60 protein-coding genes, 1 tRNA gene and 1 riboswitch (2 of these 62 running past the window's edge) are annotated in these 53042 nt (G+C 66.7%); of the genes, 43 read left to right on the top strand and 18 right to left on the bottom strand.

All coding sequences use genetic code 11. The features are described 5' to 3' along the window. From C1926_RS13770 to C1926_RS13735, 7 genes are all read left to right on the top strand, one after another. Nucleotides 1–521, top strand: the 3' portion of a protein-coding gene (locus C1926_RS13770; protein WP_108759547.1) for a DNA adenine methylase. The gene continues 271 nt to the left of window position 1, outside the view; the window shows 521 of its 792 coding nt (coding positions 272–792); its start codon lies beyond the left edge, outside the window; the stop codon is at nucleotides 519–521. A 643-nt stretch (nucleotides 522–1164) separates the two neighbouring features. After that, nucleotides 1165–1671 (top strand): hypothetical protein, encoded by a 507-nt coding sequence (locus tag C1926_RS21825; RefSeq protein WP_108760703.1) that lies wholly within the window; start codon nucleotides 1165–1167, stop codon nucleotides 1669–1671. 141 nt (nucleotides 1672–1812) lie between these two features. Continuing rightward, on the top strand, nucleotides 1813–2787 hold the full coding sequence (locus C1926_RS13760; RefSeq protein ID WP_108759546.1) for a hypothetical protein: 975 nt from the start codon (nucleotides 1813–1815) through the stop codon (nucleotides 2785–2787). 1308 nt (nucleotides 2788–4095) lie between these two features. Next, a complete protein-coding gene (locus C1926_RS13755) occupies nucleotides 4096–4653 on the top strand; it encodes a DUF998 domain-containing protein (RefSeq protein ID WP_108759545.1) in 558 nt (185 codons plus the stop codon). Between the two features lie 25 nt (nucleotides 4654–4678). Beyond that, on the top strand, nucleotides 4679–5620 hold the full coding sequence (locus C1926_RS13750) for an ADP-ribosylglycohydrolase family protein (RefSeq protein WP_108746417.1): 942 nt from the start codon (nucleotides 4679–4681) through the stop codon (nucleotides 5618–5620). 44 nt (nucleotides 5621–5664) lie between these two features. After that, entirely contained in the window at nucleotides 5665–6231 is a 567-nt protein-coding gene (locus C1926_RS13745; RefSeq protein ID WP_254057265.1) for a DUF4124 domain-containing protein, read from the top strand. A gap of 270 nt (nucleotides 6232–6501) precedes the next feature. After that, on the top strand, nucleotides 6502–6771 hold the full coding sequence (locus C1926_RS13735) for a hypothetical protein (protein WP_108759544.1): 270 nt from the start codon (nucleotides 6502–6504) through the stop codon (nucleotides 6769–6771). Nucleotides 6772–6799: 28 nt separating this feature from the next. On the opposite strand, the gene C1926_RS13730 is transcribed toward C1926_RS13735, so the two are convergent. From C1926_RS13730 to C1926_RS13720, 3 genes are all read right to left on the bottom strand, one after another. Next, nucleotides 6800–7564: a thioesterase family protein gene (locus C1926_RS13730; protein ID WP_108759543.1), complete on the bottom strand. Its 765-nt coding sequence runs from the start codon at nucleotides 7562–7564 to the stop codon at nucleotides 6800–6802. 83 nt (nucleotides 7565–7647) lie between these two features. Then, nucleotides 7648–8727 (bottom strand): hypothetical protein, encoded by a 1080-nt coding sequence (locus tag C1926_RS13725; RefSeq protein ID WP_108759542.1) that lies wholly within the window; start codon nucleotides 8725–8727, stop codon nucleotides 7648–7650. Nucleotides 8728–8814: 87 nt separating this feature from the next. Beyond that, nucleotides 8815–9723 (bottom strand): LysR substrate-binding domain-containing protein, encoded by a 909-nt coding sequence (locus tag C1926_RS13720; RefSeq protein WP_108759541.1) that lies wholly within the window; start codon nucleotides 9721–9723, stop codon nucleotides 8815–8817. A gap of 103 nt (nucleotides 9724–9826) precedes the next feature. Between C1926_RS13720 and C1926_RS13715 the strand changes: the two genes are divergently transcribed. The 3 genes from C1926_RS13715 (at nucleotide 9827) to C1926_RS13705 (ending at nucleotide 12190) form a co-directional block, all read left to right on the top strand. Beyond that, nucleotides 9827–10846, top strand: coding sequence for an aldo/keto reductase (locus tag C1926_RS13715; protein WP_108759540.1), 1020 nt, complete (start codon nucleotides 9827–9829; stop codon nucleotides 10844–10846). Between the two features lie 18 nt (nucleotides 10847–10864). Then, nucleotides 10865–11275, top strand: a complete 411-nt coding sequence (locus tag C1926_RS13710) for an SRPBCC family protein (RefSeq protein ID WP_108759539.1) — start codon at nucleotides 10865–10867, stop codon at nucleotides 11273–11275. Nucleotides 11276–11356: 81 nt separating this feature from the next. Then, on the top strand, nucleotides 11357–12190 hold the full coding sequence (locus C1926_RS13705) for an AraC family transcriptional regulator (RefSeq protein ID WP_079221401.1): 834 nt from the start codon (nucleotides 11357–11359) through the stop codon (nucleotides 12188–12190). 4 nt (nucleotides 12191–12194) lie between these two features. On the opposite strand, the gene crcB is transcribed toward C1926_RS13705, so the two are convergent. Both crcB and C1926_RS13695 read right to left on the bottom strand, forming a co-directional pair. Further along, nucleotides 12195–12587, bottom strand: a complete 393-nt coding sequence (gene crcB / locus C1926_RS13700; RefSeq protein ID WP_079221402.1) for a fluoride efflux transporter CrcB — start codon at nucleotides 12585–12587, stop codon at nucleotides 12195–12197. A gap of 82 nt (nucleotides 12588–12669) precedes the next feature. Beyond that, a riboswitch (Fluoride riboswitch) is annotated at nucleotides 12670–12733 on the bottom strand. Nucleotides 12734–12770: 37 nt separating this feature from the next. Further along, nucleotides 12771–13211, bottom strand: a complete 441-nt coding sequence (locus C1926_RS13695) for a helix-turn-helix domain-containing protein (RefSeq protein ID WP_234458485.1) — start codon at nucleotides 13209–13211, stop codon at nucleotides 12771–12773. 78 nt (nucleotides 13212–13289) lie between these two features. On the opposite strand from C1926_RS13695, the gene C1926_RS13690 reads away from it, so the two are divergent. Together C1926_RS13690 and C1926_RS13685 are read left to right on the top strand one after the other, a co-directional pair. Next, nucleotides 13290–13499 carry a hypothetical protein gene (locus tag C1926_RS13690; protein ID WP_108759538.1) on the top strand — a complete coding sequence of 70 codons (210 nt, stop codon included), beginning with the start codon at nucleotides 13290–13292 and terminating at the stop codon, nucleotides 13497–13499. Between the two features lie 339 nt (nucleotides 13500–13838). Continuing rightward, nucleotides 13839–14075, top strand: coding sequence for a hypothetical protein (locus tag C1926_RS13685; RefSeq protein WP_079221405.1), 237 nt, complete (start codon nucleotides 13839–13841; stop codon nucleotides 14073–14075). Nucleotide 14076: 1 nt separating this feature from the next. On the opposite strand, the gene C1926_RS13680 is transcribed toward C1926_RS13685, so the two are convergent. Further along, the gene (locus C1926_RS13680) at nucleotides 14077–15126 is read right to left on the bottom strand and encodes a 4Fe-4S dicluster domain-containing protein (RefSeq protein ID WP_108759537.1); all 1050 of its coding nucleotides are present in this window, start codon (nucleotides 15124–15126) and stop codon (nucleotides 14077–14079) included. Then, entirely contained in the window at nucleotides 15123–15410 is a 288-nt protein-coding gene (locus tag C1926_RS13675) for a hypothetical protein (protein WP_079221407.1), read from the bottom strand. The genes C1926_RS13680 and C1926_RS13675 overlap by 4 nt, the downstream gene beginning before the upstream one ends. Before the next feature lie 181 nt (nucleotides 15411–15591). Between C1926_RS13675 and C1926_RS13670 the strand changes: the two genes are divergently transcribed. Next, nucleotides 15592–16032 carry a group III truncated hemoglobin gene (locus C1926_RS13670; RefSeq protein ID WP_108759536.1) on the top strand — a complete coding sequence of 147 codons (441 nt, stop codon included), beginning with the start codon at nucleotides 15592–15594 and terminating at the stop codon, nucleotides 16030–16032. A 44-nt stretch (nucleotides 16033–16076) separates the two neighbouring features. Beyond that, the gene (hemN, locus tag C1926_RS13665) at nucleotides 16077–17486 is read left to right on the top strand and encodes an oxygen-independent coproporphyrinogen III oxidase (protein WP_108760701.1); all 1410 of its coding nucleotides are present in this window, start codon (nucleotides 16077–16079) and stop codon (nucleotides 17484–17486) included. Between the two features lie 15 nt (nucleotides 17487–17501). On the opposite strand, the gene C1926_RS13660 is transcribed toward hemN, so the two are convergent. After that, nucleotides 17502–17588: transfer RNA gene (locus C1926_RS13660), tRNA-Leu, on the bottom strand. A gap of 155 nt (nucleotides 17589–17743) precedes the next feature. Here C1926_RS13660 and C1926_RS13655 point away from each other — a divergent pair. The 5 genes from C1926_RS13655 to C1926_RS13635 all read left to right on the top strand — a co-directional run bounded on the left by C1926_RS13655 (nucleotide 17744) and on the right by C1926_RS13635 (nucleotide 22845). Beyond that, nucleotides 17744–18727, top strand: a complete 984-nt coding sequence (locus C1926_RS13655) for a TraB/GumN family protein (protein WP_159095104.1) — start codon at nucleotides 17744–17746, stop codon at nucleotides 18725–18727. Nucleotides 18728–18791: 64 nt separating this feature from the next. Beyond that, entirely contained in the window at nucleotides 18792–19238 is a 447-nt protein-coding gene (locus tag C1926_RS13650; RefSeq protein WP_108759534.1) for a BLUF domain-containing protein, read from the top strand. A gap of 108 nt (nucleotides 19239–19346) precedes the next feature. Continuing rightward, nucleotides 19347–20633, top strand: a complete 1287-nt coding sequence (locus C1926_RS13645) for a nucleotide sugar dehydrogenase (RefSeq protein ID WP_108759533.1) — start codon at nucleotides 19347–19349, stop codon at nucleotides 20631–20633. Between the two features lie 43 nt (nucleotides 20634–20676). After that, the gene (locus C1926_RS13640) at nucleotides 20677–22299 is read left to right on the top strand and encodes an FMN-binding glutamate synthase family protein (protein WP_079221413.1); all 1623 of its coding nucleotides are present in this window, start codon (nucleotides 20677–20679) and stop codon (nucleotides 22297–22299) included. A gap of 84 nt (nucleotides 22300–22383) precedes the next feature. Further along, on the top strand, nucleotides 22384–22845 hold the full coding sequence (locus C1926_RS13635) for a GNAT family N-acetyltransferase (protein WP_108759532.1): 462 nt from the start codon (nucleotides 22384–22386) through the stop codon (nucleotides 22843–22845). 91 nt (nucleotides 22846–22936) lie between these two features. Here C1926_RS13635 and C1926_RS13630 read toward each other — a convergent pair whose 3' ends face one another. Beyond that, nucleotides 22937–24184 carry a TIGR03862 family flavoprotein gene (locus tag C1926_RS13630; protein ID WP_108759531.1) on the bottom strand — a complete coding sequence of 416 codons (1248 nt, stop codon included), beginning with the start codon at nucleotides 24182–24184 and terminating at the stop codon, nucleotides 22937–22939. After that, nucleotides 24171–24605: an FKBP-type peptidyl-prolyl cis-trans isomerase gene (locus tag C1926_RS13625; protein ID WP_108759530.1), complete on the bottom strand. Its 435-nt coding sequence runs from the start codon at nucleotides 24603–24605 to the stop codon at nucleotides 24171–24173. Before C1926_RS13625 ends, C1926_RS13630 begins: the two co-directional genes overlap by 14 nt. A 69-nt stretch (nucleotides 24606–24674) precedes the next feature. Between C1926_RS13625 and C1926_RS13620 the strand changes: the two genes are divergently transcribed. The 4 genes from C1926_RS13620 to C1926_RS13605 all read left to right on the top strand — a co-directional run bounded on the left by C1926_RS13620 (nucleotide 24675) and on the right by C1926_RS13605 (nucleotide 27867). Further along, nucleotides 24675–25040 carry a DUF6164 family protein gene (locus C1926_RS13620; RefSeq protein ID WP_108759529.1) on the top strand — a complete coding sequence of 122 codons (366 nt, stop codon included), beginning with the start codon at nucleotides 24675–24677 and terminating at the stop codon, nucleotides 25038–25040. Between the two features lie 289 nt (nucleotides 25041–25329). Then, complete coding sequence (locus tag C1926_RS13615; protein WP_108759528.1) at nucleotides 25330–26097, top strand: sulfurtransferase; 768 nt, start codon at nucleotides 25330–25332, stop codon at nucleotides 26095–26097. 207 nt (nucleotides 26098–26304) lie between these two features. Next, the gene (locus C1926_RS13610) at nucleotides 26305–27300 is read left to right on the top strand and encodes an LLM class flavin-dependent oxidoreductase (protein WP_108746429.1); all 996 of its coding nucleotides are present in this window, start codon (nucleotides 26305–26307) and stop codon (nucleotides 27298–27300) included. Between the two features lie 69 nt (nucleotides 27301–27369). Next, complete coding sequence (locus C1926_RS13605) at nucleotides 27370–27867, top strand: pyridoxamine 5'-phosphate oxidase family protein (RefSeq protein ID WP_079221420.1); 498 nt, start codon at nucleotides 27370–27372, stop codon at nucleotides 27865–27867. Nucleotides 27868–27996: 129 nt separating this feature from the next. Here the strand turns inward: C1926_RS13605 and C1926_RS13600 are convergent, their stop codons facing one another. After that, a complete protein-coding gene (locus tag C1926_RS13600) occupies nucleotides 27997–28668 on the bottom strand; it encodes an exopolysaccharide biosynthesis protein (protein ID WP_108759527.1) in 672 nt (223 codons plus the stop codon). Further along, the gene (locus tag C1926_RS13595) at nucleotides 28652–29956 is read right to left on the bottom strand and encodes a hemolysin family protein (RefSeq protein ID WP_108759526.1); all 1305 of its coding nucleotides are present in this window, start codon (nucleotides 29954–29956) and stop codon (nucleotides 28652–28654) included. Before C1926_RS13595 ends, C1926_RS13600 begins: the two co-directional genes overlap by 17 nt. A gap of 292 nt (nucleotides 29957–30248) precedes the next feature. Between C1926_RS13595 and C1926_RS13590 the strand changes: the two genes are divergently transcribed. Then, on the top strand, nucleotides 30249–30875 hold the full coding sequence (locus C1926_RS13590) for a DUF47 family protein (protein WP_079221423.1): 627 nt from the start codon (nucleotides 30249–30251) through the stop codon (nucleotides 30873–30875). A gap of 13 nt (nucleotides 30876–30888) precedes the next feature. Next, on the top strand, nucleotides 30889–32010 hold the full coding sequence (locus C1926_RS13585; protein ID WP_108759525.1) for an inorganic phosphate transporter: 1122 nt from the start codon (nucleotides 30889–30891) through the stop codon (nucleotides 32008–32010). A 278-nt stretch (nucleotides 32011–32288) separates the two neighbouring features. Here the strand turns inward: C1926_RS13585 and C1926_RS13580 are convergent, their stop codons facing one another. The 3 genes from C1926_RS13580 to parE form a co-directional block, all read right to left on the bottom strand. Continuing rightward, nucleotides 32289–33785 carry a S10 family peptidase gene (locus C1926_RS13580; protein WP_079221425.1) on the bottom strand — a complete coding sequence of 499 codons (1497 nt, stop codon included), beginning with the start codon at nucleotides 33783–33785 and terminating at the stop codon, nucleotides 32289–32291. A gap of 109 nt (nucleotides 33786–33894) precedes the next feature. Then, nucleotides 33895–34473, bottom strand: a complete 579-nt coding sequence (locus C1926_RS13575; protein WP_108759524.1) for a GNAT family protein — start codon at nucleotides 34471–34473, stop codon at nucleotides 33895–33897. A gap of 144 nt (nucleotides 34474–34617) precedes the next feature. Continuing rightward, a complete protein-coding gene (parE, locus tag C1926_RS13570) occupies nucleotides 34618–36507 on the bottom strand; it encodes a DNA topoisomerase IV subunit B (protein ID WP_108759523.1) in 1890 nt (629 codons plus the stop codon). Nucleotides 36508–36665: 158 nt separating this feature from the next. Here parE and C1926_RS13565 point away from each other — a divergent pair, with 158 nt between their 5' ends. The 10 genes from C1926_RS13565 (at nucleotide 36666) to truD (ending at nucleotide 44572) form a co-directional block, all read left to right on the top strand. Then, nucleotides 36666–36902: a hypothetical protein gene (locus tag C1926_RS13565; protein WP_079221428.1), complete on the top strand. Its 237-nt coding sequence runs from the start codon at nucleotides 36666–36668 to the stop codon at nucleotides 36900–36902. A 398-nt stretch (nucleotides 36903–37300) separates the two neighbouring features. Beyond that, nucleotides 37301–38965: a CTP synthase gene (locus C1926_RS13560; protein WP_079221429.1), complete on the top strand. Its 1665-nt coding sequence runs from the start codon at nucleotides 37301–37303 to the stop codon at nucleotides 38963–38965. A gap of 88 nt (nucleotides 38966–39053) precedes the next feature. Further along, the gene (gene kdsA / locus C1926_RS13555; protein ID WP_079221430.1) at nucleotides 39054–39884 is read left to right on the top strand and encodes a 3-deoxy-8-phosphooctulonate synthase; all 831 of its coding nucleotides are present in this window, start codon (nucleotides 39054–39056) and stop codon (nucleotides 39882–39884) included. After that, nucleotides 39881–40225, top strand: a complete 345-nt coding sequence (locus tag C1926_RS13550) for a hypothetical protein (protein ID WP_108759522.1) — start codon at nucleotides 39881–39883, stop codon at nucleotides 40223–40225. Before kdsA ends, C1926_RS13550 begins: the two co-directional genes overlap by 4 nt. Continuing rightward, nucleotides 40225–40611, top strand: a complete 387-nt coding sequence (locus tag C1926_RS13545) for a hypothetical protein (protein ID WP_108759521.1) — start codon at nucleotides 40225–40227, stop codon at nucleotides 40609–40611. The genes C1926_RS13550 and C1926_RS13545 overlap by 1 nt, the downstream gene beginning before the upstream one ends. A gap of 58 nt (nucleotides 40612–40669) precedes the next feature. Beyond that, nucleotides 40670–41962 carry a phosphopyruvate hydratase gene (gene eno, locus C1926_RS13540; RefSeq protein WP_079221433.1) on the top strand — a complete coding sequence of 431 codons (1293 nt, stop codon included), beginning with the start codon at nucleotides 40670–40672 and terminating at the stop codon, nucleotides 41960–41962. Nucleotides 41963–41966: 4 nt separating this feature from the next. After that, nucleotides 41967–42317 carry a cell division protein FtsB gene (gene ftsB / locus C1926_RS13535; RefSeq protein WP_079221434.1) on the top strand — a complete coding sequence of 117 codons (351 nt, stop codon included), beginning with the start codon at nucleotides 41967–41969 and terminating at the stop codon, nucleotides 42315–42317. Then, the gene (gene ispD / locus C1926_RS13530; RefSeq protein WP_079221435.1) at nucleotides 42314–43012 is read left to right on the top strand and encodes a 2-C-methyl-D-erythritol 4-phosphate cytidylyltransferase; all 699 of its coding nucleotides are present in this window, start codon (nucleotides 42314–42316) and stop codon (nucleotides 43010–43012) included. The genes ftsB and ispD overlap by 4 nt, the downstream gene beginning before the upstream one ends. A 34-nt stretch (nucleotides 43013–43046) precedes the next feature. Further along, complete coding sequence (ispF, locus tag C1926_RS13525) at nucleotides 43047–43544, top strand: 2-C-methyl-D-erythritol 2,4-cyclodiphosphate synthase (protein WP_079221436.1); 498 nt, start codon at nucleotides 43047–43049, stop codon at nucleotides 43542–43544. Further along, entirely contained in the window at nucleotides 43541–44572 is a 1032-nt protein-coding gene (gene truD / locus C1926_RS13520) for a tRNA pseudouridine(13) synthase TruD (protein ID WP_108759520.1), read from the top strand. Before ispF ends, truD begins: the two co-directional genes overlap by 4 nt. Before the next feature lie 186 nt (nucleotides 44573–44758). On the opposite strand, the gene C1926_RS13515 is transcribed toward truD, so the two are convergent. Further along, entirely contained in the window at nucleotides 44759–45298 is a 540-nt protein-coding gene (locus C1926_RS13515; protein ID WP_108746434.1) for a Smr/MutS family protein, read from the bottom strand. A 209-nt stretch (nucleotides 45299–45507) separates the two neighbouring features. Here C1926_RS13515 and surE point away from each other — a divergent pair, with 209 nt between their 5' ends. The 4 genes from surE to C1926_RS13495 are packed head-to-tail and all read left to right on the top strand — an operon-like array spanning nucleotide 45508 to nucleotide 48377. Continuing rightward, nucleotides 45508–46287, top strand: a complete 780-nt coding sequence (surE, locus tag C1926_RS13510) for a 5'/3'-nucleotidase SurE (RefSeq protein ID WP_079221439.1) — start codon at nucleotides 45508–45510, stop codon at nucleotides 46285–46287. Further along, nucleotides 46284–46961, top strand: coding sequence for a protein-L-isoaspartate(D-aspartate) O-methyltransferase (locus C1926_RS13505; RefSeq protein WP_079221440.1), 678 nt, complete (start codon nucleotides 46284–46286; stop codon nucleotides 46959–46961). Before surE ends, C1926_RS13505 begins: the two co-directional genes overlap by 4 nt. 19 nt (nucleotides 46962–46980) lie before the next feature. Then, complete coding sequence (locus C1926_RS13500) at nucleotides 46981–47595, top strand: YqaA family protein (RefSeq protein WP_079221441.1); 615 nt, start codon at nucleotides 46981–46983, stop codon at nucleotides 47593–47595. Beyond that, nucleotides 47592–48377 (top strand): peptidoglycan DD-metalloendopeptidase family protein, encoded by a 786-nt coding sequence (locus C1926_RS13495; protein ID WP_079221442.1) that lies wholly within the window; start codon nucleotides 47592–47594, stop codon nucleotides 48375–48377. The genes C1926_RS13500 and C1926_RS13495 overlap by 4 nt, the downstream gene beginning before the upstream one ends. 137 nt (nucleotides 48378–48514) lie before the next feature. On the opposite strand, the gene C1926_RS13490 is transcribed toward C1926_RS13495, so the two are convergent. Continuing rightward, entirely contained in the window at nucleotides 48515–48889 is a 375-nt protein-coding gene (locus C1926_RS13490; RefSeq protein WP_108759519.1) for an Mth938-like domain-containing protein, read from the bottom strand. A 13-nt stretch (nucleotides 48890–48902) separates the two neighbouring features. Further along, nucleotides 48903–49208, bottom strand: coding sequence for a ribosome assembly RNA-binding protein YhbY (yhbY, locus tag C1926_RS13485; protein WP_079221444.1), 306 nt, complete (start codon nucleotides 49206–49208; stop codon nucleotides 48903–48905). 65 nt (nucleotides 49209–49273) lie between these two features. Here yhbY and rlmE point away from each other — a divergent pair, with 65 nt between their 5' ends. The 4 genes from rlmE to C1926_RS13465 form a co-directional block, all read left to right on the top strand. Then, nucleotides 49274–49906: a 23S rRNA (uridine(2552)-2'-O)-methyltransferase RlmE gene (gene rlmE, locus C1926_RS13480; RefSeq protein ID WP_008265654.1), complete on the top strand. Its 633-nt coding sequence runs from the start codon at nucleotides 49274–49276 to the stop codon at nucleotides 49904–49906. A 65-nt stretch (nucleotides 49907–49971) separates the two neighbouring features. Then, nucleotides 49972–51909, top strand: coding sequence for an ATP-dependent zinc metalloprotease FtsH (gene ftsH / locus C1926_RS13475; RefSeq protein WP_079221445.1), 1938 nt, complete (start codon nucleotides 49972–49974; stop codon nucleotides 51907–51909). A 101-nt stretch (nucleotides 51910–52010) separates the two neighbouring features. Further along, nucleotides 52011–52199 (top strand): hypothetical protein, encoded by a 189-nt coding sequence (locus tag C1926_RS13470; RefSeq protein ID WP_108759518.1) that lies wholly within the window; start codon nucleotides 52011–52013, stop codon nucleotides 52197–52199. 388 nt (nucleotides 52200–52587) lie between these two features. Next, nucleotides 52588–53042, top strand: partial view of a hypothetical protein gene (locus tag C1926_RS13465; protein WP_108759517.1) — the 5' portion only. The gene runs 49 nt beyond the window's last position; the window shows 455 of its 504 coding nt (coding positions 1–455); it begins with the start codon at nucleotides 52588–52590; its stop codon lies beyond the right edge, outside the window.

Raw genomic sequence — 53042 nt, 5'->3', positions numbered from 1 at the left:
AAATGGAGCGCCCCGAGACGCTGACCGATATCCAGCGGGCGGCCCGCTTCTACTACCTGCAGAAGCTGGCATTCGGCGGCAAGGTGCAGGGGCAGACGTTCGGCGTGGTGACCACGGGAGGTCCGAGGCTCAACCTGCTGCGGATCGAGGAAGAGCTCAGTGCAGTCCATCTGCGGCTGGCGAACACCATCATCGAATGCCTGCCCTGGCAGGAGTGCGTGCGCCGCTATGATCGGCCGGGCACGCTGTTCTACTTGGACCCGCCGTACTGGGAGACCGAGGGCTACGGCGTCGACTTCCCCTTCAGCGAGTACGAGGCGATGGTAGGGCTGATGCGCAGTGCTGCTGGCCGGTTCGTCGTGTCGATCAACGACCACCCGCAGATCCGGGAGGTGTTTGCTGGGTTTGACCTGGTGCCGCTGCAGCTCGACTACTCGATTGGCGGAGGGCAGGGCCGGGGGCGTAAGTTCGGTGAGCTGATCATCAAGAGCTGGGACGATAGGCAGGCGGCGCTGCTGTAACTCGAAGCAACGGGCCTTCAGCCCGCGAACAGTACCGCCGCCAAAACGAAAAAAGGACGCCTTGCGGCGTCCTTCTCCCGTGGGGACGCTTATCCCCATACGCCAACCAGCGCAAGGACAAAAAGCGCCCCGGAGCCGAGACGGAAGCGAATCCACTTACGTCCCTTCTTCGGGTTTCCCCAGCTGGCTTCAACGCTAAGTAGTGCCATGACGGCTCTCCACGCGCTATCCCTTGACCCATGAAGGAGTCGCCAGGGATATAAGGCCAGTGGTGGGTTTGCTATGCGGTTACCCACCAGCCGCGACTCTGGGGACAGACTCTATCTGACCTGAATGCGTTAATCAATGTCACCGATGTGGTCGACTTCGCTGCCAGGCAGGGTGGTGGCGTTGAGACCGTCCCGCCTGCCGCGTGTAAGGGCATGCTGACCTGGCGTCGCGCAGTTGCCCGAAGGTGGCCGACGGCGGGCTGGTGCACTCTGGCCATGCCGGTCCCAGGGCCAAAGGCCGCTCAGCCTGGGATAGCGCCTGAGCAGCGCCGCGCCGGCATTTGGTCGACTACGACTCGACTCTGCCGGAACGATTCAGGCCGGTCGCCGCAGCGTTCGCAGGATCTGCGACGGCCGCGCGTATGCTCCTCGCCATGCTTCCTTCGCTGGGCTACCAAGGCTTCCGTACCGCCCCCATCCCCACGGGCTGGGTGCAAATGGGTGAGCGCTGGGCTCTGTGGTGGAACGGGCGAGAGGTCGCCAGCGTCACCCCGACCCGAGAGGGTGGCTACCGCCTCCATATGGACGCCCTGAAGATGTGGCAGACAAAAAACGCCCCGGTCGCCAGCATTCGACAGGGGAAGCGTTTCGCCGAGAGATGGTGTGCGGCCAGACTGTATCCCAGCCTTCCTTTGCGCGAGGCCGTCGCCCGGCTGACCGACAGCACGCCGATCCAGCCGCTCCCGCCAGTGCCCGGCTTGCCACCGACTCGTGAGCAGCGGCAACAGGCCCGCCGCCTGGCTATGGCTGGGGCGAAGGAGGTGGAGCGCATCGAGGCCGCGCTGGAGCCGCGAAAACCGCCGGCAGCAACCAAGCCTCGAGTAAGGGGTGCACGCAAGGCTTGGCTGCGGAAAGAGCTCCGCGATCTACGTGGTTGGTGAGCAGAGAAGGTGCCCGTTCTGCTGCTGCGGCCATCTGGGCGATGGGCATGCCAACCCTGCGGCTCCCTGAGCCAACTTTCCTTAAAGGCTCAACCCTCAGGTATGCTCTTGCCCTTATCAATCTGAACCTGGTGTCAGCAGATGAAGCTACAGAAGGAACTGCAGGTGTCGGACGTATCTGACCTTGCACGTGCGCGCATTGCACTGGCATTGCCGGTGCTGAAGGGTGTTTTGTTTGCCCTGCAGCGGGAGCGTGTGGAACGGCTCGGCGGTTACGAGAAAATTACATTGGCTGATCTTGCGCGTGAGTACAGGGAGGGCAGTGGCGACTGTGGAATCTGCTTTGAATACGCCGTGCACGATTCGTTAGTCGCAAAAGACAAGAATGTCTATAATCTTCTCAGCAACGTTTTAAACGACTTCTGTGGCATCAAGACGGGTGCGGAGTCCATTCTTTTTGGGGCTGAGAAGACCGGAAGCATTTCGCTGATCAATACGTCGCAAAGTCTTATCACCAACGATTCACGAGTCTTGTCCGGAAAGGTTGGGCAGCCAGCAAAATTGAAAAAGCAGTGGGACACGATCCAAAAGGCACTTCGTGATACCAAGGCCCGTGATCGTCTTCCGTCCAGCATCAAGGGGTTGTGGAAGGCAGATCTGTTCCTTGGTTCTTCCTCCGAGTCTCGCTGGATTGGCACTTCATTGAAGCTCAACAAGTCTGACTTCCAAAAGGCGGCTGGAATTCGGCTCGGTATCTATCCTGAGACGAAGCTTGGTGAGTCGCCCCGAAGGGACGATGACAACAACCTTGTGTTGTGTCCGCTGCCATACGATGCCAGTTTTATGGAGGCATTCTATTCGTCGTTCTTCGCTGTCAAGCAGTTCTTGCTGGCGGACGCCAAAGTGCCCAAGCCTGTCGCTCTTCCTAGCAACGCGGATCGCTTTCTCGCCCAGCAGTTTGAGGACCGTCGAAGCTTTCCAATCCTTGATGTGATTGATGTTATGTACAGCCTTGGGCAGCCCAATTTGACCGCAGAAAGCGTCGTGGGCCCCGCAAAAGATGATGACCAGGCGCCAATGGACGCCGTGGCGCCCGTCGCCCTCAAGTCCGAATAGGAACTTTTGTGTCCTCTGGTGCCGGAGGCGTGATTATCGGACTTGCCTGTCGGTGCCTGATTGGCTCGTGACGAGGCTTGAAATCTACAATTCCTAGTTATTGTGAAGCTGGTCAAGGTTTTTGCGCTATACCCTTGTTTGGCGCATTCTTCAGCGAGGTGGAGATGGGGATCGACGTGCCGTTTCCCTTGCTTGCATGTTTAATAAGTTTGGGGGCGTTGTGGGTTGCCGTTAGGAATTATCAGAGAAAGCGGGGCCTGGACATGCGCGCGAGCTTCACAGTCTCGTCTAACGTCGATTGTGAAGACATGTATGTCAATTCATTTATTATTGAAAATGTCAAGGATAGGTCCTGTGTTATTTTTGCAATCTACCTTCAGCTTGGGCGTTCACTGTATGTGAGTCTTGTTGACTTTGGTGATAGCCCATTGCTGATCAAGCCTTTCGAGGCTTACTCAAAGAATCTGGGTCCTATTGAGCATTACCAGGCAAATTTCTCAAGGTTCAATATTAATGAATTGATGAGGAGTTATAAGGTAAGAAAGCGTTTGGTTTGCTCTACGTCCGAAGGCAGATATGTGGTTCCCAGTCGTATGAAGAGATGGGATCCCATAATGAGCTCATTCTTCAATGTGTTGGCGGGGGTGGTATATCCGCAGTCGTCGGAATATAAGGGGATTGTAGTCGGAGGGAACGTAAAGTACATCGTCGAGCTATCAGCGCATGGCAGTGATTCGCAAAAAATTCTGCTTCGGTCTGACTCGTACAAGTTCAGAACGTTCCAGAAATTCAATCTTACAAAAAGTAGTCTCGCTTCTTCAGATAGCTTGCGTGATTTTCTCGCTGCTCGAAAAGCGGAGGGGGACCTAGGGTCTTTGAATTTTGAGGTAATCGACGCCGAGGCTTCTAGGCGGAGGAGGTTCTCCGCATTTGGCGTTTTAGAGGGGGAGCCGGTAGTTCTGACAGAGCATTCATTCTGGAGCTACCACTTCGCTGGCCGATGGCTGGCTTGGCGTAGCAGGCGCCAGGAACGGTGAAGCTAGTGGCATCGGCGGCTGCCATGATCACTGCTGTGGATGGCACGGCGGGCGGCGGATCTATTCAAACTATTGATATTTATAGAATATATTCGGATTGCAAATCCGTTTACAGCGGTTCGATTCCGCTTGAGGCCTCCAATTGAAAAGCCCTGACTCCGGTCAGGGCTTTTTCTTTGCGCGACCCCCTGCCAAACCACACTGCTGGCCCGCAGCCGCCCCTGCTAACGTCCGCCTTCACACTCAGGAAGAGGGGCATGCAGTGCGCGCAATGGCAATCCGGCAGGCGATCTACCTTCCCCTCGGCGCGATGTTCGCCGCAATCGCATTCGGCTTCACCGTGCCCGGCTACAGCTCGCTGTCGCAGCACCTCAGCGAAATGGGGCTGATGCCAGGCCTGCCGGCAAACACGTTGACGGCCTGTATCGCGGTCAACGGTGCGGCCATCATCGTCTTCAGTCTTGCGCTGCTGGGCTGGGGCCGCCGCTTCGCACTCACCGCGCTCACGTCCGTCCTGTTCGGCGTGGCCATGCTCAGCAACGGGGTGTTCACCACGGGCAGCCCGCTGCATGGCATGTACTCCATCGGCATCTTTTCCATCCTGACGCCGCTGTTGTTCCTGGTCGAACTCGGGGCTGATGCCTCCCGGCGCATCGCCTGGGTTGCGCGCGCGACCTCGCTGCTGGGGATGCTCTATCTGTGGCTGATGCTGTCCGGCTTCGATCCGCAGCCCTGGCATGGGCTGACCCAGCGCATCGCGTTGCTGCCTGCCTTTGGCTGGTACTCCTTTGCAGCGCTGGAACTGAGACGGGTGTTCGGGAACACCTGATGGCGTGTCTGGTTACACTCGTGGCATGAACCAGATCGACAACTTCCGCGGCGCACTGCTCGGACTGGCCTGCGGCGATGCCGTCGGCACCACGGTGGAGTTCAAGCCGCGAGGCAGTTTCAGCCCGCTCACCGACATGGTTGGCGGTGGCCCGTTCAACCTGGCGCTGGGGCAGTGGACCGACGATACGTCGATGGCGATGTGCTTGGCCGAAAGCCTGGTGCGTCGTGACGAATTCGATGCGCACGACCAGATGACCCGCTATGCCAACTGGTACCGCAATGGCTACTGGAGCGCGACCGGCGAGTGCTTTGATATCGGCATGGCCACGCGCGCGGCCATCGACCAGTTCCTGCTCAGTGGCGAGCCGCTGTCCGGCAATGAAGACCCGCGCAGTGCCGGCAACGGTTCGATCATGCGCCTGGCACCGGTGGTGCTGCGCTATGCAGGAATGCCGGAACTGCCGGCGATGGCCGAGCTGGGTTCGCGCACGACCCATGCCGCGCGCGAATGCCTGGATGCCTGCCGCTTGCTGGCTGCTGCGATCGAGCGCGCGCTGGACGGGCAATCGAAGCAGGCCGTGCTGGACCTGCGTGACATCCCGGTGCAGGGCGAGCGCCTGCAGCAGATCGCCGCGGGACACTACCAGCACGCAAGCCGTGAGCAGATCCGCGGCAGTGGCTATGTCGTGGACAGCCTGGAGGCGGCGCTCTGGTGCTTCCATCAGCACGACAGTTTCGCGGCTGCAGTGCTGGAAGCGGCCAACCTCGGTGACGATGCCGATACGACCGCCGCGGTGCTCGGCCAGTTGGCCGGCGCCTTCCATGGCGCTGCGGGCATCCCGGCGCACTGGCTGCAGGTGCTGGCCATGCGCGCGGAAATCCAGGTGCTGGCGGACGCGTTGTATGAACGGAACCGCGTTGCACGGGCCGGCCAGGGCTTTGCCGCTGCCGGGAATCCGTCGTAGCGTAATCGCCAGCGGGCCGGCATGGCCACGGACAGGAGGTCTGGATGAACGTGAAAACGGGTATTGGCCTGGCGCTGCTGTTGCTGGCGCCGCTGGCTTCGGCGCAGGTCTACAAGTGCAAGGGATCGTCGGGCGAGACGATCTATTCGCAGGATCCCTGCGGTGCGGGTAGCGAGCCGATGAAACTGCGCTCCAACCGCGCTGCCTCCGAGAGCGCGGGCGAAGCATCCAACCGCGCGGCGGTATATCGCACCACCGGCATGAGCGATGCGGGCATTGCCGAGCGCAACTGCCTGCAGGGCGAGCAGTCGCGCATCTATGGTCCGCTCGAGTCGCGCACGCAGGCGGTCAACCGTCAGGTGGCCGAGCTGGACCGGCAGTTGGCGGCCGTCGGCAGCACGCCGCCGGATGCGGGCGGCACGCTGCCCAATGCGACCCTCGAGTCGGGCATCCGTGCGCAGATGTCCAGCCTGCAGCAGTCATTGAGCTCGGAGCGGGTCGCTGCCGATGCGCAGATGTCCACGGCGCGCGATCGCTGTGCGTCCGTGCGCCGTGACCAGGAGGACCGGGTGCAGCAGCAATACGCCGCGCCAGAATCCAACGCGTACTGAGCCTGCGCCGGGGCGTCCTGCATTCGGTACCCGCTGCTCCAACGGGTAGCTGACGCCGGGTGCGGGTTCGGCATTGAGAAGCTGGTCGGCGCTGGAATCCAGCCCCAGCACCGCATCGAACTGCGGGGCCAGCAGGCGGGTGAGCTGGCCGCGTCACCAATCTCAAACCGGGACGACATGAGAAGGGGGTATGGTCGAGGTTCAGTCTTCGGGAGCAGCAATGGCACGCAGGGACATGCAATACCGCATGCAGCACGCGGCAGGCCAGCGATGAGCAGATCCTCCGCGGATGTGCGCTGGCTGACATTCCGGCTCAAGAACGGTCAGTCGATCGGGCCGGATCAATTGAAGGACGGCTGGGTGATCGCCGCCGAAACGCGCCATTGCGGCGTGCGCCGTGAAAGCATCGAAGGCTCGGGCGTGGTCTATGCCCTGTATGGCCCTTCCGATCTGCCATCACCGCGCCGCGCTGAAATGCGCATGCGCGATTTCCTGATGCGCTCGGGCTACACCTTCACCATGGGCACACTGGGCGGCTGACACCGCCCGTTGCGATCACTCCACTGCCTCAGGGCCGCACGGTCAGCACCTGGCCGATGCTCCCGATCGGGCCACGTTCGTCGTGCAGCATCGTACTGGTCAGGCCGATGCCTTCGCTGCCGAACGAGACTGAGGTGTCGAAGCCCAGCCAGTCGCCCTGCGGCGTGCCGAACAGGTGTACGGTCAGATCGAGGTTGGGGAAGGCGATCTCCTTCGGGTCGGCGCGCACGGCCATGCCGTTGGACAGGTCGAACAACGTGGCGGCACGTGCCAGCGGGCTCACCGTCTCGCCATCCAGCAGCGGCTGCTTCGCGCGTGCCCAGTAGGTCGCACGGCCGGGGCCCTGGTCATCACGGCGGATCTGCACGTTCTGGATGAAGCCACCCGGCCACAGCGTCGCCGGGTCCCATTCGGGCAGGGTGTCTGCGGCGGCGATCCGCGCCAGCGGCGTGCCGGCAATGGCGGCGGTATCGTTCGGGCGCATCAGCCATGCACGCACGCGCAGGGCCGCACGGCCCTGGTGGCTGAGGGTGGCTTCGACCAGTTCGATGGTGCGGCCACCGCGCAGCACCTGCACGTGTGCGTCCATCGCTTCGATCGGAATGGTGCCGAGGATGTCGTAGGACAGGCGGCCGATCAGGAAGCCGTGGCCACGCGCGGCGGCATCACGCTCAAGATGGTGGGCGAGCAGGCCCATCGCCGGTGCGATGTGCTGCTCGTGGGTGTTCCAGGCGCCACCCACGTGTGCGGTGGGCAGGTAGCGGGTGTCGCTCAGTCGTTCAAAGAAGGCCATCGGTTCACGGGGCAGTGGAATGGGGTGCGCGGCGCGCGGTGCGCCGTACCGCCATCGTAGCGCCTCGCCTGCGCGCGAACGCCTCAACGTGCAGCGGCCGCCTTCAATGCATCCAGCACCTGTGCACCGGAAAAGCCGCAATGGCCTTCGCCGGCGAGGGGCAGCACGCGCAGTTTCGCGGCGCTGCCCGCACGCGCCGCCTGTTGCGGATACACCGCCTGCATGCGCGGCACGATGGTTGGATCGTCGTGGTTGAACTGGATCACCAGCGGCTTCTGCAGAGTGCCGCTCAAGGCCAGCCGCTCGCGCACGTAGGCTTGCGCTGCCGCGCTGGCCTGCAACCGCTGCACGCCCGCGTTGAAGGCGGCATCGTCACCGAAGCCGCTGTAGACCGTGCCGAGGTTGCCGGCTGGCATGCCGGCGGCGCGCTGCGCCAGTTCGTGCAGGACCAGTGCGTGCAGGCTGATCACATCAGCCAGTGCATCGGGCGCGACCTGCAGGCGGGTTGCCAGCTGTGCGGCGGCTGCCGGCCGGGTTGCCAGCGCGGCGGCAATGCCCTGGTACAACGCCATCTGTGGCAGCGCAGCGGCCTGGGATGAGACCAGGCCGCCTGCAGGCAGGCCGTCGGCCTTGGGAAAGAAGTAATCAAAGGCCACCAGGGTGGTCAGCAGATCCTCGGCCAGCGCTTCGCCCGGCAGATTGGCCCCGCACAGCGAAATGCCGCCGTCATAGGCCTGCGGATGCTGTTCCAGGCTGGCCACGGTGACCGCGCCGCCCATCGAGAAGCCGAGCATCCACGTCCTGCGCACCGGCTTCAGTTCGGCCAGCGTGTGCTGGCGCAGGCGTTCCATGTCGGCCACCGCGTCGGCCACCGCCCAGCCCTGGCTGGAATAGGCGCTCTGCGCGACCGCGTAACCCGCATCCAGCAGCGCCTGGGTGCTGTCGGCCGCGGCCATCGGCGTCGCGCGCGGCACGCCGACCGGTTCGTAGCCATGGGCCAGCATCACCAGCTCGCCGTTCCAGTGCGTGGGCACATCCAGCCGCCATGGCGCGCCCCGCAGTTCGCCGTTGAGCGAGCGTGGCGCAGGCGGGGCGGCGGCGTGCAGTGCGGTCGTGGGCAGCAACAGGCCGATGGCCAAGGCCAGTGGAAGCAGCAGGCGCATCGCGTTCGTCCTTACGGGAATGTGCCGAGCATAGGCGCAGCCCCTGCGGCGCGCGCGCTGCACTGCGACAGCACGCGCATGCCGGGCTCAGGCCGGCGGCTGGCCGGTCGCGGTTTCGATGAGCGTATGGCGGAAGGTTTCCACCAGCGGCCGCAGGTTGATGCGGTGCCAGGCGGCCCACAACGGCGTGCGGTAGCTGAACCACGGCAGCTCGCGCAGCACCACGCCGGCCGGTGCCTGGTGGTCCAGGCTGCGCTGCAGGGTGGTCAGGCCCAGCCCGGCGGCCACCAGGCCGAGCGCGGCCAGCGGCTCGCTGGCTTCCATGGCGATGCTCGGGGTGAAACCAGCCTTCGCGCAGGCGGCGATGAAGGTGTCGTGGCGCAGCGCGCTTTCCTTGTGCATCACCCCGATCCACTGCTGGCTGGCCAGGTCATCGGGAGTGATCTGCTCGGCGCTGGCGAGGGCATGTCCCGCGGGCAGGGCCAGCAGCATCGGGTCGTTCAGCACCTGGGTGGCCTGCAGGTCCGGATCGTCGAACGCGGGCGGTTCACAGACCAAGGCGATGTCCAGGCTGCGCTGGCGCAGGCCTTCCAGCTGCACGTCCGATTGCTGGTTGTACAGGGCGATATGCACGGCCGGGCGATCGCCGCGCAGCGCGCGCAGGGCGGTGGGCAGTACGCCCGAGTGCATGGCGTATTCCAGGTAGCCGATGCACAGGCCGCCCTCGTCGCCCCGGCCCAGGCGCCGGGCCAGCGACTCCAGCCGGTTGGCGTGGGTCAGCAGGGCCCGCGCCTCCGCCAGGAAGGTGCGGCCATCGGCCGTCAGGCGGATGCGCTGCTGCGAGCGCTCGAACAGCTGCAGCTCCAGCCGCTCCTCCAGCTGGGCGATCTGGCGGCTGAGCGGGGACTGGGAAATGTGCAGGCGCTCGGCGGCACGGCCGACGTGTTCATCTTCGGCGACAGCCACGAAGTAGCGAAGTTGGCGGAGATCGAGCATAAGACCCTCCAGGACTTAAGAGTGGAAAATTATGTCTTGGACAGTCTTATAGGGCAAGCCTAGCCTGTGCCTCAACCTCAACAACCTCCGCAGGAGGACCCCCATGAGCATCAATGAACTGCTGGCCGGCAAGACACTCGGCTTCGGTACCGCCCCGCTGGGCAACATGTTCCGCGACATCCCGGAAGCCGAGGCCCAGGCCACGGTGGACGCGGCCTGGGAGCAGGGCACGCGCTACTTCGATACCGCCCCGTTCTACGGCGCCGGCCTGGCCGAGATCCGCCTGGGCGACGCGCTGGCCAGGCGCAACCGCGATGAGTTCGTGCTGAGCACCAAGATCGGCCGCCTGATCCTGGATGAAGTGGAAGACACCAGCGCCCGCGACCTGGGCGAGAAGGGCGGCCTGTTCGTCGCCGGGCGGCCCAACAAGCTGGTCAATGATTACTCGGCCGACGCCACCCTGCGCTCCATCGACGACAGCCTGAAGCGGCTGAAGACCGACCGCCTGGACATTGTCTGGGTGCACGACATCGCCCAGGACTTCTACGGCGATGAGTGGCTGTCCTACTTCGAGACCGCACGCCGCGGCGCCTTCCGGGTGCTGACCCGGCTGCGCGAGGAGGGCGTGATCAAGGCCTGGGGCCTGGGGGTCAACCGCGTCGAGCCGATCGAACTGACCCTGGACCTGGACGAGGCGCGCCCCGATGGCTTCCTGCTGGCAGGCCGCTACTCGCTGCTTGACCATGAGCGCGCGCTGCAGCGGGTGATGCCGAAGGCGGCCGAGCGCAACACCGGCATCGTCGTGGGTGGGCCGTACAGTTCCGGCGTACTGGCCGGTGGCAGCCACTTCGAATACCAGCAGGCCTCGCCGCAGATCCTGGCCAAGGTCGAACGCATGAAGGCCATTGCCGCTGCACATGGCATCAGCATCAAGGCCGCCGCACTGCAGTTCTCGCTGGCCAACCCCGCCGTCGCGGCGGTGATCCCGGGCGCCAGCCGTCCCGAGCGCATCGCCGAAGACTACGCCGCGCTGAAGGAAGTGATTCCGCCCGCGTTCTGGCAGGAACTGCGCGCGCAGGGGCTGGTGTCCGCTGATGCGCCGCTGCCCATCGATCTGCGCTGAGCACGGAGGAGACCTGCCATGGCAACCGCATCTGCATCACTCACCGTACCGGCCAGCGCCGATCGCGTCTGGAACCTGATCGGCGGCTTCGATTCGCTGCCGGACTGGCTGCCGTACATCCCCACCAGCACGCTCAGCGAAGGCGGTCGCGTGCGCCATCTGGCCAACCCCGACGGTGATGCCATCGTCGAGCGGCTGGAGGCGTTCGACCAGGCCGGGCGCAGCTACACCTACTCGATCCTGCGGGCACCGTTCCCGGTCACCGGCTACCGCTCCACCCTGTGCGTGGTCGAACTGGACCACGGTGCGCGCATCGACTGGTCTGGCGCGTTCACCCCGGTGGGCGTCAGCGACGAAGTGGCCTCGGCATTGTTCGAAGGCATCTACCGCGACGGCCTGAGGGCGCTGCAGGCCACGCTGGCCGGTTGAACAACGCGGTTGCCCACGGCGGGGCCGGATTCGATACGATGGGTCGCATCAGCCATCACCTGCTTGATCTGGAGTCCTGCCATGGTCGACCGCCTTGCCATCCTGCTGGAACGTTTCGCGGTCAACGCCTCGGTGTTCCATGCCGGCGCGCTGTGTGGCATCAACAGCCTGCAGGGCGAAGACGAGGCTGGCCAGCTGCATCTGGTGCGGCGCGGGCCGGTGCAGGTCAGCCATGGCCAGCAGACCGTGCAGGTGGATGCGCCGAGCCTGCTGCTGTACCCACGGCCGATGCCGCACCGCTTCAGCACCGATCCGCAGCACGGCGCCGACATGGCCTGCGCCAACCTGCATTTCGAAGGCGGCCGGCTCAATCCGATCAGCGCGGCCCTGCCGGATTTCATCTGCATGCCGTTGGCCGATCTGTATGGCGGCAGCGCAGCGCTGGACCTGTTGTTCGAGGAAGCCTTCGAGCAGCGCTGCGGGCGCACGGTTATGGTCAACCGCCTGTTCGAGGTGGTGATGATCCAGGTGCTGCGCCAGTTGATGGAAGGCGGGCAGATGCGTGGCGGCCTGTTCGCCGGGCTTGGCCACCCGCGGCTGCGGCTGGCCCTGGTGGCCATGCACGAGGCGCCGTCGCAGGCCTGGACGCTGGAGGACCTGGCCGAAACCGCAGGGATGTCGCGCAGTGTGTTCGCCGCCAGTTTCCGCGAGGCGATGGGGACCACGCCCGGCCAGTACCTGCAGGGCTGGCGCGTCAGCCTGGCCCAGCAGGCGCTGCGCCAGGGCCGCCCGCTGAAGCGCATTGCCGACGATGTCGGCTACGGCAGCGAGGCTGCGCTGTCGCGTGCATTCAAGGCGCACACCGGGCAGTCGCCACGGCAGTGGCGCGACCAGGATCGCGCCAGCGCCGCCTGAGCGATCAGCCCATCACCAGCCGGGCCAGCTTCATGCCGCCGAAGAGGCCGGCCAGGCCGAGTGCGACCGAACCGCCGGCATACAGGGCGGCCAGCCCATGCTGGCCGCGCTGCAGCAACAGGCCGATTTCCAGCGAGTAGGTGGAGAACGTCGTGTAGCCACCGAGGATGCCGGTGGTCAGCAGCAGCCGCAGTTGCGGTGATGCACCGTTGCGCAGGGCGAACGCCTCTACCACCACGCCCATCAACAGCGCGCCGCTGATGTTGATGAGGAAGGTGGACCAGGGCCACGGGCTGCCGACCGCAACCCGCGCGCCGAGCAGGTTGCAGGCGTGGCGCAGGCATGCGCCCGCGCCGCCCCCCAGGAAGACCAGGACATAGTTGTTCAGTGCTTGCATCGTTTGCCTCGAGTGCTGGTTCGCAGGATCGACGGCGTACGCAATGGCGGGCACGGCCTGCCATCGACGAACGCCGGGTTCGTCAACAACAGGAGCCATCAGCCATCAAAGGCGGTTATCGGGGGAGCCCCATCCCCATCACCGTCCATGCTACCAGCGACAGGCTGCCCTGCGCAGGAACGGTCAGGGCAGGGCAGTCGCCACCACGCGGGCCACCTTGCTGCGGCTGATGCCTTCGCGCAGCAGGTCGTTGGCCATCAACCCCAGCGATGCCTGCCGCCGGAAACCAACGTCGAGCCCGCGCCGGGCCAGGATGTTGGCCACCATTTCATAGGCCGTTTCCCAGACATCCAGATACGCCTCGCTGGGCAGGTACATGTAGGCGGTGCCACGTTCGCCCACTGCGCCATCGACCGGACCAAACAGCAACTCGCGTGGATCCATCTTCACCGCATCGGCGATGCGGAAGAGCTGTTCGGCTTTGACGTGGTCGGCTTTGACGTTGTCGTTGAGCCAGTTGCTGACGGTGGCCGTGGTGCTTTTCGCGGCGCGGGCCAGGTGAGCCGGGCGGGTATGCCCGGCGTCCTTCATGGCGGCGGCGAGTCGTTGTCCAAGAGTATTCATCTATGCAAGCCAGCTTAACGCGTGGATTCAAAAGAATCCTTGCCACCAAAATAAGTCTGATGACGAAAGAGATCGAAAATGGACGAAAAGTGGTGCAAGCGTCACGTGCGCATGCGGCTGGGCCTGGGCACCGACGCTGAGCTGGCCAGGCTCTTTGGAATCAGCAGATCCGCTGTCTCGCAATGGCCTGGCGACGTTCCGATTCCCGCGCTGCGGCGCTACATGCTGCAACAGCGTTATCCGGATCTGTTCCCGGCGGAAAAGAGCAATCAGGCAGAATTGGTCTGATTAACGACCGAAAATGTCGCATCCGGATCGGTCCACCCATTTTGTTAAGCATGCTTATCGCCATAGGCGAATTCGATGGACAACGGGACGACGGGTGGACGGCAGGTGCGGAGCGGGCGCCAGTGTCGGCTTTGGCGCGACCCGGGGGTGAGGCAGTGACGCCTCCCGCATCATGAACGATTAATAATTTCAATCACAAAAGTCGCGCCCTGTAATTGACCTGTCGTGAAAATTATGACTAATTGGCATCAACCGGCCGTGAAGACCGGGAGTCTTTCAGTAGCACGCAAGTGGATCGGTTGACCGTCAACGATGCAGGACAAGTCCAACGGAGGTCGTATGGAATACGGCATGCATGGCTTGGCTGAACGGGTACGCCGCGAACTGGAAGCCAGTTACCACAAACACGGATGCGGTCCGGCGTTCTGGGATACCTACCAGCAGGTGCTTGACCGCCTGGTTCCGCAGGGAACCGAGCGTACCGAAGTCACCAATGATCTGGCGCTGATCATCGAGCAGCTCGGCATCGTCCGCCGTGCGCAGCTGGTGCCGCCGGACGGCGGGCGCCCGCGCTGAGTCAGCACAGGCGCCAGGCGCCGCACGCCAGCAGGGCCAACAGCAGCGATGCCAGCGCGGTGGTGCGTGTGCGCCACCGGCGGCGCGCCTGCCCGGCCATGGACTGCGGACTGCAGTAGCGCACCAGCCCTTCGCCGAAGCCGGCACGGTGCTGCTGCTGCGCGCACGCTTCCAGGCAGGCGCCGCAGGCAAGGCAATCGGCCTGCGGCCCATGGCGGATATCCAGCTGCATCGGGCACGCCGTCACGCACGCCGCGCAATCGGTGCAATCCCCCAGCCGGTCCGCACTGAAGGTGGGCATCGGCCCGGCCAGCAGCGGATGGGCGGCGCGGAATACGTAGTCCTGTGCCGTTGTCGGGTCGAGCAGGCCACGGCCGCGACCGAGCACGCCACCCAGGGCGGCAGGCCGCGCGCCGCGGGGTTCGCCACGGCGGGCGTCGTAGAGCATGCGCGGTGTGTGCGGATCGGTCAGCAGTGGCTGCAGGCGCGCGAACGGGCACAGCGAACTGCACACCTGTTCGCGCAGGAAGCCCGCATTGCCGTAGGTGGCTGCGGCATAGAACAGCACCCAGAAGGCTTTCCAGCCAGTCCAGCCGCTTGCAGCAGGCAGGCCAAACAGGCCGTGGATGGGGCTGAACAGGCCGACGAAGGTGATGCCGGTCCACAGCGAGAGCAGGATCCAGCACAGCCGGGTTGCGACCGCGGCCACGCGCGGGGGCAGCCGTCGCGACAGCCCGCGGGCGATGCCATCGAAGGCCCGCATCCACAGCGTCTGCGGGCAGGCATGGCCACACCAGACCCGCCCGGCGAGGTGGGTCAGCAGCGCCAGGCTCACCGCAAGTACCGCCAGCAGGCCCAGCAGCACGCCGACGTCATCGGGCCACAGGGTCAAGCCGAACAGGTCGAAGCGGCGCGCGGCAAGGTCCAGCAGCAACGCCTGGCGCCCGTTCCAGCGTAGCCAGGGCAGCAGGTAGAACAGCGCCAGCAGGACGGCGCAGAGGGCGCCACGCCAGCGCCAGGGACGGGGCAGGAAGGGCGCGGCGCAGCTCATCCCAGTGGCAGCTCGTCGTCGTCGCCGTCGCCCATCGGGCGCAGCAGGTAGCCGGTCACCGCGCTGGACAGCGCCGTGACCGCCCAGAACATGAAGAAGCCCGCGGTGTAACCCAGCTCGCGGCTGATCACGCTGGCGGGGAAGCTGATGGCCTGCAGCCGCAGCGGATCGACGAAGGCGAAGAACACCACGCTGGCCACGCCGGCGGCGATGAAGCTGGGCCAGAGGATCGCGCCCCAGTGCTGGATCAGCCGCTGGCGGCGGCTGGAAGACGGTGTGTTCATGCGGTCCCAGGTCTGAGGAAGAGGGCGGCGCGTATACTTCGCGCTGGGCGGCGCAGCATCCGCAGGGCGTGCGTCGTGCAAGCGCGCCAGCCTAGGCGTGCCTGACCGCCTCGACATTGATCTGGATCAACAGCGGCAGCCGCCGCCTTCGGCACACTGCCGATCCGTACTGGGTAACCCGATGAACGCAGCAACCCCGACCGAACTTCCCGTTGCCTCCCTTGAGCTGTGCAGCGAGGAGGAGGTGACCCGCCTGGTCCACGACTTCTATGCACGGGTGCGCGAGGAGGAGCGGCTGGGGCCGGTGTTCGACGGGCATGTGCATGACTGGCCTTCGCACCTGGCCCAGCTGGTCGATTTCTGGTCGGCGATGCTGCGCGGCACCCGCCGTTTCAGTGGTTCGCCGATGTCCAAGCACATGGCCATCGCGCTGGACAAGGACCTGTTCGACCGCTGGCTGGTGCTGTTCCACATCACCACCGCCGAGTGCGGCAACCCGCCGATGCAGGCGCTGGCAGACGATGTCGCCAAGCGCATCGCTGAAACCTTCTGGCGCCGGTACCAGATGCTGCGCTGGCCGCAGGTGGGCCTGCCGGTGCTGGGCGTTCGCGGCCAGGATTGATCCAGGTCAAGGCGGTCGCGTCGCGCCAGCGCGATGCTGGCGCCATGGACACGTACTCTCCCGCTGCCGGTGGCCTGGCCTGGACCTTCGACCCCGATCTGCTGCGCCGGCATGACCGGCCGGGACCGCGCTACACCTCCTATCCGACCGCGCCGCACTTCCACGATGGGTTCGACGCGCCGGCCCTGCGCCAGGCGATCGCCGACAGCAACCAGCAGGCGCGCGCGCTGTCGCTGTACGTGCATGTGCCGTTCTGTTCCAGCCCATGTTTCTACTGCGGCTGCAACCGGGTGATCACCCGTGATCGCGGCCGTGGCCACAGCTATGTGGCGCGGGTGCTGGCTGAAGCCGACCTGCTGGCACCGCAGTTCGATGACGGGCGCGAAGTGATCCAGCTGCACCTGGGCGGCGGCACGCCCAATTTCCTCGATGCCGAGTCAATGACCACGCTGGTGGAAGGGCTGCGCAGGCGCTTCGATTTCAGTGACTCGTCACAGCGCGATTTCTCCATCGAACTGGACCCGCGTTTCATCGACGCCGGTGACGTGGCGATGCTGGCACGGCTGGGTTTCAACCGTGCCAGCTTGGGCGTGCAGGACTTCGACCCGCAGGTGCAGGAATCGATCAACCGCGTGCAGGGCGTGCGACAGACGCTGGACATCCTGCGTGCCTGCCGGGACAGCGGCATGCGCTCGGTCAACGTCGATCTGATCTACGGCCTGCCCGGCCAGAACCTGGAAGGCTTCGGTCGCACCCTGGAACTGGTGCTGGCACTGCGCCCGGACCGCCTGGCGGTGTATGGCTACGCGCATCTGCCGCACCTGTTCCGCGCGCAGCGGCAGATCGACGAACGCCGGCTGCCTTCGCCGGAAGACAAGCTGGCCCTGCTCGGGCTGGCGGTGGAGCGCCTCTCGGCTGCCGGCTACCAGTACATCGGCATGGACCACTTCGCGCTGCCCGAGGAAGACCTGTCGCGCGCGCAGCGTGCCGGCCAGCTGCATCGCAACTTCATGGGCTATACCACCCATGCCGACACCGACCTGCTGGGCCTGGGCGTCAGCGCCATCAGCCACGTGGGCGCTACCTACAGCCAGAACCCGCGTGACCTGCCATCGTGGGAAGCGGCGGTGGACCAGGGCCAGCTGCCGGTCTGGCGCGGCGTCGCGCTAAGCGAGGATGACCAGCTGCGCGCCGAGCTGATCCAGCAGCTGATGTGCCAGGGCGAGGTGGATGGGCGCGCGCTGGGCCGGCGCCATGGCGTGCAGTTCGAGGAGTACTTCGCGCAGGACCTGCAGGCCGTGCAGCGCCTGCAGCAGGACGGCCTGGCTGAATACAGCGAGGGCGTGGTGCGCACCAGTGAGCCCGGGCGGCCGCTGCTGCGCCTGCTGGCGATGTGCTTCGATCCGTATCTGCGCGCAGCGCAGGAGCAACCGCGGTATTCGCGGGCGATCTGAGGCGTGTCGCGCGCATGGTGCCCGGAGCCGGAATCGAACCGGCATGGGGTTGCCCCCGGCAGATTTTAAGTCTGATGCGTCTACCAGTTTCGCCATCCGGGCCTTGCAGCGCGCGCCGATTGTAACGGAATCGCTGCCCATGCCGGCGGATAACACCGCCTTTACGCAACCGGCGGCAGCGCTGGGTACAGTCCGCCAACTCTCCCAGGAATGGCGACATGCACGGACGTGGCAGGCGATGGATGCGGTGCGCGCTGATGTTGGCCGCGTGTCTGGTGGCCGGCCCGCTGTCGGCACAGCCGGCGCCGCCACCGGGCGAAGCGGTGGTCGACCTCGACACGGTGCAGGTGACCGGCGAACAACCCGGTCCCGGCCTGTGGAAAGTGACCGGCCCGCAGGGCCACGTGCTGTGGATCCTCGGCACGGTATCGCCGCTGCCGGCGCGCATGGAATGGCGGTCGGACGAGGTCGAACGCACCATCGCCGGCGTCGATCATGTGCTGGGTGATCCGGGCTTCGGCCTGGACGCGAAGATCGGCTTCTTCAAGGGCCTGACGCTGCTGCCGCTGGCGAAGAAGACCGCGCGTGACCCGCAGGGACGCACGCTGGACCAGGTGCTGCCTGCGCCGACCTATGCACGCTGGTCGGGGCTGAAGCAGACCTACCTGGGCAACGATCGTGGCGTGGAGAAGGATCGCCCGCTGGTGGCCTCCGGCCGGCTTTACCAGGCGTTCCTCAAGCGCAATGGCCTGCGCGACAGCAAGCAGGTCAAGGAGGCGCTCAAGCGGGCCTACAAGGCCCGCGACCTGGAACCGGAGGACGTGCAGGTCAAGCTGAAGATCGATGACCTGCGTGGTGCGCTGAAGGAACTGCAGGCCTCGGAAGTGGATGATCGTGCGTGCTTCGAACGGACGCTCGACACGGTGGAATTCCAGGCGCCGGTGCTGCGCGAGCGCGCCAATGCCTGGGCGCTGGGCGATGTCGCCGCGCTGAAGCGGCTGTCCACTTCGGCGATGGCGCAGAGCTGCCGCGAGATGCTGCAGGACTCGGAGTTCGTGCGCCGCCGCGGCTGGAGCAACCTGCCGCAGCAGGTGCGTGCGCGGTGGCTGCAGGCAGCCGACGCAGCGCTGGCAAAGCATGCGGCCACGTTTGCGACGATGCCGGTCAGCCAGCTGCTGGGTGAGGGCTACCTGGAAGAGCTGACGCAGCGTGGCTACGTGATCGAGGCACCGCCGGAATAGCCCACGCTTGAAGTCCCCGTGCTTCCTGTCATATTCCCTCGTATCGGGGGAAGGGGAGCGGGAGATGGCGTTGCATGCGTTTGCCTATGTCAGCACGGCCAGGGAAGGGCTGGAAGTGCCCGATCTCGATGCGCTGCTGGCCGACGCGACGCCCTTCAACCGCATGGCCGGCGTGACCGGTGTGCTGATGTTCGATGGCAGCCGCTTCCTGCAGTACATCGAAGGTCCGCGCGATGGCGTGGCATCGGTGCATGCGCGCATCCTCAACGCGCGCCGCCATGGCAGCATCAGCGAACTGGCCTCGGGCGACCTGCCGTCGCGCTGGTTCCCGCGCTGGACCATGGCCAACCGCATGATCGATGCGGCCACCCTGGACAGCATCGTGACCGCGCCCTGGCGGGGCTTCGACAGCGCGCCGGCATCGTGCAGCCACGGTTTCGCGCTGCTGCTGCAGGCATGGACCGGCGGCCATGGAGAACTGGAGCCGGCTGCCGTCAGCCTGGGCTCCTGAGCGGGGCGTGGCCCGCCGCCGCCGGAGCGGTTAACCTTGGCGGCCTGCTTGCCTGCCTTCGGAAATCCGGATGACCCAGACCCTGTCGCTGCCTGCGAGGCATCGCGCATGAGCGCACCCATCGGTGCTGCACAGCGGCCGCTGCCGGCCGTGATCGGGCTGGGCTACGTCGGCCTGCCGCTGGCGGTAGCCTTCGGCCGGCACATTCCTACCCTCGGCTACGACATCGACGCGGCGCGCATCGCCGAACTGGGCAGTGGCCAGGACCACACCCTGGAAATGGAGCCGGAGGAGCTGGCCGAGGCCACGCAGCTGCGCTACAGCAGCGACCCCGCGCAGCTGGATGCGTGCAACGTCTACATCGTCACCGTGCCGACGCCGATCGATGCCTACGAGCAGCCGGACCTGGAGCCGCTGCGCTCGGCCACGCGGCTGGTGGCCGGCCACCTGCGCGCCGGTGACCTGGTCATCTACGAATCCACCGTCTACCCCGGCACCACCGAGGAAGTGTGCGTTCCGCTGCTGGAAGAGGGCTCGGGGCTGCGCTTCAACGAAGATTTCTACTGCGGCTACAGCCCGGAACGGGTCAGCCCCGGTGATCGCCAGCGGCGCCTGGCCGACATCCGCAAGATCACTTCGGGCTCGACCCCGGCGGTGGCCGCGGTGGTCGATGGCCTGTACCAGCGCATCATCGCCGCCGGCACCTTCCCGGCGCCGTCGATGCGCGTGGCCGAAGCGGCCAAGGTGGTCGAGAACATCCAGCGTGACGTCAACATCGCCCTGGTCAACGAGCTGGCGCTGATCTTCGATCGCCTTGGCATCGACACCCAGGACGTGCTGGACGCTGCTGGCAGCAAGTGGAATTTCCTGCCGTTCCGCCCCGGCCTGGTCGGCGGCCACTGCATCGGCGTTGACCCGTACTACCTGCTGCATAAATCCGAGAGCGTGGGCTACCACCCGGACCTGATCCACACCGCGCGGCAGGTCAACAACCGTGTCGGCGAACACGTGGCCACGCGCGTGCTGGCGATGCTGGCCGAACGTGGCCGCGAAGCGGCGCAGTCGCGCATTCTGGTGCTGGGCGTGACCTTCAAGGAAGACTGCCCCGACCTGCGCAACAGCCGTGCGCTGGAACTGGCCCAGCGCCTGCAGTCTGCCGGTGCACAGGTGCAGGTCAGCGACCCGTGGGTGGGGCCGGCCGCGCTGGCCGATGCGGACGTGCATTGGGTGGCCGAACCGCAGGCCGGGCTTTACGACGCGGTGGTGCTGGCGGTGGCCCATGCCAGCTTCAAGACGCTGGATGAAGCGCGCATCCGTGCCCTGCTGGCGCCGGGCGGGCTGGTCTACGACGTGAAGTCGGCCTGGCCCCGCAGCGTGGTCGACGACCGCCTGTAGACACCTGCGCGGTAGACTGTGGCGGTTGCAACCGAGGAACGCCATGCACCGGTATATCGTCTACCTGCTCGCCATCCTGCTGTTTCCCCTGTGCCTGTGGCTGGCCACGATCTGGCCGGCCTGGTACTGGGGCGTCGGCCTGACCGCCGCGATGGTGGCGCTGGGCACCTGGGACCTGCTGCAGAAGCGCAGCACCCTGCGCCGCAACTATCCGGTGATGGCGCACTTCCGCTACGGCCTGGAATCGATCGGCCCGGAAATCCGCCAGTACTTCGTGCAGAGCGACCTGGAGGACGTGCCGTTCTCGCGGCAGCAGCGTGCGCTGATCTACCAGCGCTCCAAGAACGAAATGGACACCGTGCCCTTCGGCACCCTGCGCAGCACCTATGCGGTGGATTACGAGTGGATCAACCATTCGCTGGCACCCACCACCATCGCCGCGCATGATTTCCGCGTGCTGATCGGTCCCACCTGCGCCAAGCCCTATTCGGCCAGCGTGTTCAACATCTCGGCGATGAGCTTTGGTTCGCTGTCGGCCAACGCGATCCGCGCGCTGAACGAAGGCGCGCGCCGCGGCGGCTTCTACCATGACACCGGCGAGGGCTCGATTTCGCCCTACCACCGCGAGATGGGGGGCGACCTGGTCTGGGAAATCGGCTCGGGCTACTTCGGCTGCCGCGACGAGAAGGGCGGTTTCAGCGAAGAGCGCTTCATCGCCAATGCCACCCAGGATCAGGTCAGGATGATCGAGATCAAGTTGTCGCAGGGCGCCAAGCCCGGCCACGGCGGCGTGCTGCCGGCACCGAAGGTGACCGCCGAGATCTCTGCCACCCGCGGCGTGCCGATGGGCGTGGACTGCGTGTCGCCCTCGCGCCATTCGGCGTTCTCCACGCCGGTGGAGCTGCTGCAGTTCGTGGCCCGCCTGCGCGAGCTGTCCGGTGGCAAGCCGGTCGGCTTCAAGCTGGCCATCGGCCATCCGTGGGAATGGTTCGGCATCGCCAAGGCCATGCAGGAAACCGGCCTGCTGCCTGATTTCATCGTGGTCGATGGCGCCGAAGGTGGCACCGGTGCGGCCCCGGCCGAGTTCGTCGACCATGTGGGCGTGCCGATGCACGAGGCGTTGCTGCTGGTGCACAACACCCTGGTCGGCCTGGACCTGCGCGAGCGCATCCGCATCGGTGCGGCCGGCAAGATCACCAGCGCGTTTGAAATCGCCCGCACCATCGCGCTCGGTGCGGACTGGTGCAATGCCGGCCGCGGCTTCATGTTCGCCCTGGGCTGCATCCAGTCGCTGAGCTGCCACACCGACAAGTGCCCGACCGGCATCGCCACCCAGAACCCGGCGCGCTGGAAGCACCTGGATGCGCCGGACAAGGCCACGCGCGTGCACAGCTACCACGAGCACACGCTGCATGCGCTGAAGGAGCTGCTGTGCGCCGCCGGCCTCAACGACCCGGCCGAGCTTGGCCCGGAGCACATCCTGCGTCGCGTTTCGCCTGTCGAGATCCGTTCGCTGGCCTCGCTGTACCGCTACCTGGAACCGGGCGAGCTGCTGCATAAAGTGCCGGACCACGCAGTGTTCCACTCGTTCTGGGCCGAAGCGCGCAGTGATTCGTTCCAGCCGCCGCCGCGCATCCAGGCGTTGCGCGCGAGCAAATCACGGTAACCGCTGTTGTAGAGTCGAGCCATGCTCGACTGCTTCTATTGATCGAAAAGCAGTCGAGCAAGCTCGACTCTACGGAGATGCATCATGCAGTTCAGGACCGGCGCGGCCGATGACGTAGCGGTGCTGTGGGCACTGCGCACGCGCTGCGTGCGCGAAACCTGCAGCAGCCATTACCCACCCGACGTGATTGCACCCTGGTCGGCCTCGCCGCCGCCGGCGCAGTACGCGCGCCTGCTGGCGCAGGGCGGCTGCGTGGTGGCCGAGGACAGTCAGGGCGGCCTGCTGGGGTTTGGCGTGTTCGATGCCGAAGGCAATGAGGTCGATGCGCTGTTCGTCGATCCGGACAGGGGCGGGCAGGGCATCGGCCAGGCGCTGATGCAGCGCTTGCTGGCACTGGCTGACCCCGCGCGCGACGTGGTGCTGTCGGCATCGCTCAATGCGGTGCCGTTCTACCAGCGCCAGGGGTTCATCGCCGGAAATGAGGAGGCCTACCCACACCCCAGCGGCGTAGCCCTGGCCTCGGTACGCATGCACCGGAAACTGTAGAGCCGAGCCCACGCTCGGCTTTTGTAGAGTCGAGCCATGCTCGACTGCTGTTGATTGCAGTCGAGCATGGCCCGACTCTACAAAACCCGGGTCAGCGCCCGGCAAGCCACGCGATGACGCCTTCGGCCGCGCGCAAACCACTGGCATAGCACGCCGTCAGCAGGTAACCGCCGGTCGGCGCTTCCCAGTCCAGCATCTCGCCGGCACAGAACACGCCGGGCAGGGTGCGCACCATCAGGTCATCATCCAGCGCCTGCAGGCGCACGCCGCCAGCGGTGCTGATCACCTCGACCATCGGCCGCGGGCGCAGCAGGCGCAACGGCAAGCGCTTCAGCGTGGTTGCCACGGCCGGCAGATCGTTGCCGGCCTCCTTGCCCAGGATCTCGAACACCAGTGCGGCTTTCACCGCATCCAGTCCGGCCTGGCGGCGCAGGTGCTCGCCGAAGCTGCGGCCCTTGCGCGGGCGCGACAGGTCGGCCAGCAGGCGCGCTTCATCGCGGCCCGGCACCAGATCCAGCCACAGGGTGGCGTGGCCCTCACGGTTGATGGTCTCGCGCAGGTCCGCAGCCAGGGCGTAGACCAGGCTGCCTTCGATGCCGTATTCGCTGGCCACGCATTCGCCCTGCTGCGACTGCGGTTGGCCCTGCAGGTCGATCCAGTGCGCGACCACCGCCTTCAGCGGTGCACCGGCATTGCGCTGGGCAAAGAACGGGGTCCAGTCCACGTCGAAGCCGCAGTTGGCCGATTGCAGCGGGGCGATGTCCACGCCGCGCGCCTGCAACGGCGCGACCCAGGCGCCATCGCTGCCCAGTTGCGGCCAGCTGCCGCCGCCCAGCGCCAGCACGGTGGCGTCGGCGTGCACGTCCACCGGGCCGTCGGCGGTGCTGAAGCACAACGCGCCATCATCGCTCCAGCCCGTCCAGCGGTGGTTGGCGTGCAGGCGCACGCCCTGATCCTTCAGCCGCCGTACCCAGCCGCGCAGCAGCGGCGCCGCCTTGCGGTCGACCGGGAACACGCGGCCGGAACTGCCCACATAGGTCTCCACGCCGAAGCCGGCCGCCCAGTCACGCAGCGCCTGCGCGTCGAAGCCGTCCAGCCAGCGGCCGACCGCGGCGGGCTGCTCGCGGTAGCGGCTGTCGAACAACGGCCGCGGGTCGGAATGGGTCAGGTTGAGACCGCCCTTGCCGGCAATGAGGAACTTGCGGCCGGGCGAGCCCTTGGCTTCGTACAGGTCCACGTCCAGCCCCGCCGCGCGCAGGCGCTCGGCGGCGAACAGTCCGGCCGGGCCGCCACCGATGACGGCGACCCGGCGCGGCGGTGCGGCATTACGGTTTGACATCGAGCAGCTCGACATCGAACACCAGCGAGGAACCGGCCGGGATCGGGCCGACGCTGCGGTCGCCATAGCCATAGGCCGGCGGGATCATCAGGGTGCGCTTGCCGCCCACCTTCATGCCGGCCACGCCTTCATCCCAGCCACGGATGACCTGGCCAGCGCCGAGGGTGAAGGTGAACGGTTCGCCGCGGCCGACCGAGCTGTCGAAGGTCTTGCCGTGCTTGCTTTCGGTGCGCTGGTCGTAGATCCAGCCGGTGTAGTGCACGCTCACCTTCTGCCCGGGCACGGCTTCGGCGCCGGTACCGACCTGGGTGTCGATGCGCTCGAAGGTGGCCAGGGTGCCACCCGGCGGCGGACCGGACGGTTCGCGGGCACAGCCGGCGGCGACAAGGGACAGCAGCAGGGGAAGCAGCAGGCGGCGCATCGGCGTCTCCGGGATGGGCGGTGTCGGGGGCGGCAAGGGTAGCGCATCAGCGCCGGGTATCATGGTGGCATGGCCAAACTCCTGCTCAATCTCCGCAACGTCGGTGACGACGAATACGCCGATGTATGCACGCTGCTGGACCAGCATGGCATCGCCTGGTACCGCACCGAACCCAGCCCGTGGGGCATTTCCAACGGCGGCCTGTGGCTGAGCGAGGATGGCGACCAGCCGCGGGCGAAGGCGCTGATGGCCGACTACCAGGCGGCGCGCGGGGTGCGCGTGCGCGCCGAGCGCGAGCAGGCACTGCGCGAGGGCACGGCCGAGACATTCGGCAGCCTGCTGCGGCGTCGGCCGGTGTTCGTGGTGCTGGTGTTGCTGGGCATGATCGTGGCGGCGGCGCTGGTGCTGCTGCCGTTCGTGCTGTTGCGGGGGTAGGGGTTTTCCTGCCGGGTTGCACCCGGCACCCGCCGAAACAAGGTCAACGGCAACGTCAAAAGCCCAGCTTCACTGGGAGGGCGGGGCGGTGTGGGCAGGCGGGGGACGGCAAAAACTGCTCCTGCGTGCCTCGTAGAGCGCCATCCATGGCGCTCTGCGCCCCCGCCAGCCCACACCGCCCCGCCCCTGACAGGTTATGGGTATCTGCCGGGGTCGGATCCCTCCGCCGCGCGGAGGGCTCTGACCCCCTGAATCTGTCCATGCGGCCGACAGGCGCTAAAATGGCGGGATGATCGCCAATACCGCTGCCTACCATTTCGCCGTCATCGACGCCCCCCAGGCCCTGTGCGACCAGCTGCTGGCGCGCGCCGAGGCGGCGGAGCTGCGCGGAACCATCCTGGTGGCGAGCGAGGGCCTGAACCTGTTCCTGGCCGGGGCGCCGGAGGCGATCGAGGATTTCTACGCCGCCCTGCATGCCGATGCGCGCTTTGCCGGCATGCGGGTCAAGACCAGCTTCAGCGAGCACCAGCCGTTCGCGCGCCTGAAGGCGAAGGTGAAGGACGAGATCATCAGCTTCCGCCGCGATGACGGCCAGCCGCTGGAGTACCCGCGCGCGCCGGCCGTGGACCCGGCCACCGTGCAGCGCTGGCTGCGCCAGGGCCACGACGATGCAGGCAAGCCGGTGGTGATGCTCGACACGCGCAACCTGCAGGAAGTGGAGTACGGCACGTTCAAGGACGCACTGGTGCTGCCCATCCACAAGTTCACCGATCTGCCGGAGGCCCTGGCGCCACACCGCGAGGCGCTGAAGGACAGCACCGTGGTCAGCTTCTGCACCGGTGGCATCCGCTGCGAGAAGGCCGCCCTGTGGATGCTCAACGACGGCGTGGACAACGTGCTTCAGCTTGACGGCGGGATCCTTGGTTACTTCGAGGAGGTCGGCGGCGAGGGCTACGAGGGCCGCTGTTTCGTGTTCGATGAGCGCGTGGCGCTGGATGCCGCGCTGCAGCCGATGGTGGACGAGCCGCTGGCCGAGCCGCGCCCGAGCGCGTTCTGACCGCGCTTCGGCTGACCACGCTTCGGTAGAGCCGGCCGCTGGCCGGCTGCTTTTCACCGCCCAACGGCAGCCGAGCATGGGCTCGGCTCTACAAGGCCCGGCGGGCCCTGGACCCATCCCGCAGGAATCAGCATCCTGCCACCGTCACTGGCCGTGGCCCCGTCCCGACCCCATGCAAGGGGACATCCTGTGACGGAAATACGCCTGATGATCCCGTTGTCGATCCTCGACCTGGCCCCGGTCTGCGAGGGCAGCGATACCACCGCCGCCTTCGCCAACATGCTGGAACTGGCCCAGCACGCCGATGCGCTGGGCTACCGCCGCTACTGGCTGGCCGAACACCACAACATGCCCGGCATCGCCAGCGCGGCCACTGCCGTGCTGATCGGCCACGTGGCCGGCGGCACGAAGCGCATCCGCGTCGGTTCCGGCGGCATCATGCTGCCCAACCACGCGCCGCTGCAGGTGGCCGAGCAGTTCGGCACGCTGGCCTCGCTGTACCCCGACCGCATCGACCTGGGCCTGGGCCGTGCACCTGGCACCGACCAGCCCACTGCGCGCGCCCTGCGCCGCTATTTCGACAGCGCCGACCAGTTCCCGCAGGACGTGCGCGAGCTGCTGCATTACTTTGAACCGGTGCAGCCCGGCCAGGCCGTGCAGGCCGTGCCCGGTGGTGGCCTGCGGGTGCCGACCTGGATCCTCGGTTCCAGTCTGTTCGGTGCGCGCATGGCCGCCTCGATGGGCCTTCCGTATGCCTTTGCCTCGCATTTCGCGCCCGACTCGATGGACGAAGCCCTGGCGGTCTATCGCCGCGAATTCCGCCCCTCGGCCACGCTCAAGCAGCCGCACGCGATGCTGGCGTTGAATGTCGTGGCCAGTGACAGTGAGGCCGAATCGCGCCGCTTGTTCACCAGCCAGCAGCAGAGCTTCGTCAACCTGCGCCGCGGCCGCCCGGGCAGGATCCCGGCGCCGATCGACGATATCGAAACCTTCTGGGAACCGCACGAGAAGCTGGGCGTGGAACGCGCGCTGGCCTGCACCGTGCTGGGCGATCCGCAGCAGGTGGCCGAAGGCATCGCCGCGTTCGTTGATCGCCACACGCCCGACGAACTGATGCTGACCGCCAACCTGTACGACCACCGCGCGCGCCTGCGCTCGTTCGAGCTGGCCATGCAGGCCTGGCATGCCCGCCACGCGGGCTGAACATCTGCATCACGGCGCATTGCACCCGCGCCGGGTCTGATGGGGGCTCCTCATTCCGGAGCCCCCGCCATGGCCGATACCCGCGCCGAACACATTGCCCAGCTGGCCGAACTGATCAAGGACGTGGAGGTGGCGATGTTCACCACCGTCGGCGTCGATGGCCGCCTGTACAGCCGCCCGCTGGGCACCCAGCAGGTCGCCTTCGATGGCGACCTCTGGTTCGCCACCGCCGCCGACAGCCCGAAGGTGGCCGAGATCGCGCTCAATCCCCGGGTCAACGTGGCCTATGCCTCGGCGTCGAAGAACACCTACGTGTCGGTGGCCGGGCGCGCGCGCATCGTCGATGACCGGGCGAAGATCGAGGAGCTGTGGTCGCCGCCGATGAAGTTGTTCTTCCCCGGCGGCAAGGATGACCCGAACCTGCGGCTGATCCACGTGCGCGCCGATTCGGCCGAATACTGGGATGGCCCCGGCACGCTGCTGGGCAAGGCGCTGAGCTTCGTGCTGTCGGCGGTGCAGGACGAGCCGGCGCAGCTGGGCGACAACGGGTTCATAGACCTGCGCTGAGCAATTCCGCCGGGCATGGCCCGGCGCTACCACGCGGCAGGTAATTCCGCCGGGCATGGCCCGGCGCTACCGGGCGAGGTGTGTGTGGGGTAGCGCCGGGCCATGCCCGGCGAGCGCAGCGGGCGGTACTCAGAACCAGCGCTGGAACAGCTCCACCGTATAGCCCACCAGCTGCCCCGAGCTGAAGCCGAAGAAGGCGATGGCCACCACGCCGGCAATCCAGTTGAACAGCATCAGCGCGCCATCGCGTTCCAGCAGCGCCAGTGCGAACAGCAGCAGCTGGAAGCCGAACAGGAAGTTGGTGAACGGGATCGGCAGCGACAGCAGCACGCCCAGCAGGACCAGCAGCAGGCCGGTGAATGCATGCGCCGGCAGCGGAACCAGCAGTTGCGGCATGCGCGGCGAGAGCATGCGGTCCAGCCGCCGCAGCGGCCGGTCGATGCGGTCCAGGAAGGTGTGCATGGTGCCGCGCTTCGGCCCGCGCCGGGCGATGAAGCCCGGCAGCCAGGGCTTGCGCCGGCAGAACAGCATCTGCAGGCCGATCAAAACCACCAGCGGCCCGCTGACCGCGCCGCCCATGCCCGGAATCGGGATGAAGGAGGGCAGGATGGCCACGAACAGGAACACGCCGAAGGCGCTCTGCTGCAGGTCCTTGAGAATCTGCCCGAGGGGCATGTGCTCGGCCGGGTCACCGGAAGCGAACATCGCCAGCAGGGTACGGATGCCCTCGTTGCGGTAGATCGGGCGCTGCTCGCCCGATCCGTCGTCCGGCACGTGGTTCGGATCAGGCGGTGAGCTCATCGGCCTGCTCGTCGGACAGGGTGCGCAGCAGCAGCTTGTCCACGCGCGCACCGTCCAGATCGACCACCTCGAAGCGCCAGCCGGCCCAGTCGAAATACTCGCCCGCATGCGGGATGCGGCCGAAGTAATGGATGCACATGCCGGCCAGCGTGTAGTAGTCGCCGTCCTGGGCATCGGGCAGTTCGTTGCTGCCGATCAGCTCGCGCAGGTCCTCGATCGGCAGCGAGCCGTCCACCAGCAGCGAGCCGTCCTCGCGGGTCACCACCAGGGCGTCCTCGTCGGCGTTTTCCACCGCCTGCAGGCGGCCGACCACCGCGCCCATCAGGTCGCTGATGGTCACCAGGCCCTGGATCTCGCCGTACTCGTCCACCACCAGCGCCATCGACTGCTGTTCCTCGCGGAAGATCTCCAGCAGCTTCATCGCGTGGGTGGATTCGGAAACGTACAGCGGCTCGCGCAGGGTCTGGAACAGCGCGTTGTCACCGCGCGCCATGCGCGTGGCCAGTGATTTCAGTTCCAGGATGCCGACCACGTCCATGTCGTTGTCGCGCAGGACCGGGTACCGCGAGAACTCGTGCTCGGCCATGATTTCCAGGTTGCGCTCCAGGCCGGCCTGGGTGTCGAGCCAGGCGATCCGGTTGCGCGGGGTCATCAGGCTGTCGGCGGTACGGTCGCCCAGGCGCATGACGCGGTTCATCATGTCGCGCTCGTGGGTATCGATCACGCCGGCCTCGTGGCTCTCGGCCACCAGCATGCGGATCTCTTCTTCGGTCACCTGGGCGGCTTCGTCCTGGCCCAGGCCCATCACCTTCAACATCAGCTGGGTGGTCTTGGACAGCAGCCAGACGAAGGGCAGGGCCAGCTTGGCCAGCCAGCTCATCGGCATGGCCACCAGGCCGGCGATGGCTTCCGACCGGGTCAGGGCCAGGCGCTTGGGGACCAGCTCGCCGAAGATCAGGGTGATGAAGGTGATCAGGCTGACCGCCAGCACGGTGCCGATCTTGCCGGCATAGGCGAAGCCGGGCATCAGCCCCTCGATCCATCCGCCGAAGGCTTCGCCCAGCGCTTCACCGCCCAGATAGCCGGTCAGGACGCCGATGACCGTGATGCCGATCTGCACGGTGGACAGGAAGCTTTCCGGCTTCTCGGAGAGCTCCAGCGCCTTGGCGGCCCGCTTGGAGGTGGCGGCCATCTGCTTCAGGCGGCTCTTGCGCGAGGTCATGACCGACATCTCGGACATGGCGAAGAAGCCGTTCAGCAGAACAAGCGCGAAAACAATCAGGATCATTTCAAACACGGGCGTCGTCCCCGGTTGGTGGCAGGGAGGGCGGGTGCTTGCAGTGGCGGCAGGCGCTCAGGAACAGGGTCCGGCGCGGCGCAGGGGGGTAAGGGTCGTCGTCCATAAGGTGCGCCCGGGGGCGCGCTGGCATCTTAGCAAACGGCCATGGCTGGGTGGCAACTGCCTGTTCAGGTTGAGGGTTCCCACCCCCTTGTCGGGGGCGGGGATACCCGGAATGGTCATCTAGCCGTCATAATTCGTCCTGGTGCCGTCCTTCCCGCGACGGCTGACAGGTTTCTCAATGTTCTCTCTGCAGACCATTTTCGGTTCCGGCAAACAGTTCTACACCCTGCTCGATGAGGCTGCCGTCGCGGCCAACGACGCCGCCAAGGCACTGCATTCCATGCTGCGCGAAGCCGATCGCCAGCCGGCGCTGGACGCCTTCAAGCTGGCCCGCCTGCGCGAGCGCGCGGCCTCGGACAAGATCAGCCAGGCCCTGGTGGACAGCTTCATGACCCCGATCGAGCGCGAGGACATCGAGGCGCTGGGTTCGGCGCTGTACAAGATCCCGAAGCAGATCGAGAAGTTCGCCGATCGCTATTCGCTGGCCACGACCCACCTGGAGCACATCGACTTCGCGCCGCGCGCGGCGATGCTGGAACAGGCTGCCGGCGTGGTGGTGGAGATGGTGGCCGACCTGCGCCACATGAACCTGGACCGCATGACCGCGCTCAACGAGAAGCTGCGTTCGCTGGAGAACGAGGCCGACCGCCTGATGCTCGAGCTGTACCGCGACATCTACTCGGGCCGCCTGGACAACCTGCAGATGTTCCTGCTGAAGGAATTCTTCGAGATCCTGGAAAAGGCCATCGACCGCTGCCGCGAGGCTGGCGTCGTGGCGTACCAGATCGTGTTGAAGAACAGCTGACGGACGCCGCCGCATGTTGACCCTTGTCCTGGTAGTGATCCTGGCCGCGCTCGTCTTCGAGTTCATCAACGGCTTCCACGACACTGCCAATTCCATTGCCACCGTGGTGGCGACCAAGGTGCTCTCGCCCGGCTGGGCGGTGATGCTGGCGGCGGGCATGAACCTGCTCGGCGCGCTCACCGGCACCGCGGTCGCGCTCACCATCGCCTCGGGCCTGCTCAACACCAACGTCGTGGATGTCACCCCGCAGGTGATCCTCTGCGCGTTGCTGGGCGGCATCATCTGGAACCTGATCACGTGGTGGAAGGGCCTGCCGTCCTCCTCCTCGCACGCCCTGATCGGCGGCCTGTGCGGTGCCGGCCTGGCCGCGGCCCACAACAACTGGGACGCGCTGATCTGGTCCGAGCGCCTGGGCAGCTGGGCGCAGAACAAGGGCCTGCTGTGGAAGGTGTTCGTGCCGATGATCACCTCGCCGATCGCCGGTTTCCTGCTCGGCATCGTGGTGATGGTGCTGCTGTGGGGCCTGATCGCCGGCCTGGCCAAGATCGGTGGTGCCATCGGCCGCCTGGCCCGCCCGCGCATCGTCAATGCGTTCTTCGGCAAGGCCCAGATCGCTTCGGCGGCCTACATGGGCTTTGCCCACGGCCACAACGACGCGCAGAAGACCATGGGCATCATCGCCATGACGCTGATCGGTGCCGAAGCCACCGGTGCGTTGAACGACCTGCCGTCGTGGCTGGCCTTCATGCACCCGGACGCGCACGCCGGTGACGGCATCGCGATGTGGATCGTGCTGACCTGTGCGGTGGTGATGGCTGCCGGTACCGCCTCGGGCGGCTGGAAGATCATCAAGACGCTGGGCCACAAGATGGTCAAGCTGCACCCGATCCACGGCTTCGCCGCGGAGACCAGCTCGGCCACGATCCTGACCATGGCCGCCCACTTCGGCATGCCGGTCTCGACCACCCACAGCATCTCCACCGCCATCATGGGCGTCGGCTTCGCCAAGAACCCGCGTTCGCTGAAGTTCGGCGTGATCGAGCGCATCGTCTGGGCCTGGATCCTCACGATCCCCGCCGCCGGCGGCTGCGCGTACCTGATCCTGAAGCTGTTCGAGCTGTTCGGCTGGACCTGAGGCCAGCAGCCCGATAAACGAAAAAGCCCGCCGGATTCCGGCGGGCTTTTTTCATGGGCAAGGGATTCTTCCGTGCCCATCGTGTCGACCAAGGTCGACACCTACCAGGGCGGAACCAGGGACGAATGCCGTGCCGACCAACGGTCGGCACCCACCACCAGCCAGCGCCCGGAAACCCGCCAACCCACGGATATCCTGCTGTTGCTTTTGAGGTTGCCGGCCAGCGGCCGGCACTACCGCGGGTGCCGGGCCGCAGGCCCGGCCACCAGCACCACCAATCAGTTGCGCTGGAACAGCGCCTGGACATCCCTGCGGAACGCCGCCTGGCTGTCCGCGCGGCTGTAGAACATGTGCCCGCCCGGATAGCTGCGCACCTGCACCCGGTCCGGGTTGCTGCCCATCGCCGGCATCTGGTCCACCGTCAGGATCGACCCCATGAACGGGCACGACAGGTCGTTCCAGCCATGCACGATCAGCACCTGCAGGTGCGGATCGATCGCCACGGCCTGGCGCAGCTGGGTCACCGCCCCCTGGCGCAGCTCGCCACCGCGGTCCCACAGCCGGTTCACGTCGTAGTTCAGCGCCTGGTAGCGCGCATCGACCTTCCACCCGACCACGCGCGTCACGAAGTCGACCATCGCCGTGGTGGTCGGCGCGATGATGCTGTCCAGCAGGGGATCATTGGCGCGCTGTTCCGGATCGTTCGGGAACGGGTCGAACGCGGTCACGTTGGAATCGTAGCGGCTGCCCAGCGTGCCCTTGTCGCGGAACACCTCGCGCAGGTAAGCCTGGGTTTCCAGGCGGCCACCGGCGCGGCGCACGAACTGCGGGTCCAGCCCGGTCAGCTCGGTCACCCGGCGCAGCATCGCCTCGGTCGCCTGCGGATCGCTGCGGCCCTTCATCAGCGCGGTCGCGTAGTCACCGCGCGTGTATTCCACCACCTCGCGCATTGCCGCATCGGTCAGCTTGCCCTGGCGCTCCAGGTGCGCCGCCGCGATGGACGGCAACGTCTGCATCCATGCCATCGGCGAAACATCGGCGTTGTCTTCCAGGGTCGGGCTCAGGTACGGCGACACCAGCACCAGGCCGTTCATCGCCACGCCCAGGCGTGTCTGCAGGTAATGGGTGATGCGCGGGCCACGGTAGCCGCCGTAGCTTTCGCCGGTCAGGTACTTGCGCGCGCCCATGCGCTGGTTGCGCAGCAGCCAGTCGTAGATCGAGCGTGACAGGTACTCGATGTCGGCGCTGGGGTTGTACAGCTGCTTCTTCGCTTCATCATCGCTGATGCGCGCGCGGCTGAAACCCGTGCCGACCGGATCGATGAACACCAGGTCGGTGAAGTCCAGCCAGGTGCCGGGGTTGTCGTGCAGGGTGGCCGGTGCCGAGGCGCTGTCGCCTTCCGAGCCGAAGGTGACCACCTTGGGCCCGATCGCGCCCATGTTGAGATACACCGACGATGCGCCGGGGCCGCCATTGAGGGCGAAGGTCACCGGGCGGTCCTTGCCGGGCATCGTGTAGGCGGTGAACACCACATCGGCGATCACCTTGCCCTTCTCGTCGCGCACCGGCAGGGTGCCGACGGTGGCGGTGTAGTCGAGGGTGCGGCCGGCCAGGCGCATGCTCTGGCGGGCGGAGGCGTCGGCCGGCAGCGCGGGCGCTTCGGTCTTTTCCTCCTTGGTGTCGGGCTTGGATTCGGCGGCCGATGCGGTGAAGGCGCAGGCAGGGGCAACGAGCAGGCCGGCGCAGAGCGCGGCGATGTGCAGCAGGGACTTCATGGCACCAGGACGGTAGCGGAAGAGGATCCCGATGCTAGGCCGCCGCCCGGCGCACCGTATGTGTCCAAAGGCATGGCCGCCGGTGCTGGCCCGTTGCGGCCAGATTCGGTCAAGCGGGCAGGGCGCTCCGTGCCTTGTCGTCGGCCAACAGGCCGTACACGGCCGAATCGGACAACTCGCCCTGGATGCGCCAGCGCTGGCGCAGCACGCCTTCCAGGTGGAAGCCCAGGCGATCGAGCACGTGTGCGGAGGGCTGGTTGCGCGGGTCGATCTCCGCTTCCACACGATGCAGGCCCAGGGTGTCGAACAGATAGGCAAGCAGCTGCTGCAGCGCTTCGTGCATGTAGCCCTGGCCCTGCTTGCCGGGGGCCAGAAGGTAGCCGATCTCGGCGCGTGCGGCGTCACGGTCCAGCGCGAACACCACGCAGATGCCCAGCAACGGGCCTTCCAGCGATTCGCGCACGGCCAGCTTGAGCTGGGTGCCGGTGGTGTGCGCGGCGAGGTCGTCGTCGATCTGCGCGCGGGCTTCGGTCGGTCGCGTCCACGCCGGATGGTTCCAGAAGCGCATCACGTCCGGATCGGATTGCAGGGCGAACAGGGCGGCCGCATCGTCACGGCGGATCGGGCTCAGGACCAGCCGCGCGCTGTGCAACGGCAGTCCCGGGAACAGCAGCGAATGGCTGGCCAATACGAGGGTCCACGCAGATGAGGGGGCAGCCTGGGGTCGGATCCGTTTTCCGCAGGAAAACGGCTCTGACCCCGGTAACCCGGCACGACCAACATCGAGGTCAGAGCCCTTTCCTGCGGAAAGGGATCCGACCCCGCGCGGGAATCAGGCTTCCAGCGAAGCCAGGTCGCCCTTGCTCTCCAGCCAGCCCTTGCGGTCAGACGCACGCTTCTTGGCCAGCAGCATGTCCATCAGCGAACGGGTCTGCTCGCCGTCATCCACCGTCAGCTGCACCAGGCGGCGCGTATCGGGGTGGATGGTCGACTCGCGCAGCTGCGGCGGATTCATCTCGCCCAGGCCCTTGAAGCGGGTGACGTTGACGGCGCCCTTGATCTTCTCGCGTTCGATCTTGTCCAGGATCGAGCGCTTCTCTTCCTCGTCCAGGGCGTAGAACACCTGCTTGCCCACGTCGATGCGGAACAGCGGCGGCATCGCCACGAACACATGGCCGGCATCGACCAGCGCCGGGAAGTGCTTGAGGAACAGCGCGGTCAGCAGGGTGGCGATGTGCAGGCCGTCCGAGTCCGCGTCGGCGAGGATGACCACCTTGCCGTAGCGCAGGCCGGCGATGTCTTCCTTGCCCGGGTCGCAGCCGATGGCCACGGCGAGGTTGTGCACTTCTTCGGAGGCCAGCACGCTGTTGGACGACACTTCCCAGGTGTTGAGGATCTTGCCGCGCAGCGGCAGGATCGCCTGGAAGTCCTTGTCGCGCGCCTGCTTGGCGCTGCCGCCTGCCGAGTCACCTTCCACCAGGAACAGTTCGGTGCGCGACAGGTCCTGGCTGATGCAGTCGGCCAGCTTGCCGGGCAGGGCCGGGCCCTGGGTGACCTTCTTGCGGACGACCAGCTTCTCGGTCTTCAGGCGCGCGCTGGCGCGCTCGATGGCGATCTGCGCGATCTTCTCGCCCAGTTCCACGTTCTGGTTCAGCAGCAGGCTGAAGGCGTCGTGCGCGGCGCCTTCGACGAAGCCGGCGGCCTGGCGCGAGGACAGGCGTTCCTTGGTCTGGCCGCTGAACTGCGGGTCGGTCATCTTCAGCGACAGCACGAACGACACGCGGTCCCACACGTCTTCCGGGGCCAGCTTGACGCCGCGCGGCAGCAGGTTGCGGAAGTCGCAGAACTCGCGCAGCGCCTCGGTCAGGCCCGTACGCAGGCCATTGGCGTGGGTGCCGTGCTGGGCGGTGGGGATCAGGTTGACGTAGCTTTCCTGTACCAGCTCGCCTTCCGGCAGCCAGGCCACGGCCCAGTCAACGATCTCGGTATCCTTCTTCAGGTTGCCGACAAACAGATCGGCCGGCAGCGACTCGCGGTCGCCCAGCTCCATCTTCAGGTAGTCGCGCAGGCCGTCTTCGTAGTACCAGGTATCGACTTCGCCGGTGGCTTCGTCGGTCAGCTTCACGGTCAGGCCCGGGCACAGCACGGCCTTGGCGCGCAGCAGGTGCTTGAGCGCGCGCACGGCGAACTTGGGCGTATCGAAGTACTTCGGGTCCGGCCAGAAGCGCAGCCGCGTACCGGTGTTCTTCTTGCCCACCGTGCCGACCACTTCCAGCGGCGAGGCGCGGTCGCCATCGCGGAAGGTGATGCGATGCTCGGCACCGTCGCGCTTGATGTGGATCTCGACCAGGGTGGACAGCGCGTTGACCACGCTGACGCCGACGCCGTGCAGGCCGCCGGAGAAGGTGTAGTTGTTGTTGTTGAACTTGCCGCCCGCGTGCAGGCGGGTCAGGATCAGCTCGACGCCCGGAATCTTCTCTTCCGGATGGATGTCGACCGGCATGCCGCGGCCGTCATCGCTGACCTCCACGCTGCCGTCCTTGTACAGGGTGATCTCGATCGAGCGGGCGTGGCCGGCGAGGGCCTCGTCCACCGAGTTGTCGATCACTTCCTGCGCCAGGTGGTTCGGGCGCGCGGTGTCGGTGTACATGCCAGGACGGCGCTTGACCGGGTCAAGGCCGGACAGGACTTCAATATCGGCGGCGTTATAGCGTGCGTTCATCTATCTTCAAAGCGCGGAGCGACGCGCAAGTGTGCGGCGTGGACGGGAATTTTGCACGCCTGCGGTTCAGCCTCGGCGCCGGGGAGGGGGTAAAATGACAGCCGCTGGAATCTGAACGCCGGCGCCCCCATGTCCAAGCCATACGCGAGGAGGACTCCATGAAGAAGTTGCTGACCATTGCGATCCTGGCCGCTGCCGCCGTTGCGGTGCCGCTGGTGATGGCGCAGAACGCAGGCCAGACGGCCCCGCAGCAGGGTGACCAGGCCGACAAGGCCGCGCAGTCCGAGGCGGATGCCAAGGCCAAGCGCCGCGCCCAGGCCAATGCCGAAATGAAGGCCAAGGGCCAGCCGGTCCCGCAGCAGGAAGAAGAGGAAGAGGCGCGGAAGAAGAAGTAAGGCTTCCGCCGCCAAGGCCGCTGCCGCAAGGCGCTGGCCCCTGAACGCCCCGCACTGCGGGGCGTTTTCTTTTGCCGATGACGCTATCTGCCCCTTGGGTTGGCGGCCATCTATCTGTAAACTATGGCTTTCCGGGAGTAGTGCGTGTCCACCATTTGCGAATGGGCTGGACCGGCCATGCGTGGCCTCCAGCAATGCGGGTCGCAGGTGACGGTCGAATTGACCGGCACGGCCGCCCCGACCTCGCACGATGGTCCCCGTCCGGCGCCTGCCGCCGACCGGCCCCGCGCCTCCCTCGCTGCCCCAGCGAACCGGAAAACCCCCTTTCTGCTCCACGCCCGCCCCTCGGGCAGGCGTGGCGCTGCCGTTTTCCATTTCCAGACAGGATGCTTGCAGCCATGACTCCCTTGATTTTCGTAACCGGCGGCGTGGTGTCCTCGCTCGGCAAAGGTATTGCCGCTGCGTCACTGGCCGCCATCCTCGAAGCGCGTGGCCTGAAGGTCACGATGATGAAGCTCGACCCGTACATCAACGTCGACCCGGGCACCATGAGCCCGTTCCAGCACGGTGAGGTCTACGTCACCGACGACGGTGCCGAAACCGACCTCGACCTGGGCCACTACGAGCGCTTCGTGCGTACCCGCCTGAGCCGCAAGAACTCCGTCACCACCGGGCGCATCTACGAGAACGTGATCCGCAAGGAGCGCCGCGGCGACTACCTGGGCGCGACCGTGCAGGTCATTCCGCACATCACCGACGAGATCCGCCGCTGCATCGACGAAGCCACCGAAGGCTACGACGTGGCCCTGGTCGAGATCGGCGGCACCGTGGGCGACATCGAGTCGCTGCCGTTCCTGGAGGCGATCCGCCAGGTGCGCACCGAGCGCGGCCCGGAGAAGGCGTTGTTCATGCACCTCACCCTGGTGCCGTACATCGGCGCCGCCGGTGAGCTGAAGACCAAGCCGACCCAGCACTCGGTGAAGGAGCTGCGCTCGATCGGCATCCAGCCGGACGTGCTGCTGTGCCGTTCCGAGCAGGCCGTGCCGGATTCGGAGCGTCGCAAGATCGCCCAGTTCACCAACGTCTCCGAACGCGCCGTCATCAGCGTGCCGGACGTGGACGTGCTCTACCGCATTCCGTCGGGCCTGCATGCGCAGGGCCTGGACGAGATCGTGGTCAACCAGCTGAAGCTGGCCGACAAGGTCGGCCCGGTCGACCTGTCGATGTGGGAGGACGCGGTCGACGCGACCCTGCACCCGCTGGACGAAGTGACCATCGCCGTGGTCGGCAAGTACGTCGACCACCAGGACGCGTACAAGTCGGTCGGCGAAGCCCTCAAGCACGGCGGCCTGCGCCAGCGCACCAAGGTCAACCTGAAGTGGCTGGAAGCGCAGGACCTGGAAGGCACCGACATGGCCGCGCTGGCCGACGTCGACGGCATCCTGGTGCCGGGCGGCTTCGGTGACCGCGGTTTCGAAGGCAAGGTGCTGACCTCGCAGTTCGCCCGCCAGAACAGCGTGCCGTACTTCGGCATCTGCTACGGCATGCAGGCGGCGGTGGTGGACTACGCGCGCCACGTGCTGGGCCTGGAAAACGCCAACAGCACCGAGAACGACCGCCAGTCGCCGGATCCGGTGATCGGCCTGATCACCGAATGGCGTACCGCCACCGGCGATGTCGAGAAACGCGATGACAAGAGCGACCTCGGCGGCACCATGCGCCTGGGCCTGCAGGAACAGCGCCTGAAGCCGGGCACGCTGGCCCGCGAGCTGTACGGCAAGGACGTGGTCTCCGAGCGTCACCGCCACCGCTACGAGTTCAACAACCGCTACCGCACCCAGCTGGAAGATGCCGGCCTGGTGATCTCGGGCAAGTCGATGGACGACACCCTGGTGGAAGTGGTCGAGCTGCCGCGTGACGCGCACCCGTGGTTCCTGGCCTGCCAGGCGCACCCGGAATTCCTGTCCACCCCGCGCGATGGCCATCCGCTGTTCATCGGCTTCATCCGTGCCGCGCGCGAGCGCAAGGCCGGTGGCGCGCTGCTGGCCGAAGCCCGCGCCTGACTTGTGAAGGGGGGCTTCGGCCCCCATCCTGCATGCTTCAACCCCAGCGCGCCGGCCCTGCCGGCGTAGCGGACAACAAGGAAACGCCATGAAACTGTGTGGATTCGAGGTCGGGCTGGACCAGCCCCTGTTCCTGATCGCCGGCCCCTGCGTGATCGAGTCGATGCAGCTGCAGCTCGATACCGCCGGCAAGCTGAAGGAGATCACCGACCGCCTCGGCGTCAACTTCATCTTCAAGTCGAGCTTCGACAAGGCCAACCGTACCTCGGGCACCGCCTTCCGCGGCCCGGGCATGGAAGAAGGCCTGAAGGTGCTGGCCGAAGTGAAGAAGCAGATCGGCGTGCCGGTGCTGACCGACGTGCATGAATACACCCCGATGGACGAAGTGGCCTCGGTGGTGGACGTGCTGCAGACCCCGGCGTTCCTGGTCCGCCAGACCGACTTCATCCGCAAGGTGTGTGCGGCCGGCAAGCCGGTCAACATCAAGAAGGGCCAGTTCCTGGCGCCGTGGGACATGAAGCCGGTCGTCGAGAAGGCAAAGTCCACCGGCAACGAGCAGATCATGGTCTGCGAGCGTGGCGCCAGCTTCGGCTACAACAACCTGGTCAGCGACATGCGTTCGCTGGCGGTGATGCGTGACACCGGCTGCCCGGTGGTGTTCGACGCCACCCATTCGGTGCAGCTGCCGGGCGGGCAGGGCACCAGTTCCGGCGGCCAGCGCGAACACGTGCCGGTGCTGGCGCGTGCCGCGGTGGCGGTGGGCATCTCCGGCCTGTTCGCCGAGACCCACCCGGATCCGTCCAAGGCCCTGTCCGATGGCCCCAATGCGTGGCCGCTGGACCAGATGGAAGCCCTGCTCGAGACCCTGATGGAGCTCGACGCGGTGACCAAGAAGCACGGCTTCTCGCGCTTCGCGTGAGTCTTGACCCGTGGGCGGCGCTGGAAGCCCAGCGTCGCCGGCGCTCCTGGCGGCAGTGGCCGTGGGGGGCCATCGCGCTCGGCATGGCGTTGCTGTCGCTGTCCGGTGCCTTCTTCATCTTCATGCTGGTGGGCGCAGCCATGCGTCCGCCCGGTGACGGTGCGCACGCCGATCTGAAGCCGTATGTCATCGCGTTGGCGGTCGCCGAGCTGGTCACGGTCAGTGCGGGCGTGGCCGCATCGGTGCTCGCCTGGCGCTTCAACCGGGGCAAGGTGACGGCCGCCCTGGCGCTGGTGCTGCTGTCGCTGTGGGTCGGCACGCTGCTGCACGACCTTGTTTGATGAATACGGGAGGCGCGCGCCCCCGCGACTGGCCTTGGGGCCTGATTGCGCTGTTGCTGGCGATGCTCGCCTGGGCCGGGCTGCTCGGTGCAGGGCTGGCCTTCGCCGCCAGCATGGGCTCGCCCGGTGATGGCAACCACGGCATGCTGGCCATGCAGTACTGGATTCTGGCTGCTCTGCTTGTGCTCGGAGGCTCCCTGGCGGGTTCAGTGGCTGCAGTCGTGCTGGCCTGGCGTCGCCGGCGCGGACCGGTCTGCGCGACCGTTGCAATGGTGCTGCTGACACTGCTGGTATCGCTGCTGCTGATCTTGGTGGGGGCCACCCAAGGGCCAGCGCTGGCCACTGCCGACGACACCATTTGGCAAGCGACGGGCAGCCGGGGATAATCACGCGGCATTTCACATTTGTCGCATTCCCTCCTCCAGACAGGTAACCGGTCCGCTCATGAGTACGATCCGCAGCATCCACGCCCGTGAAATCCTCGACAGCCGTGGCAACCCCACGCTGGAAGCCGAAGTCATCCTGGAGGACGGTTCGTTCGGTCGCGCCGCGGTTCCCTCCGGCGCCTCGACCGGTACCAAGGAAGCGGTCGAGCTGCGTGACGGCGACAAGACCCGTTACCTGGGCAAGGGCGTGCGCAAGGCCGTCGAGAACGTCAATGGCGCCATCGCCAATGCACTGAAGGGCTTCGAAGCCGTCGACCAGGCTGGCCTGGACCGTCGCCTGATCGACCTGGATGGCACCGAGAACAAGGGCCGACTGGGCGCCAACGCGCTGCTGGCCGTGTCGATGGCGGCCGCGCATGCCGCCGCTGCGTCCAGCAAGCAGGCCCTGTGGCAGTACCTGGCCACCAAGACCGGTGCGACCCCGTCGCTGCCGGTGCCGATGATGAACATCATCAACGGCGGCGCACACGCCGACAACAACGTCGACTTCCAGGAATTCATGGTGCTGCCGGTGGGCTTCACCTCGTTCTCCGAAGCGCTGCGTGCCGGCACCGAAATCTTCCATTCGCTGAAGTCCGTGCTGAAGAGCCACGGCCTGAGCACCGCCGTGGGCGACGAAGGCGGCTTCGCGCCGGACTTCCGCAGCAACGTCGAAGCGCTGGACACCATCCTGGAAGCCATCGGCAAGGCCGGCTACACCGCCGGTGAAGACGTGCTGCTGGGCCTGGACGTGGCCTCCAGCGAGTTCTTCGAGAACGGCAAGTACAACCTGGTGGGCGAGAACAAGCGCCTGACCTCCGAGCAGTTCGTCGACTTCCTGGCCGACTGGGCCGCGCAGTACCCGATCATCACGATCGAAGACGGCCTGGCCGAGAACGACTGGGCCGGCTGGAAGCTGCTGACCGACCGCATCGGCAAGAAGGTGCAGCTGGTGGGCGACGACCTGTTCGTCACCAACCCGAAGATCTTCCAGGAAGGCATCGACTCGGGCACCGCCAACGCGATCCTGATCAAGGTCAACCAGATCGGTACCCTCAGCGAAACCCTGGAAGCGATCGCCATGGCCGACCGTGCCGGCTACGCCGCCGTTGTCTCGCACCGTTCGGGCGAAACCGAAGACACCACCATCGCCGACATCTCGGTGGCCACCACCGCCACCCAGATCAAGACCGGCTCGCTGTGCCGCAGCGATCGCGTGGCCAAGTACAACCAGCTGCTGCGCATCGAGGAAGCCCTCGGCGCCAGCGCGCGTTACGCCGGTCGTGACGCGTTCGTGTCGCTGAAGCGCTGAGCCCATGCGCGACTGGCGCTGGCTGCTGTTGCTGCTGGCCCTGCTGCTGGCATGGCTGCAGTACCGTTTCTGGTTCGGCCCGGGCAATTCGGGTGAAGTGATGATGCTCGAAGCCCAGGTCGCCAACCAGGAGCGGGACAATGAAGGTCTGCAGCAGCGCAACGATGCGCTGGCTGCCGAAGTGAAGGACCTCAAGGAAGGCCAGGCCGCCATCGAAGAGCGCGCGCGCAGCGAGCTGGGCATGATCAAGCCCGGCGAGAAGTTCTACCGCGTGGTGGAGGATGCGCCGGTTCGCCCGGCGCAGGCTGCACCGGTCGCGGCGCAGGTCGGCGACCACCCGGCGGACGTGCCGTGAGCGCGGCCATCTGGGCGGTCGTTCCGGCCGCCGGGCGGGGTACCCGTTTCGGCGCGCCGTTGCCCAAGCAGTACCTGCAGGCGGGCGGGCAGATCCTGCTCGCCCATACCCTGGATGCACTGCTGGCGCACCCGGCCGTGGCCGGGGCGATGGTGGTGATCGGCCAGGACGATGCCGATTGGCCGGGCTGGACCGAGTGGTCCGGCAAGCCGGTGCTGACCTGCATCGGCGGCGCCACCCGGGCCGCTTCGGTGCTGGCGGGCCTGCAGGCCCTGCCCGACAGTGTGCGCGCCGACGAGTTCGTGCTGGTGCACGATGCCGCGCGGCCCAACCTGTCGCTGGCCGATCTGGGCCGCCTGCTGGAAGTGGGGCGTGCCGACCCGGTCGGCGCGATTCTCGCCGCGCCCGTGCGCGACACCCTCAAGCGAGCCGGTGACGATGGTGGCATTGATGGCACCGAGCCGCGCGAGCGCCTCTGGCGTGCGTTGACCCCGCAGCTGTTCCGCCGCCACCAGCTGGTCCGCGCGCTGGCCGGTGCTGCCGCCAGTGGTGTCGAGGTGACCGACGAAGCCATGGCCATGGAGCGCCAGGGCCAGCGACCGCTGCTGGTGGAAGGCAGCGAGGACAATTTCAAGGTCACCACCCCGGCCGACCTCGACCGTTTCGAATTCGTACTTTCCCGCCGCGCCGGCTGATCGCCCGCGCGGCCCTGCTGCAAGGGTTGCATCCATGAGCACAGCTCCGTTCCCGCCCGTCCGTATCGGCCAGGGCTACGACGTCCATGCCTTCGGTGAAGGCGACCACATCATGTTGGGCGGCATCCGCGTGGCGCACAGCTGCGGCGTGCTTGCGCACAGCGATGGCGACGTCATCCTGCACGCACTGTGCGACGCCATGCTCGGCGCGATCGCGCTGGGCGACATCGGCCAGCATTTCCCGCCCAGCGACGATCGCTGGAAGGGCGCGGACAGCAGTGACTTCGTCCGCCATTGCGACAGCCTGCTGCGCGAGCGTGGCTGGCGCGTCGGCAATACCGACATCACGGTCATCTGCGAGCGGCCCAAGGTCGGCCCGCATGCACTGGCGATGCGCGAGCGCATCGGCGGCCTGCTGCAGCTGCCGCTGGACGCGGTCAGCGTCAAGGCCACCACCTCGGAGAAGCTCGGCTTCACCGGCCGTGGCGAAGGCATTGCCGCGCAGGCCGTCGTCCTGCTGGTGGCGGCATGATTCCGTTGCCGCTGGCCTTTGGTGCGCCGCTGCTGAGCGCGCGCATCCGCACCACGCCGGACGACTTCCAGGTGGACGAACTGCCGGCCTTCGAGGCCACCGGCGAAGGTGAGCACCTGCTGCTGCACATCCGCAAGCGCGGCGCCAACACGGTGCACGTGGCCAAGGTGCTGGCGAAGTGGGCGGGCCTGCCGGAGATGGCGGTCAGCTACGCGGGCATGAAGGACCGCAACGCGGTCACCACCCAGCGCTTCAGCGTGCACCTGCCCAAGCGCGTCGCTCCGGACCTGGCCAGCCTGGCCAGCGACGAGATCGAAGTGCTCGAGGCCACCTGGCACAACCGCAAGCTGCAGCGCGGTGCGCTGGCCGGCAACCGCTTCAAGCTGGTGCTGCGCGACGTGCAGGGCGACGCCGCGGCCATCGATGGGCGCCTGCAGCAGATCGCCGCGCGTGGCCTGCCGAACTGGTTCGGCGAGCAGCGCTTCGGTCGCGACGGTGGCAATGTTCCGGCCGCGCTGGCGATGTTCGGTGGCCGCCGCATGCGCCAGGACCAGCGTTCGCTGCTGCTGTCGGCGGCCCGCTCGGCCCTGTTCAACCGCGTGCTGGCCGCGCGCGTGGAGCAGGGTAGCTGGGACCAGCCGCTGGACGGCGAGGTGTGGATGCTTGATGGCAGCCGCAGCGTGTTCGGCCCGGAGCCGTACACCGATGTGCTGGCCGAGCGCCTGGCGCGCTTCGACATCCACCCCAGCGCACCGCTGTGGGGCGAGGGTGAGCTGCGCAGCACCGAGGCTGCCCGCACGCTGGAGCTGGCGGCGCTGGACGATGAGGAGTCGCAGGCACTGCGTGCCGGCCTGGAAGGCGCCCGCCTGAAGCAGGAGCGTCGCGCGCTGCGCCTGCGTCCTGCCCTGCTGCAGCACCAGTGGCTGGCCGATGACGTGCTGGAGCTGTCGTTCGCGCTGCCGCCGGGCTGCTATGCCACCGCGGTGCTGCACGAACTGGGCCCGGTGGAAGACGCCTCGCAGGGCTGATCGCCGGGCGGGGTCGGGATATCCACGCATGGCGTGGATCTACCGGCATCGCATGAGACGCCGCGCCGGGTCGTAGATCCACGCCATGCGTGGATGAGGGCCGCCGTGCAGGTCGTAGATCCTCGCCATGCGTGGATGCGGGCCGCCGTGCAGGTCGTAGATCCACGCCATGCGTGGATGCGGGGATCAACGGCGCGCCAGCAACACCAGCACCGCACCGGTGCCACCTTGGCCGGTCGGCGCCGAGTGGAAGGCAAGCACATCGTTGCGCAGCCGCAGCAGTCGGTCCACCAGGTTCTTCAACACCGGGGCGCCACCATCGGACTGCAGGCCCTTGCCATGGATGATGCGCACGCAGCCGTACTCGTGCGCGTGCGCTTCCAGCAGGAACTGGCGCAGCAGCATCTCGGCCTGCGCGGCGGTCGCACCGTGCAGGTCCAGTTCGTCCTGCACCGAATACTGGCCGCGCTTCAGGCGCTGGAACATCCGCGGCGGCAGGTTGTCGCGGCGGTAGCTGGCGGTGTCGCCGGCTTCCAGCGGGCTGTTGTCGCGCAGCAGGCGGGCGAACTCACCCGCCGCCTCGGCTTCGTCGCGTTCGGCCATGCGCGCGCGCGGCTTCGGTCGCGGCGCCGCAGGCGCCGGCTCGACCTCCTTGCGCAGCGGCTTCACTTCGCCGATGGCCGCACGGAACAGGGCGGCCGGATCTTCATCTTCAGGGTGCGACATGCGCACAGGGTAAACCGCCCGCGCGGCTCTGCCTATGTCGATTCGATGACGCGCATCACCACCGGCAGGGTAGGACCGGCGGCCCGCTTGCGGCACAATACCCGACGCACTTGCGCGATCGCCGGTCCCCGACAGGGGCGCGGGCGGTCCCGCCCACGCGACAAGGTGACGGAATCGAATTCTTGGAAAATCAAGCGGTTAAATCGAAGATGCGCATCCTGGTCAGTAACGATGATGGCGTCGACGCCGCAGGCATCCGGATGCTTGCCGCCGTGCTGCGCGAGGCCGGCCATGAAGTGACGGTGGTCGCCCCCGACCGTGATCGTTCCGGTGCCAGCAATTCGCTGACGCTGGACCTGCCGATCCGGCTCAAGCGCATCGACCACTACACCGTCTCGGTGGCAGGGACCCCGACCGACTGCGTGCATCTGGCGCTGACCGGCCTGCTCGAATTCGAACCCGACATTGTCGTTTCCGGCATCAACAACGCCGCCAACCTCGGCGACGACGTCATCTATTCGGGCACCGTCTCGGCGGCGATGGAAGGTCGCTTCCTCGGCCTGCCGGCGGTGGCTGTTTCCCTGGTCACCCGCAACCACGATCCGAAGCACTTCGAGACCGCCGCGCGTGCCGCAGTGGAGATCGTCGCCCGCCTGAAGGCCGATCCGCTGCCGGCCGACACCATCCTCAACGTCAACGTGCCGGACCTGCCGTGGAGCGAGGTCAAGGGTTTCGAAGTGACCCGGCTGGGCAACCGTCATCGCGCCGAGGGCTGCATCGCGCAGAAGGACCCGCGCGGCAACGACGTGTACTGGATCGGGCCGGCCGGTCGTGAACAGGATTCCGGCCCCGGCACCGATTTCAATGCCGTGCGCACCGGCCACATCTCGATCACGCCCATCCAGGTCGACCTGACCCGCTACCAGGCACTTGAGAAAGTGGCCAGCTGGGTCGGCGGCCTCAGCGCCGCCCTGGACCAGCCGGCATGAGCCCGCGCCTGCGCCTGCAACCGGAAGCGGTTGGCATCGGCATGACCTCGCAGCGCGTGCGCGACCGCCTGGTTGATCGCCTGCGCGAAGCCGGCATCGTCGACGAGTCCACGCTGAACGCGATCCGGGTGGTGCCGCGCCATCTGTTCATCGACGAGGCCCTGGCCTCGCGTGCCTACGAAGACACTGCGCTGCCGATCGGCCATGGGCAGACCATCTCGCAGCCGTGGGTCGTGGCCCGCATGACCGAGGCGGTGCTGCAGGTCGCGCCGAAGACGGTGCTGGAAGTAGGCACCGGCTCGGGCTACCAGGCCGCCGTGCTCGGCGCCGTAGGCCTGGAGGTCTACACCGTCGAGCGCATCGGCGATCTGCTGCGGCAGGCCCGCAAGCGCTTCCGCGCACTGGGCATGAACATCCGTACCAAGCATGATGACGGCCGCGTCGGCTGGGCCGAGCACGGCCCCTACGATGCGGTGGTGGTCACCGCGGCCGCGCCGGCCCTGGTCGATGCCCTGGTCGAGCAGCTGGCTGTGGGTGGGCGCCTGGTGGCGCCGGTGGGTGGCCCGGGCGGGCAGTCACTGGTGCAGCTGGACCGCAGGGAAGACGGCAGCATTGAACAACGCGTGCTGGCACCGGTCACGTTCGTGCCGCTGCTGTCTGGCATGCTCGATTGAATCCACGGAGCAGGGTTGCATGAAAATTTTCGGGCCGCTGTACGAGCGGGCGATGAAGTGGGCGGCGCACGAACGCGCGCCGACCTACCTGACGGTGTTGAGTTTCTTTGAAGCCATCATTTTCCCGGTCATGCCGGAAGTGATGCTGGCGCCGATGTGCGTGGCCCAGCCCAAGCGCGGCTGGTGGTTCGCCACGCTCAGCCTGGCCGGCTCCATGGTCGGCGCGGTGGTCGGCTATGCACTGGGGCATTTCGCCTTCGAGGCGATCAAGCCGGTGTTCGAGGCGCTGGGCATGCTGCCGGCCATCGAGCAGGGCATCGCCACCGTGCAGGCCAAGATGGCCGAGTCGCCGTGGGCGGTGTTCACCTTCCTGGTGCTGGGCGGCTTCATGCCCATCCCGATGAAGGTCTTCACATGGGCTTCGGGTATCGTCGGCGTGCCCATGCCACAGTACCTGCTGAGCATGTTGATCGGCCGCGGCAAGCGCGTGTACGTGCTGGCCGCGGTCATCCGCATCGGTGGTGCGCGTGCCGAAGCGGCGCTGCGCCGCTGGATTGAACCGCTGGGCTGGATCGCCACCGCGCTGGTGGTGGGGCTGGTTGCCTGGCTTGTATGGAGGTCGAAGTTCGCATGAGTGCAGATTGTCTGAGCAAGGGAGTGCGCATCGGCGCGCTGGCGTTGCTGGTATCCACCCTGGCCGCCTGTGGCACCGCCACCGTCGTCCGCCCCGGCGGCAGCAGCGGTGGCACCACTGTCAGCACGCCGAAGACCTCGGTCGCCAAGCCCGGGCAGACCGTGGTCGTGCGCAAGGGCGACACGATCTACGCGCTGGCCCGCATCCATGACATCACGCCGGCCGACCTGATCGCCTGGAACCGGCTGGACAATCCCTCGCAGATCTACCCGGGGCAGGTCATCCGCCTGTATCCGGCCGGCGCCACCGGCGGCCGCGCGCCGACCACGGTGGTGACCCCGCCGCGCGGCACCGCAGGCACGACGACGCCGACGCCGGTTGCGACGGCCCCGGTCGGGCCGGTGAAGAGCAACATCGACTGGCGCTGGCCGGCCGACGGCGCGATCGTCGGTCGTTACGTAGCGGGTGATGCGACCAAGCAGGGCGTGGACATCGCCGGCTCCAGCGGCGCTGCCGTGCGCGCCACCGCCAATGGCGTGGTGGTGTATTCCGGTGCCGGCCTGGTCGGCTACGGTGAGCTGATCATCATCAAGCACAGCGATCAGTGGCTGTCGGCCTATGGCCACAACCGCAAGCGCCTGGTCAACGAAGGGCAGAGCGTCAAGGCGGGTGAACAGATCGCCGAGATGGGCCGCACCGGGGCCAATCGCGACATGCTGCACTTCGAAATTCGCTACAACGGCAAGCCGGTCGACCCGCAGCAGTATCTGCCGGCGCGCTAGCGCAGGCAGATACGGGTAGCGCCGGGCCACGCCCGGCGGCTCTTCGCGACCAAACGAAAACGCCCGAGCATCGGCTCGGGCGCTACAGGCAACCTGTTATCCAGGGTAGCGCCGGGCCACGCCCGGCGGCTCCGGCCTCAACCTTCCAGAATGAAGGCGGCGGCCACCTTGCGGCCTTCGCCGGCAAGGATGTTGAACGTGCGCGCGGCGGCCGGATTGTTCATCACTTCCAGGCCGATGCCGCGCGACAGGCAGGCCGCCATCACGGCCGCCGGCGGAAATACCTGGCGGTCGCCGGTACCCAGCACGATCAGCGCCGGGTTCAGCGCAAGAATCGCTTCGATATCGGCCAGCTGCAGGTCGGACGCCTGGCGCACCGGCCACTCCGCGACCAGCTGGTCGGGGGTCAGGAAGAAGCTTTGCCCCAGCACCAGGTCGTTGACCCTGGCCGAGCGGCCGTCGGCGGCGCGCAGGCTGTAGGCGTAATCGGGCGGTTCGTGGTTCAGCTGCATGGAGGCAGGGCGATCAGCCGCGCGGCAGCACGATCTGGCGCTGTTCCTTGCTCGGGCGGTACAGCACGGCGACGTGGCCGATGCGCTGCACCAGCGCCGCCTCGGTGGCTTCGACGATCTCGGCGATCATCGCGTCACGGGCGTCACGGTCCTCGGCGGCAACCTTCACCTTGACCAGTTCGTGGCGTTCCAGGACTTCGTTCAGCTCGGCGATGAAGGCCGGGGTGATGCCCTTGCCGCCGGTCTGCAGCAGGGCCTTGAGGTCGTGGGCGTGGCCGCGCAGGAAACGGGTCTGGGAGGCGGTCAGTGCGATGGACATGCAGGAAAAGGGGGTTGAATGGGACGATCAGGGTATCATGACGACCCCATCAGCCCCTATTTCCAATGGCCACCCGTAGCAAAAGCAGCCAGCGCTGGCTCAAGGAACACTTCTCCGACCCCTTCGTGAAGAAGGCGCAGGCCGAAGGCATGCGCTCGCGCGCGGCCTACAAGCTCGAGGAGCTGCTCGAACGTGACCGGTTGCTGAAGCCGCACATGGTGGTGGTCGACTTGGGTGCGGCCCCGGGCGGCTGGTCTCAGCAGGTGCGGAGACAGATCGGCGATACCGGCCGCGTGCTGGCGCTGGACATCCTGGACATGCCGCCGCTGGCCGGCGTGGAGTTCCTTCACGGTGACTTCAGGGAAGAAACCGTCCTATCGCAGTTTGAAGCCATGCTCGGGGATCAGCCGGTAGACCTTGTGCTGTCGGACATGGCCCCCAATAAGAGTGGTGTGGGCGCGGTCGACCAGCCGCGGATGATGCACCTGGCCGAGCTTGCGCTGGACTTCGCCGACAACCACCTCAAAACCGGTGGGGCGTTCCTGATCAAGCTGTTCCAGGGCGAAGGCTTTGACGACTATGTGCGCGAGATGCGCCGCCGGTACGACAAGGTCTCCATCCGCAAGCCGGAAGCCTCGCGCAAGCGCTCGCCCGAGGTGTATGCCTTGGGACAGGGAAAACGCGCCCACATGAAGTAAGCTCGCCGAGTACGCTCGACCCCAACGCAAGACCCGCACTAAGAGGAACGCCGGAGCCAATGAGGATGAACGACTTGACCAAGAACCTCCTGCTATGGGTGGTCGTCGCCGTCGTGCTGATGGTGGTCTTCCAGAGCTTCTCGCCCAAGTCCTCCGGGGCCGGGGCGCAGGGCGCGACGTATTCGCAGTTCCTGGACCAGGTGGACAGCGGCAACGTGCAGAAGGTCACCTTCGGTGGCGATTCGCGCGGCCTGACCAACCAGATCACCTACACCACCCGTGGCGGCCAGACGGCCACCATCGCCGCGCCGGCTGATCGCGACCTGATCAACGTGCTGCGCACCAAGAACGTGGACATCGTGCAGGAAGAGCCGTCGAGCGGCATTTCCTTCGCGGCCATCCTGATGAACTTCCTGCCGGTCATCCTGATCATCGGCTTCTGGCTGTTCATCATGCGCCAGATGCAGGGCGGTGGCGGCGGTGCCAAGGGCGCGATGTCCTTCGGCAAGTCGCGCGCCAAGCTGCAGGGCGAAGACCAGATCAAGGTCACCTTCGCCGACGTCGCCGGTTGCGACGAGGCCAAGGAAGAAGTGGGCGAACTGGTCGACTTCCTGCGCGACCCGTCCAAGTTCACCAAGCTGGGCGGCAAGATTCCGCGCGGCGTGCTGATGGTGGGCCCGCCGGGTACCGGCAAGACGCTGCTGGCCAAGGCCATCGCCGGCGAGGCCAAGGTGCCGTTCTTCTCGATCTCCGGTTCTGACTTCGTCGAAATGTTCGTCGGCGTCGGCGCCAGCCGCGTGCGCGACATGTTCGAGCAGGCCAAGAAGCACGCGCCGTGCATCATCTTCATCGACGAAATCGACGCCGTCGGCCGCCATCGTGGTGCCGGCCTGGGCGGCGGTCACGACGAGCGCGAGCAGACGCTGAACCAGCTGCTGGTCGAAATGGACGGCTTCGAGGGTGGTGAAGGCGTGATCGTCATCGCCGCGACCAACCGTCCGGACGTGCTGGACCCGGCGCTGCTGCGCCCGGGCCGCTTCGACCGCCAGGTCGTGGTCGGCCTGCCGGACGTGAAGGGCCGCGAGCACATCCTGAAGGTGCACATGCGCAAGCTGCCGCTGGCCGACGATGTCGAGCCGATGGTGATCGCGCGTGGTACCCCGGGCTTCTCCGGTGCCGACCTGGCCAACCTCTGCAACGAGGCGGCCCTGTTCGCCGCGCGTGGCAACGAGAAGGAGGTCCGCATGGACCACTTCGACCGTGCCCGCGACAAGATCCTGATGGGTGCCGAGCGCCGCTCGATGGCCATGAGCGAGGACGAGAAGACCCTGACCGCTTACCACGAAGCCGGCCACGCCATCGTCGGCCGCCTCGTGCCCGAGCATGACCCGGTCTACAAGGTCACCATCATCCCGCGCGGTCGTGCGCTGGGCGTGACCATGTACCTGCCGGAAGGCGACAAGTACTCGATGAACCGCGTGGCGATCAAGTCGCAGCTGTGCTCGCTGTACGGTGGCCGCGTGGCCGAGGAACTGATCTTCGGTGCCGACAAGGTCACCACCGGTGCTTCCAACGACATCGAGCGCGCCACCAAGATGGCCCGCAACATGGTCACCAAGTGGGGCCTGTCCGACCAGCTCGGCCCGATCGCCTATGGCGAAGAGGACGACGAGGTGTTCCTGGGCCGTTCGGTCACCCAGCACAAGAGCGTGTCCAACGACACCGCGCGCCGCATCGACGAGGAAGTGCGCAACATCCTCGACGAGGCCTATGCACGCACCACCGAGCTGATGACGGCCAACATCGACAAGCTGCATGCGATGTCGCAGCTGCTGCTGCAGTACGAGACCATCGACGCGCCGCAGATCGACGCCATCATGGAAGGCCGCGATCCGCCGCCGCCGGCGGGCTGGAACAAGTCCAACAAGGACGGTGGTGGCAACGACAAGGGCGGTGACGCCCGTCCGCTGCCGCCGATCGCCGGCCCGGCCGAGTCGCACTGACGGCCCGCCATTGCTGATTGCAGACGAGGCCGGGGAAACCCGGCCTCGTTGTTTCCGGGCCCGCTGCCCGACTGAATTCACCGCCTTACGCTGGAGCCCGCATGTCCGTTCCCCCGCCGCAACCGATTTCCCATACCGTCGAAATGGTCATCGCCACCATCGTCGGCGTTGCCGTGGGCCTGGCCGTGGACAACCTGCTGCTGGGCTGCGGCGTCGGCATCGCCGTCGGCATCCTGCTGAGCATCATCAAGACGCTGTACGTGGACCGGAAGCGCCGCCGGCAGCGTTGAGGGTTTTCCCGGCAGGGCTGCGCCCTGTACCCGCCGAAGCGGTAGTGCCGGCCGCTGGCCGGCAACGTCAAAGGCAAAAGCGGGCATTCCGTGGGTTGGCGGGGCGGTGTCGGATTGCGGGGACGCCGTGAACCCATCCCTGGGGGCTTGGCCGCGGCATCCATGCCGCGGACACCCCGCAATCCGACACCGCCCCGCCTTCGACAGGTTCACTCGGCTGCTGGTCACTGCAACTGCTCGTCCGCGCGGCTGTTGGTAGGTGTCGACCTTGATCGACACGGTAGATCCACGCCATGCGTGGATAAGGCCTTGCGCGGTACCTCTGCTGCGCGTCAGGATGCGCCACCACGGCCGCCATAGGGGGAGGCCGGGTTTACAGGGGATCACCATGAAACTGCTGCTTCCGCTTGCCCTGGCAGGGCTGGCGACTGTTGTCCTGCCCGCTGCGGCCGCTGAGATACGCGTCGTGCAGCCGGTGCCTTTCGCTGATTCAGCGATCATTGCCGACGCCATCAAGAGCGAGTGCACCATCGGTGCCACATTGGCGCAGTCGCTCGCCAGTAATGCCACCCGCCACGGCAACACCCTGGTGTCCGGGCCGGTGGGTGCCGACAGCGGCAATGGGCGCTCGTTGAGGCTGGAGCTGGTCGAAGCGCAGAGCGCAGGCAACGCCTTTGTCGGACACTTCAAGTCTGCCGCGGTGCGCGGTGTCCTGTTCGAGGATGGCCACCAGGTCGCGACGGTCACCGCAAGGCGGATCTCCCGCGGGGGCGCCTTTGCTGGCTTCAAGGGCTCCTGCACGGTGCTCGACCGCACCGTCAATGCGATCGGCGAAGATCTGGC

The sequence above is a fragment of the Stenotrophomonas sp. ZAC14A_NAIMI4_1 genome, from assembly GCF_003086915.1.
Lineage (GTDB): Bacteria > Pseudomonadota > Gammaproteobacteria > Xanthomonadales > Xanthomonadaceae > Stenotrophomonas.
This window is presented reverse-complemented; position numbering and strand designations above follow the sequence as displayed.

Excerpts from the sequence above, each read along its gene's own strand:
- C1926_RS21825 (WP_108760703.1), top strand. The coding sequence starts at position 1,165 with ATGCTTCCTTCGCTGGGCTACCAAGGCTTCCGTACCGCCCCCATCCCC.
- C1926_RS13760 (WP_108759546.1), top strand. The coding sequence starts at position 1,813 with ATGAAGCTACAGAAGGAACTGCAGGTGTCGGACGTATCTGACCTTGCA.
- C1926_RS13755 (WP_108759545.1), top strand. The coding sequence starts at position 4,096 with ATGGCAATCCGGCAGGCGATCTACCTTCCCCTCGGCGCGATGTTCGCC.
- C1926_RS13750 (WP_108746417.1), top strand. The coding sequence starts at position 4,679 with ATGAACCAGATCGACAACTTCCGCGGCGCACTGCTCGGACTGGCCTGC.
- C1926_RS13745 (WP_254057265.1), top strand. The coding sequence starts at position 5,665 with ATGAACGTGAAAACGGGTATTGGCCTGGCGCTGCTGTTGCTGGCGCCG.
- C1926_RS13735 (WP_108759544.1), top strand. The coding sequence starts at position 6,502 with ATGAGCAGATCCTCCGCGGATGTGCGCTGGCTGACATTCCGGCTCAAG.
- C1926_RS13730 (WP_108759543.1), bottom strand. The coding sequence starts at position 7,564 with ATGGCCTTCTTTGAACGACTGAGCGACACCCGCTACCTGCCCACCGCA.
- C1926_RS13725 (WP_108759542.1), bottom strand. The coding sequence starts at position 8,727 with ATGCGCCTGCTGCTTCCACTGGCCTTGGCCATCGGCCTGTTGCTGCCC.
- C1926_RS13720 (WP_108759541.1), bottom strand. The coding sequence starts at position 9,723 with ATGCTCGATCTCCGCCAACTTCGCTACTTCGTGGCTGTCGCCGAAGAT.
- C1926_RS13715 (WP_108759540.1), top strand. The coding sequence starts at position 9,827 with ATGAGCATCAATGAACTGCTGGCCGGCAAGACACTCGGCTTCGGTACC.
- C1926_RS13710 (WP_108759539.1), top strand. The coding sequence starts at position 10,865 with ATGGCAACCGCATCTGCATCACTCACCGTACCGGCCAGCGCCGATCGC.
- C1926_RS13705 (WP_079221401.1), top strand. The coding sequence starts at position 11,357 with ATGGTCGACCGCCTTGCCATCCTGCTGGAACGTTTCGCGGTCAACGCC.
- crcB (WP_079221402.1), bottom strand. The coding sequence starts at position 12,587 with ATGCAAGCACTGAACAACTATGTCCTGGTCTTCCTGGGGGGCGGCGCG.
- C1926_RS13695 (WP_234458485.1), bottom strand. The coding sequence starts at position 13,211 with ATGAATACTCTTGGACAACGACTCGCCGCCGCCATGAAGGACGCCGGG.
- C1926_RS13690 (WP_108759538.1), top strand. The coding sequence starts at position 13,290 with ATGGACGAAAAGTGGTGCAAGCGTCACGTGCGCATGCGGCTGGGCCTG.
- C1926_RS13685 (WP_079221405.1), top strand. The coding sequence starts at position 13,839 with ATGGAATACGGCATGCATGGCTTGGCTGAACGGGTACGCCGCGAACTG.
- C1926_RS13680 (WP_108759537.1), bottom strand. The coding sequence starts at position 15,126 with ATGAGCTGCGCCGCGCCCTTCCTGCCCCGTCCCTGGCGCTGGCGTGGC.
- C1926_RS13675 (WP_079221407.1), bottom strand. The coding sequence starts at position 15,410 with ATGAACACACCGTCTTCCAGCCGCCGCCAGCGGCTGATCCAGCACTGG.
- C1926_RS13670 (WP_108759536.1), top strand. The coding sequence starts at position 15,592 with ATGAACGCAGCAACCCCGACCGAACTTCCCGTTGCCTCCCTTGAGCTG.
- hemN (WP_108760701.1), top strand. The coding sequence starts at position 16,077 with ATGGACACGTACTCTCCCGCTGCCGGTGGCCTGGCCTGGACCTTCGAC.
- C1926_RS13655 (WP_159095104.1), top strand. The coding sequence starts at position 17,744 with ATGTTGGCCGCGTGTCTGGTGGCCGGCCCGCTGTCGGCACAGCCGGCG.
- C1926_RS13650 (WP_108759534.1), top strand. The coding sequence starts at position 18,792 with ATGGCGTTGCATGCGTTTGCCTATGTCAGCACGGCCAGGGAAGGGCTG.
- C1926_RS13645 (WP_108759533.1), top strand. The coding sequence starts at position 19,347 with ATGAGCGCACCCATCGGTGCTGCACAGCGGCCGCTGCCGGCCGTGATC.
- C1926_RS13640 (WP_079221413.1), top strand. The coding sequence starts at position 20,677 with ATGCACCGGTATATCGTCTACCTGCTCGCCATCCTGCTGTTTCCCCTG.
- C1926_RS13635 (WP_108759532.1), top strand. The coding sequence starts at position 22,384 with ATGCAGTTCAGGACCGGCGCGGCCGATGACGTAGCGGTGCTGTGGGCA.
- C1926_RS13630 (WP_108759531.1), bottom strand. The coding sequence starts at position 24,184 with ATGTCAAACCGTAATGCCGCACCGCCGCGCCGGGTCGCCGTCATCGGT.
- C1926_RS13625 (WP_108759530.1), bottom strand. The coding sequence starts at position 24,605 with ATGCGCCGCCTGCTGCTTCCCCTGCTGCTGTCCCTTGTCGCCGCCGGC.
- C1926_RS13620 (WP_108759529.1), top strand. The coding sequence starts at position 24,675 with ATGGCCAAACTCCTGCTCAATCTCCGCAACGTCGGTGACGACGAATAC.
- C1926_RS13615 (WP_108759528.1), top strand. The coding sequence starts at position 25,330 with ATGATCGCCAATACCGCTGCCTACCATTTCGCCGTCATCGACGCCCCC.
- C1926_RS13610 (WP_108746429.1), top strand. The coding sequence starts at position 26,305 with ATGATCCCGTTGTCGATCCTCGACCTGGCCCCGGTCTGCGAGGGCAGC.
- C1926_RS13605 (WP_079221420.1), top strand. The coding sequence starts at position 27,370 with ATGGCCGATACCCGCGCCGAACACATTGCCCAGCTGGCCGAACTGATC.
- C1926_RS13600 (WP_108759527.1), bottom strand. The coding sequence starts at position 28,668 with ATGAGCTCACCGCCTGATCCGAACCACGTGCCGGACGACGGATCGGGC.
- C1926_RS13595 (WP_108759526.1), bottom strand. The coding sequence starts at position 29,956 with ATGATCCTGATTGTTTTCGCGCTTGTTCTGCTGAACGGCTTCTTCGCC.
- C1926_RS13590 (WP_079221423.1), top strand. The coding sequence starts at position 30,249 with ATGTTCTCTCTGCAGACCATTTTCGGTTCCGGCAAACAGTTCTACACC.
- C1926_RS13585 (WP_108759525.1), top strand. The coding sequence starts at position 30,889 with ATGTTGACCCTTGTCCTGGTAGTGATCCTGGCCGCGCTCGTCTTCGAG.
- C1926_RS13580 (WP_079221425.1), bottom strand. The coding sequence starts at position 33,785 with ATGAAGTCCCTGCTGCACATCGCCGCGCTCTGCGCCGGCCTGCTCGTT.
- parE (WP_108759523.1), bottom strand. The coding sequence starts at position 36,507 with ATGAACGCACGCTATAACGCCGCCGATATTGAAGTCCTGTCCGGCCTT.
- C1926_RS13565 (WP_079221428.1), top strand. The coding sequence starts at position 36,666 with ATGAAGAAGTTGCTGACCATTGCGATCCTGGCCGCTGCCGCCGTTGCG.
- C1926_RS13560 (WP_079221429.1), top strand. The coding sequence starts at position 37,301 with ATGACTCCCTTGATTTTCGTAACCGGCGGCGTGGTGTCCTCGCTCGGC.
- kdsA (WP_079221430.1), top strand. The coding sequence starts at position 39,054 with ATGAAACTGTGTGGATTCGAGGTCGGGCTGGACCAGCCCCTGTTCCTG.
- C1926_RS13545 (WP_108759521.1), top strand. The coding sequence starts at position 40,225 with ATGAATACGGGAGGCGCGCGCCCCCGCGACTGGCCTTGGGGCCTGATT.
- eno (WP_079221433.1), top strand. The coding sequence starts at position 40,670 with ATGAGTACGATCCGCAGCATCCACGCCCGTGAAATCCTCGACAGCCGT.
- ftsB (WP_079221434.1), top strand. The coding sequence starts at position 41,967 with ATGCGCGACTGGCGCTGGCTGCTGTTGCTGCTGGCCCTGCTGCTGGCA.
- ispF (WP_079221436.1), top strand. The coding sequence starts at position 43,047 with ATGAGCACAGCTCCGTTCCCGCCCGTCCGTATCGGCCAGGGCTACGAC.
- truD (WP_108759520.1), top strand. The coding sequence starts at position 43,541 with ATGATTCCGTTGCCGCTGGCCTTTGGTGCGCCGCTGCTGAGCGCGCGC.
- C1926_RS13515 (WP_108746434.1), bottom strand. The coding sequence starts at position 45,298 with ATGTCGCACCCTGAAGATGAAGATCCGGCCGCCCTGTTCCGTGCGGCC.
- surE (WP_079221439.1), top strand. The coding sequence starts at position 45,508 with ATGCGCATCCTGGTCAGTAACGATGATGGCGTCGACGCCGCAGGCATC.
- C1926_RS13505 (WP_079221440.1), top strand. The coding sequence starts at position 46,284 with ATGAGCCCGCGCCTGCGCCTGCAACCGGAAGCGGTTGGCATCGGCATG.
- C1926_RS13500 (WP_079221441.1), top strand. The coding sequence starts at position 46,981 with ATGAAAATTTTCGGGCCGCTGTACGAGCGGGCGATGAAGTGGGCGGCG.
- C1926_RS13495 (WP_079221442.1), top strand. The coding sequence starts at position 47,592 with ATGAGTGCAGATTGTCTGAGCAAGGGAGTGCGCATCGGCGCGCTGGCG.
- C1926_RS13490 (WP_108759519.1), bottom strand. The coding sequence starts at position 48,889 with ATGCAGCTGAACCACGAACCGCCCGATTACGCCTACAGCCTGCGCGCC.
- yhbY (WP_079221444.1), bottom strand. The coding sequence starts at position 49,208 with ATGTCCATCGCACTGACCGCCTCCCAGACCCGTTTCCTGCGCGGCCAC.
- rlmE (WP_008265654.1), top strand. The coding sequence starts at position 49,274 with ATGGCCACCCGTAGCAAAAGCAGCCAGCGCTGGCTCAAGGAACACTTC.
- ftsH (WP_079221445.1), top strand. The coding sequence starts at position 49,972 with ATGAACGACTTGACCAAGAACCTCCTGCTATGGGTGGTCGTCGCCGTC.
- C1926_RS13470 (WP_108759518.1), top strand. The coding sequence starts at position 52,011 with ATGTCCGTTCCCCCGCCGCAACCGATTTCCCATACCGTCGAAATGGTC.